The organism is Microbacterium sp. M1A1_1b, assembly GCF_053345565.1.
The window spans coordinates 338088-393648 of record NZ_JBKFAJ010000003.1 but is presented as its reverse complement, the minus strand read 5'-3'; the positions used below and the strand labels follow the sequence as shown (position 1 = coordinate 393648).

The 55561-nt window shown below is 69.7% G+C and carries 58 protein-coding genes, 1 tRNA gene and 2 pseudogenes (1 of these 61 running past the window's edge); 20 read left to right on the top strand and 41 right to left on the bottom strand.

The window, feature by feature from the left end; genetic code table 11:
- The 9 genes and pseudogenes from ACLBWP_RS10465 to ACLBWP_RS10425 all read right to left on the bottom strand — a co-directional run.
- A pseudogene (locus tag ACLBWP_RS10465) lies at positions 1-11 on the bottom strand (fuconate dehydratase) (its annotated part extends 316 nt beyond the left edge of the window); the annotation flags it as partial.
- A gap of 126 nt (positions 12-137) precedes the next feature.
- On the bottom strand, positions 138-3266 hold the full coding sequence (locus ACLBWP_RS10460; protein WP_447655129.1) for a discoidin domain-containing protein: 3129 nt from the start codon (positions 3264-3266) through the stop codon (positions 138-140).
- A 48-nt stretch (positions 3267-3314) separates the two neighbouring features.
- Entirely contained in the window at positions 3315-4232 is a 918-nt protein-coding gene (locus ACLBWP_RS10455) for a hypothetical protein (protein ID WP_447655128.1), read from the bottom strand.
- On the bottom strand, positions 4229-5761 hold the full coding sequence (locus tag ACLBWP_RS10450) for an alpha-L-fucosidase (RefSeq protein ID WP_447655126.1): 1533 nt from the start codon (positions 5759-5761) through the stop codon (positions 4229-4231). Before ACLBWP_RS10450 ends, ACLBWP_RS10455 begins: the two co-directional genes overlap by 4 nt.
- Positions 5758-5961, bottom strand: a complete 204-nt coding sequence (locus tag ACLBWP_RS10445; protein ID WP_447655125.1) for a DUF6903 family protein — start codon at positions 5959-5961, stop codon at positions 5758-5760. Before ACLBWP_RS10445 ends, ACLBWP_RS10450 begins: the two co-directional genes overlap by 4 nt.
- Positions 5958-6851 carry a carbohydrate ABC transporter permease gene (locus ACLBWP_RS10440; protein ID WP_447655124.1) on the bottom strand — a complete coding sequence of 298 codons (894 nt, stop codon included), beginning with the start codon at positions 6849-6851 and terminating at the stop codon, positions 5958-5960. Before ACLBWP_RS10440 ends, ACLBWP_RS10445 begins: the two co-directional genes overlap by 4 nt.
- A gap of 7 nt (positions 6852-6858) precedes the next feature.
- Positions 6859-7854 carry a carbohydrate ABC transporter permease gene (locus ACLBWP_RS10435; protein ID WP_447655123.1) on the bottom strand — a complete coding sequence of 332 codons (996 nt, stop codon included), beginning with the start codon at positions 7852-7854 and terminating at the stop codon, positions 6859-6861.
- Positions 7855-7945: 91 nt separating this feature from the next.
- Positions 7946-9271: a carbohydrate ABC transporter substrate-binding protein gene (locus ACLBWP_RS10430; RefSeq protein WP_447655122.1), complete on the bottom strand. Its 1326-nt coding sequence runs from the start codon at positions 9269-9271 to the stop codon at positions 7946-7948.
- Between the two features lie 196 nt (positions 9272-9467).
- Positions 9468-10487, bottom strand: coding sequence for a LacI family DNA-binding transcriptional regulator (locus tag ACLBWP_RS10425; protein ID WP_447655139.1), 1020 nt, complete (start codon positions 10485-10487; stop codon positions 9468-9470).
- Between the two features lie 109 nt (positions 10488-10596).
- Between ACLBWP_RS10425 and ACLBWP_RS10420 the strand changes: the two genes are divergently transcribed.
- From ACLBWP_RS10420 to ACLBWP_RS10405, 4 genes are all read left to right on the top strand, one after another.
- Complete coding sequence (locus ACLBWP_RS10420) at positions 10597-12405, top strand: glycoside hydrolase family 35 protein (protein WP_447655121.1); 1809 nt, start codon at positions 10597-10599, stop codon at positions 12403-12405.
- Between the two features lie 87 nt (positions 12406-12492).
- Positions 12493-13011 (top strand): hypothetical protein, encoded by a 519-nt coding sequence (locus ACLBWP_RS10415; RefSeq protein WP_447655120.1) that lies wholly within the window; start codon positions 12493-12495, stop codon positions 13009-13011.
- A gap of 473 nt (positions 13012-13484) precedes the next feature.
- The gene (locus ACLBWP_RS10410) at positions 13485-14192 is read left to right on the top strand and encodes a GAF and ANTAR domain-containing protein (RefSeq protein WP_447655119.1); all 708 of its coding nucleotides are present in this window, start codon (positions 13485-13487) and stop codon (positions 14190-14192) included.
- Positions 14193-14205: 13 nt separating this feature from the next.
- Positions 14206-14946 carry an ANTAR domain-containing protein gene (locus tag ACLBWP_RS10405; protein ID WP_447655118.1) on the top strand — a complete coding sequence of 247 codons (741 nt, stop codon included), beginning with the start codon at positions 14206-14208 and terminating at the stop codon, positions 14944-14946.
- 27 nt (positions 14947-14973) lie between these two features.
- Here the strand turns inward: ACLBWP_RS10405 and ACLBWP_RS10400 are convergent, their stop codons facing one another.
- Genes ACLBWP_RS10400 through ACLBWP_RS10390 form a run of 3 tightly spaced genes read right to left on the bottom strand, consistent with a single transcriptional unit; the run spans position 14974 to position 17600 of the window.
- Entirely contained in the window at positions 14974-15828 is an 855-nt protein-coding gene (locus ACLBWP_RS10400; RefSeq protein WP_447655117.1) for an alpha/beta fold hydrolase, read from the bottom strand.
- 12 nt (positions 15829-15840) lie between these two features.
- A complete protein-coding gene (locus ACLBWP_RS10395; protein WP_447655116.1) occupies positions 15841-16545 on the bottom strand; it encodes an SDR family oxidoreductase in 705 nt (234 codons plus the stop codon).
- Positions 16546-16601: 56 nt separating this feature from the next.
- Complete coding sequence (locus ACLBWP_RS10390; RefSeq protein WP_447655115.1) at positions 16602-17600, bottom strand: NADP-dependent oxidoreductase; 999 nt, start codon at positions 17598-17600, stop codon at positions 16602-16604.
- Between the two features lie 84 nt (positions 17601-17684).
- Here ACLBWP_RS10390 and ACLBWP_RS10385 point away from each other — a divergent pair, with 84 nt between their 5' ends.
- The gene (locus ACLBWP_RS10385) at positions 17685-18296 is read left to right on the top strand and encodes a TetR/AcrR family transcriptional regulator (RefSeq protein ID WP_243564227.1); all 612 of its coding nucleotides are present in this window, start codon (positions 17685-17687) and stop codon (positions 18294-18296) included.
- Positions 18297-18423: 127 nt separating this feature from the next.
- On the opposite strand, the gene ACLBWP_RS10380 is transcribed toward ACLBWP_RS10385, so the two are convergent.
- The 5 genes from ACLBWP_RS10380 to ACLBWP_RS10360 form a co-directional block, all read right to left on the bottom strand.
- A complete protein-coding gene (locus ACLBWP_RS10380; protein ID WP_447655114.1) occupies positions 18424-19308 on the bottom strand; it encodes an ATP-binding cassette domain-containing protein in 885 nt (294 codons plus the stop codon).
- Positions 19308-20348 (bottom strand): ABC transporter permease, encoded by a 1041-nt coding sequence (locus ACLBWP_RS10375; protein ID WP_447655113.1) that lies wholly within the window; start codon positions 20346-20348, stop codon positions 19308-19310. Before ACLBWP_RS10375 ends, ACLBWP_RS10380 begins: the two co-directional genes overlap by 1 nt.
- Positions 20349-20426: 78 nt before the next feature.
- Entirely contained in the window at positions 20427-21416 is a 990-nt protein-coding gene (locus ACLBWP_RS10370) for a substrate-binding domain-containing protein (RefSeq protein WP_447655112.1), read from the bottom strand.
- A gap of 165 nt (positions 21417-21581) precedes the next feature.
- Positions 21582-22397, bottom strand: coding sequence for a TIM barrel protein (locus ACLBWP_RS10365; protein ID WP_447655111.1), 816 nt, complete (start codon positions 22395-22397; stop codon positions 21582-21584).
- A complete protein-coding gene (locus ACLBWP_RS10360; RefSeq protein ID WP_243564232.1) occupies positions 22394-23461 on the bottom strand; it encodes a Gfo/Idh/MocA family oxidoreductase in 1068 nt (355 codons plus the stop codon). Before ACLBWP_RS10360 ends, ACLBWP_RS10365 begins: the two co-directional genes overlap by 4 nt.
- Before the next feature lie 149 nt (positions 23462-23610).
- Between ACLBWP_RS10360 and ACLBWP_RS10355 the strand changes: the two genes are divergently transcribed.
- Positions 23611-24633: a LacI family DNA-binding transcriptional regulator gene (locus tag ACLBWP_RS10355; protein ID WP_447655110.1), complete on the top strand. Its 1023-nt coding sequence runs from the start codon at positions 23611-23613 to the stop codon at positions 24631-24633.
- Between the two features lie 60 nt (positions 24634-24693).
- On the opposite strand, the gene ACLBWP_RS10350 is transcribed toward ACLBWP_RS10355, so the two are convergent.
- From ACLBWP_RS10350 to ACLBWP_RS10340, 3 genes are all read right to left on the bottom strand, one after another.
- Positions 24694-25254 carry a CGNR zinc finger domain-containing protein gene (locus tag ACLBWP_RS10350; RefSeq protein ID WP_447655109.1) on the bottom strand — a complete coding sequence of 187 codons (561 nt, stop codon included), beginning with the start codon at positions 25252-25254 and terminating at the stop codon, positions 24694-24696.
- Complete coding sequence (locus ACLBWP_RS10345) at positions 25254-26102, bottom strand: MBL fold metallo-hydrolase (RefSeq protein WP_447655108.1); 849 nt, start codon at positions 26100-26102, stop codon at positions 25254-25256. Before ACLBWP_RS10345 ends, ACLBWP_RS10350 begins: the two co-directional genes overlap by 1 nt.
- 133 nt (positions 26103-26235) lie before the next feature.
- Positions 26236-27543 (bottom strand): glycosyltransferase, encoded by a 1308-nt coding sequence (locus ACLBWP_RS10340; protein WP_447655107.1) that lies wholly within the window; start codon positions 27541-27543, stop codon positions 26236-26238.
- Between the two features lie 217 nt (positions 27544-27760).
- Here ACLBWP_RS10340 and ACLBWP_RS10335 point away from each other — a divergent pair, with 217 nt between their 5' ends.
- The gene (locus ACLBWP_RS10335) at positions 27761-28813 is read left to right on the top strand and encodes a BLUF domain-containing protein (RefSeq protein ID WP_447655106.1); all 1053 of its coding nucleotides are present in this window, start codon (positions 27761-27763) and stop codon (positions 28811-28813) included.
- A gap of 278 nt (positions 28814-29091) precedes the next feature.
- Here ACLBWP_RS10335 and ACLBWP_RS10330 read toward each other — a convergent pair whose 3' ends face one another.
- The 3 genes from ACLBWP_RS10330 to ACLBWP_RS10320 are packed head-to-tail and all read right to left on the bottom strand — an operon-like array spanning position 29092 to position 31453.
- Positions 29092-30030, bottom strand: a complete 939-nt coding sequence (locus ACLBWP_RS10330; protein ID WP_447655105.1) for an ABC transporter substrate-binding protein — start codon at positions 30028-30030, stop codon at positions 29092-29094.
- Positions 30030-30809, bottom strand: a complete 780-nt coding sequence (locus tag ACLBWP_RS10325) for an ABC transporter permease (protein ID WP_447655104.1) — start codon at positions 30807-30809, stop codon at positions 30030-30032. Before ACLBWP_RS10325 ends, ACLBWP_RS10330 begins: the two co-directional genes overlap by 1 nt.
- 2 nt (positions 30810-30811) lie before the next feature.
- Complete coding sequence (locus tag ACLBWP_RS10320) at positions 30812-31453, bottom strand: ABC transporter permease (RefSeq protein WP_308221916.1); 642 nt, start codon at positions 31451-31453, stop codon at positions 30812-30814.
- A gap of 271 nt (positions 31454-31724) precedes the next feature.
- On the opposite strand from ACLBWP_RS10320, the gene ACLBWP_RS10315 reads away from it, so the two are divergent.
- From ACLBWP_RS10315 to ACLBWP_RS10295, 5 genes and pseudogenes are all read left to right on the top strand, one after another.
- Complete coding sequence (locus ACLBWP_RS10315; RefSeq protein WP_243564156.1) at positions 31725-32312, top strand: TetR/AcrR family transcriptional regulator; 588 nt, start codon at positions 31725-31727, stop codon at positions 32310-32312.
- A gap of 70 nt (positions 32313-32382) precedes the next feature.
- Positions 32383-33258: pseudogene (locus ACLBWP_RS10310) on the top strand (amidase); the annotation flags it as partial.
- The gene (locus ACLBWP_RS10305) at positions 33257-33790 is read left to right on the top strand and encodes an amidase family protein (protein ID WP_447655103.1); all 534 of its coding nucleotides are present in this window, start codon (positions 33257-33259) and stop codon (positions 33788-33790) included. The pseudogene ACLBWP_RS10310 and the gene ACLBWP_RS10305, both read left to right, overlap by 2 nt.
- Before the next feature lie 719 nt (positions 33791-34509).
- On the top strand, positions 34510-35073 hold the full coding sequence (locus tag ACLBWP_RS10300; RefSeq protein ID WP_243564154.1) for a matrixin family metalloprotease: 564 nt from the start codon (positions 34510-34512) through the stop codon (positions 35071-35073).
- Positions 35074-35085: 12 nt separating this feature from the next.
- On the top strand, positions 35086-35643 hold the full coding sequence (locus tag ACLBWP_RS10295; protein WP_447655102.1) for a hypothetical protein: 558 nt from the start codon (positions 35086-35088) through the stop codon (positions 35641-35643).
- Positions 35644-36245: 602 nt separating this feature from the next.
- On the opposite strand, the gene ACLBWP_RS10290 is transcribed toward ACLBWP_RS10295, so the two are convergent.
- The 4 genes from ACLBWP_RS10290 to ACLBWP_RS10275 all read right to left on the bottom strand — a co-directional run bounded on the left by ACLBWP_RS10290 (position 36246) and on the right by ACLBWP_RS10275 (position 38415).
- Positions 36246-37133, bottom strand: a complete 888-nt coding sequence (locus tag ACLBWP_RS10290; protein ID WP_447655101.1) for a G1 family glutamic endopeptidase — start codon at positions 37131-37133, stop codon at positions 36246-36248.
- Between the two features lie 437 nt (positions 37134-37570).
- Positions 37571-37981, bottom strand: a complete 411-nt coding sequence (locus ACLBWP_RS10285) for a hypothetical protein (protein ID WP_447655099.1) — start codon at positions 37979-37981, stop codon at positions 37571-37573.
- 40 nt (positions 37982-38021) lie between these two features.
- The gene (locus ACLBWP_RS10280; protein WP_447655098.1) at positions 38022-38294 is read right to left on the bottom strand and encodes a hypothetical protein; all 273 of its coding nucleotides are present in this window, start codon (positions 38292-38294) and stop codon (positions 38022-38024) included.
- Positions 38295-38343: 49 nt separating this feature from the next.
- Positions 38344-38415: transfer RNA gene (locus ACLBWP_RS10275), tRNA-Gln, on the bottom strand.
- A 78-nt stretch (positions 38416-38493) separates the two neighbouring features.
- On the opposite strand from ACLBWP_RS10275, the gene ACLBWP_RS10270 reads away from it, so the two are divergent.
- Together ACLBWP_RS10270 and ACLBWP_RS10265 are read left to right on the top strand one after the other, a co-directional pair.
- Positions 38494-38988 (top strand): MarR family winged helix-turn-helix transcriptional regulator, encoded by a 495-nt coding sequence (locus tag ACLBWP_RS10270; RefSeq protein ID WP_447655097.1) that lies wholly within the window; start codon positions 38494-38496, stop codon positions 38986-38988.
- Positions 38989-39054: 66 nt separating this feature from the next.
- Entirely contained in the window at positions 39055-39513 is a 459-nt protein-coding gene (locus ACLBWP_RS10265) for a VOC family protein (protein ID WP_447655096.1), read from the top strand.
- Here the strand turns inward: ACLBWP_RS10265 and ACLBWP_RS10260 are convergent.
- From ACLBWP_RS10260 to ACLBWP_RS10230, 7 genes are all read right to left on the bottom strand, one after another.
- Positions 39510-41390, bottom strand: a complete 1881-nt coding sequence (locus ACLBWP_RS10260; protein WP_447655095.1) for an ABC-F family ATP-binding cassette domain-containing protein — start codon at positions 41388-41390, stop codon at positions 39510-39512. The two genes, ACLBWP_RS10265 and ACLBWP_RS10260, sit on opposite strands and share 4 nt — an antisense overlap.
- Positions 41391-41606: 216 nt before the next feature.
- Positions 41607-42344 (bottom strand): hypothetical protein, encoded by a 738-nt coding sequence (locus ACLBWP_RS10255; RefSeq protein ID WP_447655094.1) that lies wholly within the window; start codon positions 42342-42344, stop codon positions 41607-41609.
- Positions 42345-42354: 10 nt separating this feature from the next.
- Entirely contained in the window at positions 42355-42753 is a 399-nt protein-coding gene (locus tag ACLBWP_RS10250; protein WP_447655093.1) for a PLDc N-terminal domain-containing protein, read from the bottom strand.
- 45 nt (positions 42754-42798) lie between these two features.
- Positions 42799-43242: a molybdenum cofactor biosynthesis protein MoaE gene (locus tag ACLBWP_RS10245; RefSeq protein ID WP_447655092.1), complete on the bottom strand. Its 444-nt coding sequence runs from the start codon at positions 43240-43242 to the stop codon at positions 42799-42801.
- Positions 43239-43751, bottom strand: coding sequence for a molybdopterin-binding protein (locus tag ACLBWP_RS10240; RefSeq protein WP_243564144.1), 513 nt, complete (start codon positions 43749-43751; stop codon positions 43239-43241). Before ACLBWP_RS10240 ends, ACLBWP_RS10245 begins: the two co-directional genes overlap by 4 nt.
- Positions 43748-44275, bottom strand: coding sequence for a cyclic pyranopterin monophosphate synthase MoaC (gene moaC / locus ACLBWP_RS10235; protein ID WP_447655091.1), 528 nt, complete (start codon positions 44273-44275; stop codon positions 43748-43750). The genes ACLBWP_RS10240 and moaC overlap by 4 nt, the downstream gene beginning before the upstream one ends.
- Complete coding sequence (locus tag ACLBWP_RS10230; RefSeq protein ID WP_447655090.1) at positions 44272-45513, bottom strand: molybdopterin molybdotransferase MoeA; 1242 nt, start codon at positions 45511-45513, stop codon at positions 44272-44274. Before ACLBWP_RS10230 ends, moaC begins: the two co-directional genes overlap by 4 nt.
- 96 nt (positions 45514-45609) lie before the next feature.
- Here ACLBWP_RS10230 and ACLBWP_RS10225 point away from each other — a divergent pair, with 96 nt between their 5' ends.
- The 6 genes from ACLBWP_RS10225 to ACLBWP_RS10200 all read left to right on the top strand — a co-directional run bounded on the left by ACLBWP_RS10225 (position 45610) and on the right by ACLBWP_RS10200 (position 50261).
- The gene (locus ACLBWP_RS10225; protein WP_447655089.1) at positions 45610-46524 is read left to right on the top strand and encodes an MTAP family purine nucleoside phosphorylase; all 915 of its coding nucleotides are present in this window, start codon (positions 45610-45612) and stop codon (positions 46522-46524) included.
- A complete protein-coding gene (locus ACLBWP_RS10220; protein ID WP_447655088.1) occupies positions 46521-47591 on the top strand; it encodes an NAD-dependent epimerase/dehydratase family protein in 1071 nt (356 codons plus the stop codon). The genes ACLBWP_RS10225 and ACLBWP_RS10220 overlap by 4 nt, the downstream gene beginning before the upstream one ends.
- A 213-nt stretch (positions 47592-47804) precedes the next feature.
- Positions 47805-48572 (top strand): glycosyltransferase family 2 protein, encoded by a 768-nt coding sequence (locus ACLBWP_RS10215; RefSeq protein ID WP_447655087.1) that lies wholly within the window; start codon positions 47805-47807, stop codon positions 48570-48572.
- The gene (locus tag ACLBWP_RS10210; protein ID WP_447655086.1) at positions 48569-49222 is read left to right on the top strand and encodes a TIGR04282 family arsenosugar biosynthesis glycosyltransferase; all 654 of its coding nucleotides are present in this window, start codon (positions 48569-48571) and stop codon (positions 49220-49222) included. Before ACLBWP_RS10215 ends, ACLBWP_RS10210 begins: the two co-directional genes overlap by 4 nt.
- Positions 49219-49887 (top strand): methyltransferase domain-containing protein, encoded by a 669-nt coding sequence (locus ACLBWP_RS10205; RefSeq protein WP_243564138.1) that lies wholly within the window; start codon positions 49219-49221, stop codon positions 49885-49887. The genes ACLBWP_RS10210 and ACLBWP_RS10205 overlap by 4 nt, the downstream gene beginning before the upstream one ends.
- A 128-nt stretch (positions 49888-50015) precedes the next feature.
- Complete coding sequence (locus ACLBWP_RS10200; protein WP_447655085.1) at positions 50016-50261, top strand: hypothetical protein; 246 nt, start codon at positions 50016-50018, stop codon at positions 50259-50261.
- 11 nt (positions 50262-50272) lie between these two features.
- Here ACLBWP_RS10200 and ACLBWP_RS10195 read toward each other — a convergent pair whose 3' ends face one another.
- The 7 genes from ACLBWP_RS10195 to ACLBWP_RS10165 all read right to left on the bottom strand — a co-directional run bounded on the left by ACLBWP_RS10195 (position 50273) and on the right by ACLBWP_RS10165 (position 55478).
- Positions 50273-50869, bottom strand: coding sequence for a contact-dependent growth inhibition system immunity protein (locus tag ACLBWP_RS10195; RefSeq protein ID WP_447655084.1), 597 nt, complete (start codon positions 50867-50869; stop codon positions 50273-50275).
- A 72-nt stretch (positions 50870-50941) separates the two neighbouring features.
- Positions 50942-51268 (bottom strand): contact-dependent growth inhibition system immunity protein, encoded by a 327-nt coding sequence (locus ACLBWP_RS10190; protein WP_243564135.1) that lies wholly within the window; start codon positions 51266-51268, stop codon positions 50942-50944.
- 188 nt (positions 51269-51456) lie between these two features.
- Positions 51457-51945 (bottom strand): contact-dependent growth inhibition system immunity protein, encoded by a 489-nt coding sequence (locus tag ACLBWP_RS10185; protein WP_243564134.1) that lies wholly within the window; start codon positions 51943-51945, stop codon positions 51457-51459.
- A 182-nt stretch (positions 51946-52127) separates the two neighbouring features.
- Positions 52128-52457, bottom strand: coding sequence for a hypothetical protein (locus tag ACLBWP_RS10180; RefSeq protein WP_447655083.1), 330 nt, complete (start codon positions 52455-52457; stop codon positions 52128-52130).
- Positions 52454-54244: an RNase A-like domain-containing protein gene (locus ACLBWP_RS10175; RefSeq protein ID WP_447655082.1), complete on the bottom strand. Its 1791-nt coding sequence runs from the start codon at positions 54242-54244 to the stop codon at positions 52454-52456. Before ACLBWP_RS10175 ends, ACLBWP_RS10180 begins: the two co-directional genes overlap by 4 nt.
- Complete coding sequence (locus ACLBWP_RS10170; protein WP_243564131.1) at positions 54241-54630, bottom strand: DUF6507 family protein; 390 nt, start codon at positions 54628-54630, stop codon at positions 54241-54243. Before ACLBWP_RS10170 ends, ACLBWP_RS10175 begins: the two co-directional genes overlap by 4 nt.
- Positions 54627-55478, bottom strand: a complete 852-nt coding sequence (locus ACLBWP_RS10165) for a DUF6177 family protein (protein WP_447655081.1) — start codon at positions 55476-55478, stop codon at positions 54627-54629. Before ACLBWP_RS10165 ends, ACLBWP_RS10170 begins: the two co-directional genes overlap by 4 nt.
- Positions 55479-55561: the final 83 nt, after the last annotated feature.

Below are 55561 nucleotides of genomic sequence, written 5' to 3'. Positions count from 1 at the left end.
ATCAGGGACAAGGCACGTCCTGTCGTTCGAGTGGTGGTCGGTGATGGGGTCGCGGCGGGTCTGTACGGCGATCGCCCGTGGTCTGGGCGCGGCGGGGCGACACTCCACGTTCAGGAGTGCCGCCCCGCCGGGTGGGGTCAGCGCCCGGTCGCTGCTGCGCGACGTCGTCGCCGCCACAGGAAGAGCCCGAAGCCGGCGAACAGCAGCCCGATCGCCGCGGTGCTGGCACCGGTGATGTCGGCGCCGGTGAAGGCGAGCGATCCCGACGGCGCCGGGTAGCTCAGGCTGGCAACCACCGGCGTGGCGACGGTCGTGCCGACGCCGCTTGTCGTCCCGGTGCCGCCGGTGGTCCCGGCCCCACCAGTCGTGCCGCTGCCACCGGTCCCACCGGCGGTCCCAGTCCCACCGGCGGTCCCGGTCCCCCCGGTTCCCGCGCCTCCTGCTGCTGCCTGTGCCGCGGGGATGGTCGCGGACAGCGCAGTAGCCGCCGATGCGAGGTCGGCCTGCGACACCGAGCCGGTGCCGGACGTCAGCTCCTGCATGAGGTTCTTCGCGGTGGTCAGGGCGGACTGCAGGGCCGTGTACGCGCCGCTCTGGCTGGCACGGACCGCACTCGCCTGGGTCACCGAGGTCCGCAGGGCAGACGCGTCGACGATCGTCAGGGTCGTGGTGACGACCTTGCCGGACGCGAACGAGAACCGGAACCCGGAGTCGCCGAGCGGCTTGTCCGCCAGGAACGCCGGAGTGATCGTGTAGGTCGTGACCCCGTTCGCCGTCGAGCTGGTGGCGTCGGTCGGTCCGAGCGGTTGCACGATCGCACCCGCCGGGGTGACGTAGTTCACCGTCTGCAGGGTGTCCCCGTCCAGCGTGACCTGGAATGCGGCGGTCCCGGCCGGGGTACCGCTGGCTGCGGCGCCCCGGTCGTAGGTGCGCTTCGCCGGGGTGACCGTGGGGTCGGTCACCGCGGTGGGGCCGAACACCCGGATCTCCGAGAGCGTCGGGCCGTAGGTCTCACCGGGCAGCAGTCCGTCGACGGACAGGCGGAGCTTGCTGGTGGTGACGGTGCCGAAGCCCGAGACGACCTTCTTCGCCCCGACACCGTTCCCGCTGGTGAAGGTGGTCCACGTCGAGGTCGTCGGGTTCCACTGCTGCAAGTCGAACGCGGCGATGCGTGCGTTCGTGCCGGCGTCGGTGTACTCCGACAGGTCGACCTCGTTCAGGGTCGTGGGTGCACCGAAGTCGACGTCGATCGTCAACGGGTAGGTGGGGGCGTCGTCTGCCGCCCAGCGCGTGGTGTCGTCTCCGTCGGTCAGGTTCGACGCGGCGAGGTTCGCCCCGGCGTGCTGCGAGCTGGCGGTGACGGGCTTGTCCAGCGCCAGGTCGGTGCGGGTGTCGATGCCCTCGTCCTCGATCGGGTTCGTGTCGACCGGGTCGGTGACGGTCGCGCCCTGCTGGACCTCGGCGATGCCGATGTCCGGTGCGGTCCCGCGGTAGTTCGGCTTGCCCAGGAAGTCCGTCGTCCCGAGGTGGGCGTTGTACCGGCCCGCGTCGACGAGAGGCGACGAGGGCTGCACGGCGAACCGCGCTGCGGAGTCGAGGATCGCGTCGACGCCGGCACCCTTGGCGTAGGTCGACGGATCGTCGACGAACTGCGGGTCAGCGGTGATCGCGTTGTACCCGGTCGGTTGGTCGGAGGCGTGCTTCCCGCTGGCCTCGTAGTAGTCGTTGTTCGAGAAGACGCCCTTGTCCAGCGCTCCGGGCTGCGTGGCCCACGTCGTCGGGGTCGTGGTGGACGTGTTGTAGAACACGTTGTTCAGGAAGTAGACCCGGTCCTTCAGGACGGCGTCGTGGAATGACGCGAGCTTGGACCCGTCGTAGACGAAGACGTTGTTCGCGACGTACGTCGGCGAGTAGTTCGTCGACAGCATGTTCTTCCAGGTCACGCCGTTGTCGTTCACGCTGAGGTTGTACCGCGCGACCGAGTTGCCGCTGTTGCCCATGTAGGACATCCAGCCACCCTGGTTGTCGTGCGTGTAGTTGTACTCGTAAGTGACGTTGAAGTTGGTGAACTCCAGGTCGAGCGGCGTCGCGTCGTACTGGTTCGGCGGTCCACCGTAGATCTCGTTGTAGCGCATCACCGAGTCGGCTCCCGCCCACAGGTAGATGCCGGCGGAGACGCCGTTGTACCGCTTCAGCCAGCCGTTGCCCTCGTTGTACTCGGCCGTCAGGTTCTTCGTCCCCGCGAACTGGTAGACGCCCTGGCCGATGTCCTCGGCGTAGTTGTGCGAGATCGTGACGTCCAGGTTGTACAGGCCGCGGTCGCGGATCCAGAGCTGTTCCCATCCCTCGTGGAACTTGCCGGTGCTGTCGGTCTCACCCTGCGCGTCGCCGAACCAGTTGAAGCCGAACTGGATGGCGTTGAGTTCGACGTGGGTGAAGCGGTTCTGCTGGATCGATACGTCCTGGAAGTGGTAGCCGTTCTCGGCGTACGCGCCGTACTGCTGCGATCCGAAGATCTGGAAGTCGACACCGGCGCTGTAGATCTTGTTCCACGAGTTCGTGACGTCGATGTCGTGCACGTCGAGGTTCGTGATGGTGATCCCGTGCATGACGGTGTCCGCTGCAGCAGTGCCGGCGGGGAACTTGTCCGCGTTGATCGTCACCGACACGCCGTCCCGCACGACTGCGCCGCCGACGATGTCGGTGGAGAAGTCGTCGTCGTTCGACAGCTCCAGGTCGGTGATGGTCCAGTACTGCTGGTTCCGCAGGTTCACGGCTCCGGTCAGCCCGACGGTGTCCGGGTTCTTGGTCCCGTCGGCGTTCAGGGGGGACTGGACCTTGCCGTTGGTGGCGATGTACGGCCGCTTGGTCGAGGTGCCGTACGCGTCGATGGTGATCGGACGTCCCGCAGCGCCGGAGCCCTTGGGCCAGAGCTGCTGGTCGTTCCAGGTGTCACCGGCTTTCAGCAGGATGCGGTCTCCGGGCGCGAAGGTGGTCGCACTGACCTTGGTCAGGGACTTCCACGCGGTGGCGGGCGAGGTGCCGGCCGCGCTGTCGGAACCGGCGGTGGCGTCAACGTAGTAGTCCGTGCCTCCCAGGATGTTGGCGGCGTTGCCGGCCCAGGTGGTGGCTGCACTCGGTGTCGCCGCGTGTGCGGTCTCGGTGACCACCAGCGCGGGGCCGGTGATCGTGGCGATGGCGACCGCTGCTCCCAGGAGCAGCGTCGCGAGGGATCGGGCCGGTGGTCGGTCCGTGCGGATGGGCATGGTCGTCCCTTCGAAGGAGGTGCAGGGCAGGAGATGGGTGGTGGGTCGTCAGGAGTCGTGGGATCGCAGTGCGGCAGCGGTGGTGTCGAGCAGCCGGGCGAACCGGCGGTCGAGCAGCTGCTGCTCGATCTGGCCGCGGTAGGCGGCGAGCGCAGCCGTCCGGTCGACGCTCGTGGCGTCGAGCCGGTAGAGGACCCACCCGCCCTGGTGGGTCTGCGGGGGCAGGGTGGCGCCGACCGCCAGGGTCGGCAGGGACGCCTGTGCGTCCGGGTCGAGCCCGCTCGCAGGCAGGTCGCCGGCGTGCAGGTCGACGGTGGCGACCGTCGCTCCCGCGATGCCTTCGGCGGCGGAGGTGGCGGTCGACGGGTGCTTCGCGATGGTGGTGAGCACCTGGTCGCCGGGGGTCCCGTCGACGGTGCCGGGAACGGTCACCGTCGTGCAGTGGTACGTCGTCGCAGCTGCCGACCACGCCGACGGATCGGCGCGGAAGGCAGCAACGACCTGCGCGTCGGTGACGACGAGCTCTGGATGTGCGCCGGAGGCGAGTGCCCGGGTCGTCGCGGACCGCAGTTGGGCCACGACACGGCCGTAGAACGACGCGTCGTCGTAGCCAGCGGCGCCGTACACGACCTTCCCCTGAGCGGCACGCGTCGCCGCCGACCGGTTCACCGCGCCGCGCTGGGCGAGCACCTGGTCGAGCGAGGTGTACCCGTCGGTCAGGTGCGCCTGTCGCGCCAGGCGGAACAGCGCTCGGTCCTCGGCGATCCGGTCCAGCAGTGCTGCGTCGGTCGTTGCTCGGAACGCACCGTCGGTGGCGAGCGTCCGGTACTCGGCGAGCTGGTCGCGAGTGACGGGTGCTCCGGCGATCACGGCAACGGGCCGGTTCGACGTCCATGCGGCACCGACACCGATCCCGGTCGCGAGGACGACGCCGGCGGCGATCGCGACGATCACGCGACGTCTCACGACGCGGTCCTCCGCTCTTCGAGGACGGCGACCCCGGACAGCCGCGGAGCGGCGCGGCACCGGTCGATGCGGACGACCACGGTGTCGACGAGCGCCGGATCGAAGCGGACGATGCGGCGGTTGCCGACGACCCCGAACTCGGCGAGTCGGGAATCGACCACGGCGCCGTTGCGGCACCCGCTGACGACGACGTGCTCGATGCGTTGTCCGCTCGCGATGTCCTCGCGCAGGACGAGTCCGTCGATCCAGGTGGCGTGCGGCAGCGTCAGGGTGATGGTCGGGGCGTCGTCCGACGGGTCGGCCGCCCACACGTCCGTCGGGCACCCCGGGTGCAGTCGAGCTCCGTCGATGTCCGTCCGCGGGTGGTCCGCGTCGCCGCGAGCGTCGGTCGCCGACGTGGTGTCGCGTCCGGTCGGAAGGCTCGCTGCCGGTCCCACGACGCCGCTCGAGATCCGCAGTCGGCCGGTCCGGACCCGTGTGGCCTGGTCGGCGATCCGGCGTCCGAGTTCGGCCAGGGCCGCGACGTCGGGCGCCGCGACCAGGCCGTCCCTGGTCGGCGGCACGTTCAGCAGGAAGCCGGCGTTGCCGCCGACTGCCTGCTGGTGGATCGCGAAGAGCTCGTCGGCGTCGCGCACCAGTCGGTCCTCGGCAGGGTGGTGGAACCACCCGGGTCGGACGGACGTGTTGACCTCGGCGGGGTACCAGGCCAGGTCGTCCTCGTGCCCGCTGATGGCCGCACGACTGCCGAGGTCCTGGTCGTCGCTGCGGACGAGGGATGCGAACGTGCCGTCGTCCGCCTGCTGGGAGCGTTCGGACGTGCGCTCGGCGTCGCGGAGCCCTGCCGGGACGACACTCCACTCGTCGGCGCGTGTGTGACCGGCCTCGTTGCCGCACCACCGCACGTCCGGACCGCAGATGCTGATCACGGCGCCGGGCTGCAGTTCACGCACCAGCGCGAACCACCGCTCCCAGTCGTAGGTCTGTCGCCTGCCGTTCGGTCCTTCACCGTTCGCACCGTCGAGCCACACGGCGAAGACGTCGCCGTAGCCGGTCAGCAGTTCGCGGAGCTGCGCGAGGTACAGGTCGTCGTAGGCCCTGCCCTGGCCGTAGGACGGGTCGGTCCGGTCCCACGGCGACAGGTAGATGCCGAAGCGGAGCCCGGCGCGTCGGGCGGATTCGGCGACTTCACGGACCAGGTCTCCCTGGCCCCCACGCCACGGTGAGGAGGCCACGGAGTGCGTCGTCGTGGCGGTCGGCCACAGACAGAAGCCGTCGTGGTGCTTCGCGGTCAGGATCACGCCGGTCATGCCGGCGCTCGACAGTGCGGCGATCCACTGGTCGGTGTCGACGTGCTGCGGGTCGAACAACGCTGGGTCCTCGTGCCCGAGTCCCCACTCACGATCCGTCATGGTGTTCATCCCGAAGTGGATGAACCCGGTGAAGTCGAGCTGCTGCCACGCCAGCTGGCGGGGGCTCGGCCGGACGGCGACCGCCCGGTCCAGGTCGACCCCGGTCAGCGGGGCGCTCACCGGAACCGCCGGTTGTAGCTCGCGAGGACCGCGATCAGCAGCCCGAGGGCGGCGAGCATCAGGGCGACGCTGCCCCACCCGACGACGGTGCGTGCGACGACCACGGTGACGACGGCCGCGGCGACCAGGACGATGCGGACCAGGACGACGAGGACAGCGACGCTTCGCTCCTGGGCGGCGGTCCTGCGCTCGGCGGTCATCCCTTCACCCCGCCGGATGCCATGCCCTCGATGAGTCGTCGCTGCACCAGGGCGTACACGATCAGCACGGGCACGATCACGATCACCATGCCGGCGTAGAGCCGGCCGTAGTCGGCGGCCGCCTTCTGCGCGGTCATCAGGTTGAGCAGGCCGACCTGCACCGTCTGGTGACCGGGGAGCAGGGTGAGCGCGATGATGAAGTCGTTCCAGTAGGCCAAGAAGTTGAACAGGATGACCGTCGTGATCGCCGGTCGTGCCATCGGGAGCATCACCCGGGTCATCACGGCGAACCGCGAATCGCCGTCCAGCGCTGCCGCTTCCTCGTACTCGACGGGGATCGTCCGGAAGTACGCGGTGAGCAGGTAGATCGTGAAGGGGATGCTCGTCGCTGCGTAGACCAGGGAGAGCACCGCAGGATCGTCGATGAAGAGCCCGGTCCCGATGATCCCCTGCAGGCCCCGGTCCCACCCGACGAGCATCAGGAAGATCGGGACGACGATGTAGTTGACGTTCACGAAGAGCCCGGCCATCAGCAGCATCTCGATCAGACGCTTCCCCACGAACTGGTAGCGCGCGATGACGTACGCCGCCGGGACGGACACGGCGAGGACGAACACCAGTCCGAGCAACGTGACGAGCACGCTGAGGACGAAGTCCTGACCGATCTGGGCGTCGACGAAGGCCGCCACGTAGTTCTGCCAGGCGAAGCCCTTCGGCAGCGTCCACGGGCTGCCGTAGAACTCGCTCTTGGTCTTGAACGACGCCATGGCGATCCAGGCGACGGGGACGGCGATCGCGAGGACGCCCGCGATGACCAGGACGTACGTGAGCGGTCGGCCGGGCCGGAGCCGGACCCGGGGGCGTGGACGCGCGGTGACTGATGCGGTCATGGGGTCCTCAGAACTGGAGGGGCTCGCGCTTGGTGGCGCGGCTGACGAGCAGCGAGAGCAGGAAGGAGAAGGCGAAGATGACGACACCGATCGCCATGCCGTAGCCGTAGGACGAGTTCGTGAACGCCTGCTGGTACATGTACGACAGCAGCACCTGGCTCGACCCGTCCGGGCCACCACCCGTCATGGCCTGGACGAGGACGAAGCTCAGGTTGACGGCGCTCATGATGAAGAACGTCAACGTGGTCCGCAGGTTCTGCCAGATGAGCGGCAGCGTGATCTCGAAGAACTGCCGTCCGTGACCCGCTCCGTCGAGCGAGGACGCCTCGTACAGCTCGGCGGGCACGCTCGACATGCTCGACATGTACATCACCATGTAGTAGCCCAGGGACTGCCAGACCATGGCGATGCCGACCGAGTACAGCACGATGCGCTGGTCGCCCAACCACACCTGCTGCAGCCCGTCGAGGGAGAAGAGGCGCAGGGTGCCGTTCAGCAGCCCGTTCTGCTGGTCGTAGACCGCCGAGAAGATCGCGGCGATGACGACGACGGACAGGATGTTCGGGATGTAGAGGACGAAGCGGAACAGGTTCCGTCCCCGCAGGTCCTGCCGCGTCATGATCGCGGCCATGAACAGCGAGAGCCCCATCGTGACGATGGTGACGACGACGAGCAGCGTGATCGTGTTCTGGAACGCCCGGATGAACTGGCTGTCCTGGAACAACTGCACGAAGTTCGACAGGCCGACGAACGTGGGTGTGGGAGAGAACCCGCTCCACTGGAACAGCGACATCCGGAACACCGTGATCGTCGGCCAGATCATGAAGACGGCGAACAGGACGACGGCCGGGGCGAGGCATGCGATGACGAACCCCGAGCCGCCGCGGTTCCTGGGCAGGGAACGCAGTGGTCGTGTTCCCCCGCCGGGCGCACGCGGCGGAGTCGACTCCAGCAGCGGGGCGGCCGCGGTGGCGCTGGGCGGTTGCGCAGAGGTGGTGGTCACGGTGTGCCTTCCGGTGACGTGGTGACTTCGGGTGGGAGGCGGGTGGTGGCAGCGCCCGAATCGCTGCCACCACCCGCGGGCGGCCGGCTGGTCAGCCCTTGGCCTGCAGGAGCTTGTTGCTGGCGGTGTTCAGGTCGCTCTGCCACTGCGCCACGGTCTTGTCGCCGCTGATGATGCTGTTCGCGGTGTCGAAGAGCGTGCTCTTGATGTCCACACCGGCGACCGGCGTCGTGCTGGCGAAGCCACCGACGACGGGCTTGACACCGCTCTGGTCGTAGACCTTGTAGAACGCGGCGTTCTCCCCGGTCAGGTCCTTCGCGATGCCGCTGATCGGCTGGATCGCGTTCGACGCGGCGAAGATCTTCGCCGCCTGGTCGGAGTACAGGTACGCCATGAACCGCTCTGCCGCGTCCTTGTTCTTGGCGGCCTTCGGCACCCACACCGACTCGACCGACGTGGTGATGTAGCGCGACGAGCCGGCGTCTTCGGTGGGCAGCGGCGTCAGGCCCCAGGTGAAGCCGGCCGACCGCGGCGCGTTCGCCATCTCGCCGACGATCCAGGTGCCGTTCGGCATGAACAGCGTCTTGTCGTCGAGGATCGACTGCTGGTTCTTGGTGAAGTCCTGCTGGTTGGCGTAGCCGACGGTGGTGGGCGCGGCGTAGGTGAGCAGCTTGGCGGTGATCGTCAGGGCACGCTTGGCCTCTGCTGTCTCCCACACGTTCTTCTTGTAGGACATCACGTCGTTGAAGAAGCTCTTGCCGCCGATGTCCGCGAGCAAGGAGTAGAAGTAGCTGTCGAGGTAGCCCGAGGTCGGGTAGGTGAACAGCGAGATGCCCTGCGCCTTGGCCTGGTCGCCGAGCTTCCACATCTCGTCCCACGTGGTCGGGACCTTCCAGCCCTTCTCCGCGAGCAGCGCCGAGTTGTAGAACAGCCCGGTCGGTGCGTAGTACATGGGCATCAGGTACGTCTTGTCCCCGCCGTACGGGTTCGTCGCGAGGTTGCCGACGATGCCCGCGGTGAGCTTCTTGCCGACCGTGGTCGACTCCCCTGGGATCTTCTCGTCGAGCACCGGTGTCAGGTCCTCGAGCGCCTTGTCCTTGACCAGGCTCTCGGTCAGGCCCTGCTGACGTCCCTGGCCGAGGACGACCAGGTCGGGGTAGTTGCCGGCCTTCATCTGCGGGGTGATCTCGTCCTCGATGCTCTTCGAGATCGTGAGGTCGATCGTCACGTTCGGGTTCGCCTTCTCGTACGCAGCGATCACCTTCGTGTACATGTCCTTGCCGTACCCGCCTTCGAGGGCGGCCATGTGGAGGGTGGTCTTCCCCCCGGATGAGGATCCGCTGCTCGTGGCAGAACAGCCCGCCAACAGGCTGAGCGTGATCACGGCGGCGCCGATGGTGGCGATCGTCTTCTTCATGTGTCCGGTCCTTCCGCGGAGTGCCCGCGCGGGTGTCGAAGTGAGCGAGGCCGGACGGGTCAGGCGGGGCGGCACCGGCTCGGAAGCCGGCGAGATCCACGTTGATCGCGACCGGTGGAGTTACTTTGGCATCGATAACAACAGGGCACAAGAGTGTTCACGAGATCGCAACAAACGGATCTCGTGGCGCGGGACCTCAGCGAGCCGGACGCGGCGCGGTGGAGGCACGCACGACCAGCTGCGGCGCCGAGGGATCGCCCGGGCGGGCATCCCCGCCGACGAGCGTCCGGACGGCATCCGCGCCGACGGCGAAGAAGTCCTGCCGCACGGTCGTCAGCGGCGGCGTCGCGAAGGGCGCCAGCGGGATGTCGTCGACGCTGACGATCGAGACGTCGTCCGGCACCCGGCGACCGGCTTCGGCCATCGCCCGCATCAGCCCGAACGCCATCTCGTCGCTGCCGACGAACACCGCCGTGACGTCGGCGATGAGCGACAGCACCTGGCCGAGTCGCCGACCGGACTCGGGGCTCCAGTCACCCTCGAGTGGTGGGGGTGCGTCGACGCCGGCATCGCGGAGCGCGTCCTGCCAGCCCTCCCGGCGCTGTCGGGCCTCGATCCACGCCTCCGGACCACTGAGGTGCCAGACCTGTCCGTGACCGAGTCCCAGCAGGTGTTCCGTGGCCAGCCGCCCGGCGGCCCGCTGGTCGATCCCCAGCACGACGATGTCGTCCGACTGCGATCCGTCGATGGCGACCGTGGGGATCGCGCTGGTGATCTCGGCCATCTTCCGAGTCACCGACAGCAGGGGGACGGCGATGACGATCCCCTCGGCCCCCTGGTCGGACAGCCGCATCAGTGCTCGCTCCAGCAACCCGGTGTCGAGCGCGGCGATCGTGACGATGTTCACTGCGAGCCCGACCGATTCCGCAGCGGACTCCACGCCGGCGGTGACCGCGGAGCGGGAGTAGTAGCCGCCGCTCTGCAGCAGGACCAGCCCGAGCGTGCGGCTGCGCCCCGACGACAGCGCCCGCGCTGCGTTGTTCAACCGGTATCCGAGCTGCTCGACCGCGGCCTCGACCCGGTGCTGCGCGTCGGGGCTGACGTTCGGCGCACCCCGGAGCGCTCGCGACACCGTCTGCGCCGACACCCCCGCGACGCGCGCCACATCGGCCATGTTGACTGCACGGGCCCGGTCCGCGCCCCCCGTCGACTTCATCACGCGATCACTCTGGCATCCGGCAGCATCGTTGCCAATCTGCGAGATCGATCGGCGCCGGGGTGCGGGATCCTTGTTGTGATTGGCATCGATAACATATGGTGCTTCCATGATCGAGTTCTTGGCGACCTCACGCGACGTCGCGGTCCGGACGCCCACGTTGCAGTGGCGCGACGGACGCTTCCATCGCAACGGGCAGCCGCACCAGGTGTTCTCCGGGTCGTTGCACTACTTCCGTGTCCACCCCGATCTGTGGCGGGACCGACTGCGCCGGATCGTCGACATGGGACTGAACACGGTCGACACCTACGTGCCGTGGAACTTCCACCAGCCCCGCGCCGACGAGCCCGCGGACTTCACCGGCTGGCGTGACGTCGAACACTTCATCGGCGCCGCCGGAGACGAGGGGCTGGACGTCGTCGTCCGCCCGGGGCCCTTCATCTGCGCGGAGTGGTCGAACGGCGGGCTGCCAACGTGGCTCACCGGGCGCGACATCGCACTCCGGAGCTCGGATCCGGCGTTCCTCGGCCCGGTCGCGCTCTGGTTCGACGTGCTCATCCCCAGGATCGCGGCTCAGCAACGCAGCGCCGGCGGCCCCGTCGTTGCCGTGCAGGTGGAGAACGAGTTCGGCTCGTTCGGCGACGACGCGGAGTACCTGGCGTGGATGCACCGCGCGCTGGTCGAGCGAGGCATCGACGAACTGCTGTTCACCGCGGACGGCCCGACCGACCTGATGCTCGACGGCGGCACGGTCCCCGGTGTGCTGACAGCAATCACCATGGGGTCGAAGCCGGCCGCAGCGCGTCGCCTGCAGGCGACCCGCCGACCCGGGGAACCGTTCATGGTCGCCGAGTTCTGGAACGGGTGGTTCGACCACTGGGGCGAGCGGCACCACGTCCGAGACGCCGACAACGCCGCGGCCGCGCTCGAGGAGATCGTGGCGGACGGCGGCAACGTCAGCCTGTACATGGCACACGGCGGCACGAACTTCGGACTGTGGGCCGGCGCCAACGAGGCGGGCGGCGTCCTGCAGCCCACCGTCACCAGTTACGACTCAGACGCCCCCATCGCCGAGGACGGCACGCTCACCGAGAAGTTCCACGCGTTCCGGCGCGTGTTCGGCGCAACGGAACCGATCCGGTCCGCGCCGCCCGAACGGCTCCCCTTCCTGCGAGTCGAGCTCCGGCGGGTCGAGGACCTGCTCCCCGCCGTGCGACGTCGCGCCGGGAGCCCGGTCCGCGCCGTACGCCCCGTCAGCTTCGACGCGCTGGGACTGGACGGCGGCCTGCTCCTGACGGAGGCGACCCCGATCCTCCCGCACGGCCCCCACAAGATCGTCCTCACCGACGTGCGGGACGCCGTGACTCTGTTCGTGGACGGGGTCCTCCATGGCTCCGCCCGTGGACCCCGCGTCGAGTTCGACGTGGTGGGGCACGGCCGACGGGTCACCGTGACCCTGGTCGTAGAGAGTCTGGGACGCGTCAACTACGGGCACCTGCTCGGGCAGCACAAGGGCCTGCTCGGTCCGGTCCTGGTCGACCGACGCGCGGTGCAGGGGTGGACGACCGCCCCCGTGAACCTGGCAGCGTGGTCGGCACCGGCGTTCCCGACGGGCGGATCCGACTGCCTCGACGATCGCGCGGCCGGCCTGCGGGTCGGCAGGTTCACCGTCGACACCCCGGCAGACACCCACCTCGCGCTCCCTGGGTCCACCAAGGGGTACGTGTGGGTGAACGACTTCCTGCTCGGTCGCTACTGGGCGATCGGACCGCAGCAGACCCTGTACTGTCCCGCCCCGTTCCTGCACGTCGGGGAGAACGTGGTGACAGTGCTCGAACAAGAACGCGCCGGTGCATCCCTCGAGCTCCGTCCGGAGCCCGAGCTCGGGCCTCCCGAGCAGTACGTCGAGGAGTTCTGACCGGGGCGCACAACGCCTGAACAGGTCAGAAGGCTCGACGCGCCGTCCTGAGCGCAAGCCCTCGCGCTGGTCGCCTACGGTTCCGGCATGCGTGACGCTACGTCCCGGGCCACTCGGATGATCTCGCGCGAGGACGCCTCGAGCCGGATCACGGCCTACGTCTACGGCAACATCGTGGCGCTGGCGACGGTCGCGTCGTTGACGAGTGTCGATGCCGAGCGAGGGGCCAGCTTCCGCTACGTGCTGGCCACCTCCGTCACGACCTTCCTCGCGCACACGTTCGCCGAGTCGATGGGACGACGAGCACGCAGCGACGAACCGCTGACGTGGTCGGTCATCCGCGCCGAGTTGCGGGACTCACTGCCGGTGCTGACGTCCGGGGTCGTCCCGGCGGTCGTGTTCGGTCTGGCGTGGGTGACCGGCCTGCCGGGCCTCGTGCCCCAGGTCGCGGTGCTCGTGTACCTCATCGTGCGGTTGGGGTTGATCGGCCCGATCGTCGCCCGCATCCGTGGCGAGAAGTCGTCGACGCGGACCGTCGTGGCCGGGATCGGCCTGGCGGCCATCGCGGTCGCCGTCGCCGTCGCGAAGGCCGTCCTCGGCGGCTGAGCCGGACCAGATGGCGCCACTGGAGGCTCCCCACCGGACCGGAGGAGAGCCTCCAGTCCGCCGTCTGGTCGCCGGATGCTGGCGGAATCCTCAGTTCCCCGCTACTGTGCTGGCCAGGTGGCCCCCAGACCCCGGGCACTGGATCCCGTCCATCCGTGCTCCGAGCGGTCGTGCTGCCATGACGACGTCAGTCCCGTCATCACCGTGCGCTGCCCGTGGCGTCGGATGGACCCCAGCCGCGGGGTCACGGGTGCAACGGCGCATCCGGATCGGCCTCGCGTGGCAGAGCACAGGTCCAGGGGTGGTGACCCCGGTGCTCGTGTGCCAGGGGACCGCTGAACCCGACAGCGGTCCTCTGGTGCACCGCCTGTCGTGTACCGTCGTCGCCGAGCAGTTGCTCCGTCGGAGGGGCGTGTCATGATCAGCCGACTTCGTGGTCGCCGGTGCTGCATGCCCGACCACCGGTGCCGCACGTGACCGGCCAGGGGTTCGTGGCCTCGATGGCGGCGCTGTACCGCGTCGGCACCCACGGAGACCTCTGCGGTCCGATGCTGTCCGCCCTGCCGGTGAACGGCGTCGCGATCTCGACGCTCGGCGATCCCCTCGGTTCCGAGACGGTGTGTGCGAGCGATGACGCTGCCGCACGACTGGACGAGATCCAGCTCGACCTCGGCGAGGGGCCGTGCTGGGAAGCGCTCCGCACCAACGACCCGGTGATGGAGCCGGACGTGCAGTCCGCGACCTCGGATCGGTGGCCCCTGGCGCTCGGCGCGATGCGCGAGACCCGGCTCGGGGCGGTCTTCGCGTTCCCGATGACCGTCGGCCCCATCGACGTCGGCGCGGTGGACCTGTACAACGAGCACGCGGGTGCACTCACCGCAGCTGCCGTGCGCGACGCGACGGCGATGACCGGCGTCGTGGCGCGGAACGTCCTGCACCGGGCGTTACTCCGTGCCGAGCACGACGGGTCGCGCAGCGAGAAGGACGCGGGCCGGTACTCGCGCCGCGAGGTGCACCAGGCCACCGGGATGATCGCCGCGCAGACCGGAGCGGGTCCAGCGGATGCGCTGCTGCTGCTGCGAGCATTCGCACACACCGCAGGCCGCACGGTCCTCGACCTGGCTGCCGACGTGATCGCTCGACGGGTCGACTTCACCGACCACGACCCGTCGGACACCTAGGAAGGACACCGCCATGGCACGGACCCGAGAACAGCAGCTCGTGGACACGTTCGTCACGCTGACCGACACCCTCGTCTCGGACTACGACGCCGTCGATCTCCTGCAGTCCCTGGTCGACAACGCCGCCGAGCTCTTCGACGCCGCGGGGGCGGGGATCCTGCTCGCCAACACGGACCACGAGCTCGAGGTGATCGCCTCCACCAGCGAGCGCAGCGCGTTCATCGGGCTGATGCAGCTCGACGCCGGCGAGGGGCCGTGCGTCGAGGCCTTCGTCACCGGCCAGACCGTGTCCGTGTCGGACCGCGACGAGATGCAGCACCGGTGGCCCCGGTTCGCCGCCCTGTCCGCCGAGCTCGGGTACGCCTCGGTGCACTCCGTCCCGCTGCGCCTGCGCGACACCACGCTCGGGTCGATGAACCTGTTCCGCGAGGACGAGGGAGCGTTGAACGCCGAGGACGCGGTGGCCGCACGCGCCCTCACCGACGTCGCGACGATCAGCATCCTGCAGCAGCGTACGGCCGAGCACGCCCTGCTCGTGCAGGAGCAGCTGCAGACGGCGCTGGACAGCCGGGTGTCGATCGAGCAGGCGAAGGGGTTCCTGGCGCACACGCACGGGGTCGACCCCGACACCGCCTTCACCCTGCTGCGCTCGTACGCCCGAGCGCACGAAGCACGCATCGCCGACGTCGCGAACGACGTGGTGAACCGGGTGCTGGTGCTGCCGCCGGCCGAGGACGACTCCACGCAGGACTGACCGCGGTCGGTCAGCGTCGGTCGCGCGTCAGTCGCCGAGGAACGCCACGAGCCGAGGCGCGAAGTCCTCGTGGTGCTGGAACACCGCACCGTGCCCGGCGTCCGGGTACAGGAGCAGCTCCGACCCGGGGATGCGCCGGTGCAGGTCCTCGGACAGTACCGACGGCACCATGCGGTCGTGGGCGCCGTTCACGACCAGGGTCGGCATGGTGAGCGCCGACAGGTCGCTCGGGGCGGCGCGGCCGAAGCGCTGGACGGCGCGCAGCTGCGTGTGCAGCGCCCGCAGCCGGATCGGGGCGTCGCGGTCCACGGTGCGTTCCTGCAGGCGCGCGATGAACTCCGTGCCCGCGCGCTTGCCGACCGCGTCGCGGACGAAGAACAGGAACTCCTTCGGGTCGGATCGGGTGAGCGCGCCACGGAGGACGTCCGTGTAGGTGGTCCGGAGCACCGTGTCCATGTCCTTGCCCCCGCGCGGTCCGGTCGCAGCGAGGACGAGTCGACGGACCAGGCCCGGGTGCGCCAGGACCAGGTCCTGCGCGATCATGCCACCCATCGACAGCGAGAACACGTCGATGAGCTCGTGGCCGAGCGCACGGACGAAGCGGTACGCGTCGTCGGCGGCCTGTTCGATGGTGGGCGGCACGGTGCCCGACGACCCACCGACGCCCACGTTGTCGAACGTGATCACGTGTCGGTGCGCGGCGACCGCGTCGATGATCCGCGGGTCCCAGTTGTCGAGGGTGGCGGCGAGGTGCACGAAGAAGACGACGGGGACGCCGCCGACGGGGCCGAGCTCACGGTACGCGAACGTGGTGCCGCCGGTCGTGACGGACTTGTTGGGCGCGTCGGCGTACGACGTGATCGGCGGGAGTTCGGTCTGCATGGTCGGTGCTCTTCAGGCGTGGAGTTCGGGGTAGAGGGCGTCGACAGGGCCGCTCAGCGCTGCCTTGACCGACGCGGTGAGGTCGTCGGCGATGACCTCGAGGCCACCTGCCTGGACGGTGTCGAACACCTGGCGCACCAGATCTGCGGGCAGCATCTTGTCGCCGTCGGCGTGGGCAGCCATCGCGGTGTCGACGTAGCCGACGTGGACGCCGACCACCTGCGTGCCCTTCGGGCTGAGTTCGAGCCGGAGCGAGTTCGTCGCGGACCAGAGCGCCGCCTTCGACGCGCTGTAGGCACCGCCGAACGCGTACCAGCTGGCGACGGAGTGCATGTCGATCAGCACCGAGGTCGGGTGTGCGGTGAGGACCGGCGCGAAGGCCGTCGCGAGCAGGACGGGTGCGAAGAAGTTGGTCTCCATCGTCGCCCGCAGGTCGTCGGCGGACAGCTCGAGGAAGCTCGCCGTCGGTGGCAGGGTGCCCGCGTTGTTGATCAGCACCGTGACGTCGGACGCGGCCTGCACGGCGGCGGCGACGGACGCCGGATCGGTGATGTCGAGCGCCAGGGGGACGATGCGGTCGTCGTCCCACGTGCGCGGGTTGCGGGCGGTGGCGTAGACCTTGGCTGCGCCACGGGCGAGCGCCTCGGCCACGAAGGCCGAGCCGATCCCGCCGTTGGCGCCCGTGACGAGCACGACGGCTCGGGTGAGTGATGCCATGACTGTTCCTTCTTCGTGGTGGAGGTGGAGGTGGAGCGGGTCGGACGAGCGGGACGTCACACGGGCATCTCGAGCACGGCCTTGCCGCGGATGCCGCCGTGCTCCAACGCCTGCAGCGCCGCGGGCGTCTCGGCGAACGGGAACACGCGCCCGACCACGGGACGCAGGAACCCGCCGTCGACGAGCGCCGCGATCTCCTGCAGCTGACGCCCGTCCGCGCGCATGAACAGGAACGAGTACTCGACGCCCAGGCGCTTTGCCTGTCGCCGCACCTTCGCGCTGAGCGCACCGACGACCAAGCGCACCACCGGGTTCAGCCCGATGCGGCGCGCGAACGCCGGGTCCGGCGGACCGGCGATGCCGATCGCTCGGCCGCCTGGGCGCAGCACGCGCAGGGACTTCGCCAGATTCTCGCCGCCGATGCCGTCGATCACCAGGTCCTGGTCGGACAGCAGGCTCTCGAAGTCCTGGGTCCGATGGTCGATCACCTGGTCGGCGCCGAGTTCGCGCACCCAGTCGGCGTTGTGCCCGCTCGCCGTGGTGGCGACGTGGGCGCCGAGGTGCCGGGCGAGCTGGATCGCGATCGAGCCGAACCCACCCGAGCCGCCGTGCACCAGGACCCGGCTGCCCGGACCGACGTGCGCGCGCTCGACCAGTGCCTGCCAGGCCGTCAGCGCGACGAGCGGCAGCGATGCGGCTTCGACCATCGAGAGCGAGGACGGCTTGATCGCCAGGTCGGCCTCGGGCACCGCGATCCGCTCGGCGAAGGTGCCGATGTGGAAGTCCGACGCGCGGCCGAAGACCTCGTCCCCCACGGCGAAGCGAGTGACCCCGGAACCGACGGCCTCGACCACACCGGCCAGGTCGTGCCCGAGCACCAGGGGCATGTCGTAGTGCAGCAGGGCCGTGAACTCCCCCTGCGCCAGCTTGGCGTCGAGCTGGTTCAGCCCCGCTGCGTGCACCCGCACCAGCACGTCCTGCGCGCCGACGACGGGCTCTGCCACGTTGCGCAGCGTCACGTCGCCCTTGTACCGATCGATCCCGAAGGCCTGCATGACCACTCCATCCGTCGTTTTTCTGAGCGTACTCATTTCTGACCGTACTCGCAAGTGAGTGTTTCACGGTATGGTGAACTCCTGATGACCACCACTGACGCCGCACCACTCGGCCGCCGCGAGCGGAACAAGCGCGACAAGCTCGCCCGCATCACCGCAGCCGCCGACGAGCTGTTCGGGCAGTACGGCGTCGACGAGGTCACGACGCAGCAGATCGCCGACGCGGCAGACATCGGCACGGGCACCCTGTTCCTGTACGCCCGCACCAAGGCCGAGCTGCTGCTGCTCGTGCAGAACACCCACTACGCCCAGGCGATCGAGCGCGGGCTCGCCGCTGCGGCCACGGCATCGTCACCGATCGACGCGGTGATGGCGCTCGTCGGACCGGTCGTCGAGTGCAACCGGCGGCAGCGCGAGAACGGCCGGACCTACCTGCGGGAGCTGGTGTTCGGCGATCCCACCGAACCGCACCACCGCCTGGGGCTCGAGCGCATCCAGCAGGTCGACGACGCCTACGTGCGGATCCTGCAGGGTGACGGCCGGTTCACCGCGGCCCAGGCGACGCTGCTCGCCCGGATGATCTCGGCGGCGGTGTTCGTGGACCTGGCTTCGCCGGTGCACCTGCAGTCGACGGACCAGCAGGTCTGCGACGACATCCGCGCGCAGGTCGCGCTGCTGCTGCGGGATCCTGCGTAGCCACGCACGCCGTCCGCGACGGCGTCGACGCTCTGGTCTCGCTGCGATGGCGGACGGGAGGCGCGGTGCCAGCCCGCACCGCGCCTCCCGTCCGCCCGTGGCCCCGCTCCGGCCGGTGGCCGCCCCGTCAACCGGCCGTCTCTGCCGCCCGCACCTCGGCGATCCGCTCCCCCTGCCCGCCGATCTGCTCGAGCTCGTGGGCGAGCTGCTCGAGCTCGGCGCCGCCGGCCATCATCCCCGTCAGGTCGGGCAGCGAGATCTCGTCCTTCTCGAAGTACCCGATGCTCTTGCCGCGGCGGAGCAGCAGGAACCGGTCGCCGACCGGGTACGCGTGGTGGGGGTTGTGCGTGATGAAGATCACGCCGAGCCCGCGGTCACGTGCCCGGAGGATGTACTTCAGCACGACACCGGACTGCTTGACGCCGAGGGCAGCCGTGGGCTCGTCGAGGATGAGCGCCTTGGCGCCGAAGTACACGGCCCGGGCGATGGCCACACACTGTTTCTCGCCGCCTGACAGCGTGCCGATCGGCTGGTCGACGTCGCGCAGGTCGATGCCCATCTCGAGCAGTTCGCGCTTCGTGATCTCCTTCATCGTGGCCACGTCGAGCCGTCCGAGACCCTTGCGGAGCTCGGACCCCAGGAAGAAGTTCCGCCAGATCGGCATCAGGGGGACCACGGCCAGGTCCTGGTACACCGCGGCGATGCCGGCGTCGAGCGCCTGCCGGGGTGACGACAGGGTGCGGGGCTCCCCCATGATCGAGAAGGTGCCGGTCGTGTGCTCGTGCAGCCCGGCGACGATCTTGATCAGGGTCGACTTGCCGGCGCCGTTGTCGCCGAGGACGCACGTGACCCGTCCGGCGTCGACGTCCATCGAGATGCCGGACAGCGCGATGACGTTGCCGTAGTGCTTGCCGACGTCGCGGAGGGACACCAGGTGCGGGGCGCCGGCGACGGTCTCGGACGAGTCGGAGACCGGGACGGCGACGGACTCGGTGGCGGGGATGTTCGACATCACTTCTGCTCCGCTCGCTTCTTGACGATGAGGTTGATGATCGTGGCCAGCAGCAGCATCAGGCCGAGGAAGAACTTGAACCAGTCCGGGTTCCACTGCGCGTAGACGATGCCCTTGTTCGCCATGCCGAAGATCAGCGCGCCGACGGCTCCGCCCACGGCCGAGCCGTAGCCGCCCGTGAGCAGGCAGCCGCCGATGACGGCCGCGATGATGTAGAGGAACTCGTTGCCGATCCCCTCGCCGGACTGCACGACGTTGAACGCGAACAGGTTGTGCATGCCGGCGATCCAGGCGCAGAAGCCGACGCCCATGAACAGGCCGATCTTCGTCTTCGTGACGGGGACGCCCACGGCACGGGCCGCGATCTCGTCACCGCCCACGGCGAAGATCCAGTTCCCGACGCGGGTGCGCAGCAGGATGTACGACGCGACCAGGACCAGGGCGATCCAGATGAACACCGTGATCTTCACGGTGACGCCACCGATCGGCACGTCGGCCGCGAAGAGCTGCTGCGCGACGGCGAACCCGTCCAGGTCGGACACGTCGGGCGTGGCCACGCCGCCGGAGACGATGCGCGTGATCGCCAGGTTCAGCCCCGTCAACATGAGGAACGTCGCCAGGGTGACGATGAAGCTCGGCAGCTTCGTGCGGATGAGGATCCACCCGTTCAGGGCCCCGACACCGAGCGAGAGCACCAGGGCGAGTGCCACACCGACCCAGATGTTCGTGGCGAAGTACCACGAGAACAGGCTGGCGGTCAGCGACGACGAGATCACCCCGACGCCGGCGGACAGGTCGAACTCGCCGCCGATCATGAGCAGCGAGACCCCGACGGCCATGATGCCGATCGTCGAGGAACCGTAGAGCACGGTCGAGATGGAGTCGGCCTGGGTGAAGACGGGGGCGACGATCGCGAAGAAGACGAACATCGCGACGGCGCCGATGACGGCGCCGACCTCCGGTCGGCCGAGGGCCTTGCGGATGGGGCTGCGCCGGGCGAGACGTTCGTCGCCGGCGGGGATGGCGGTTGCGGTGGTCATGGGGATCCGTTCCTGGAGAGTCCGACTGGAGGCTCGGTGCGGGTCCGCAGCGTGGGCTGCGGACCCGCCGTGGCCGGGTCAGCGGATGCCCTGCTCCGCGTACTTCAGGACGTCGTCGACGTTGTCCTTGTCGACGATCGCCGGACCGGTCAGGGTGGGCTGCCCGCCGCCGAGCTCGAATCCGCCCTGCTTGTACAGCACCAGGGAGTCGATGGCCTCGTAGCCCTGCAGGAAGGGCTGCTGGTCGACCGTGAACAGGACGGCGCCGGACTTGACGCTCTTGGCCAGGTCGGCGTTGAGGTCGAACGAGGCGATCTTGACCTTGCTGTTCGCGGCAGCGACCGCCTTCTGGATGATGGCCGTGTAGGGCGCGCCGAGTCCGACGACCGAGTCAGCGGAGGAGTCCGCCTGCAGCTTCGCGGTGACGGTCGACTGCACGGCGCTGTTGTCGGTGCCGTTCACGTACAGCGTCTGCGTGTCCGGCAGGACCTTCTTGATGCCGGCGCAGCGCTGGTCGAGGGACACGTTGCCCTGCTCCTGCACCACGCAGATCGGCTTGCTGAGCCCTTCGGACTTGAGCTTGTCACCCACGGCGGCGCCGGCGACGTCCTCGTCCTGCCCGAAGTGCTCGAGGATGCCCATGTCCTTGTACGCCGAGCTGCCGGCGTTGAGGGACACGACGGGGATGCCGGCCTTCTCGGCGCCCTCGACGGCGCTCTTCAGCGCGTCGGGCTTGGCCAGGGACACCGCGATGCCGTCGACCTTCTGGTCGGTGTACTGGCTGACCAGTTGCGCCTGCTTCGACCCGTCCGGGTCCGACGCGTACAGCAGCTTGACGCCGTCCTTCTTGGCCGCGTCCTCAGCGCCCTTGCGGACGATGTCCCAGAACGTGTCACCCGGCGCTGCGTGGGTGACCAGCGCGATCGTCAGGCCAGAGTCCTTGCCGCCGCCGGTGGCGCCGGCGTCGTCGCTGGTGGTGCGTCCACCCTGGCTGGAACAGCCGGTGAGGACCAGGGCCGTCGCGGCGACTGCCGCGGTGAGGCCGATGAGGGCAGGGGTGCGCGTCACGGAGGACTCCTTCGTCTCGTGTTCCGATCCCGTGCAGCCGGTGGCTGTGCGGGGCGCTCGGTGCTGTGTGGGCCGTCGAACCCGTTCGACTGCGATGTCGGACGTTGGCCGGTGCCGTGAAGGTAGCACGTGCGAGTTGCACGTGCTAGTCCCAGTTGTCCGCTGTCACGGAGCGGGCGTCACGGGCGCGTCGAAGGCGCTGCGGAACGCCTGGAGCGCCTGCTCGGGCGTGCTGCTCGCCCACGCCTCGAGACCCACGACGCCGGTCCAGCCGAGGCGGTCGAGCGCCGCCGCCACCGCGGCGTACGCGATCTCCCCGGTGCCGGGTTCGCATCGGCCGGGGACGTCGGCGACCTGGATCTCGCCGATCAGCGGCAGGGCGCCCTGCACGAGCTCGACCAGGTTCCCCTCGCCGATCTGCGCGTGGTACAGGTCGAGGTTGAGCCGCAGGTACGGGCTCCCCACGGCCTGCACCAGGGCGATCGTGTTGGCAGCTCGTGCGAAGGGCACACCCGGGTGGTCGACGGCGGTGTTGAGGTTCTCGAGGGTGAAGACCCGGCCGTGGCGCTCTCCGAGTGCGGCGACCCGTTCCAGGGTCCGTGCGGCGGTGAGCCAGTCCGTCGGACCGACCACCGGGCGAGGAACGACGGGGAGGCCGTCCGGGTCGAGACCGGTGCCGTGCAGGTTCAGCCGCGGACTGTCGATCACCGCCGCGGCCTGGAGCGATCGTTCCGCCGACGCCAGCAGCGCGTCGATCCCCGCGTCCTCGGTGAGGTCACCGGTGACGTAGCCGGTCATCGACGAGAAGGTCGCACCGGTCGACGCGAGCGCGGCGAGGTCCTTCGTCGTCCAGTCCCAGATCTCGACCTGGAAGCCGAGCGCGTCGAGTCGACGGACACGCTCGACGACGGGCAGGTCGACGAACAGCATCTCGGCCGACGCAGCGAGCGTGCGCCCCGTCTGCCGTGTTTCGACAGTCATGCGACCCGGCCGTCCGCGCCGAGCCGCACGACGGCGCCCCGTTCGACCGACGCACGCGCGGCGAGCGCGAGGACGAGGGCGGCGCGGGCATCCGCACCACCCGCCGCGGTGACGATGCCGGTCCGGACGGCGTCCGCGAACGCGACGAGCTCGTCCGTGTACGCCTGGTGGAACAGGTCGATGTTCAGCCGCGTGGTGAGGGACGTCACACCGTCCGCACCGAACAGGCGGGCGTTCGTCGCGCGGACGTCCCCGGCGGTCACCATGCCCGCGCTGCCGAAGACCTCGCCGCGGACGTCGTAGCCGTACGCCGCCGAGAAGTTCGCCTCGGCGGTGGCGATCGCTCCGTTGTCGTAGCGGATCGTCACCACGGCGGTGTCGAGCAGACCCTGCTCGCGGAAGTCCGGTGCCACGAGCGCGTCCGCGAACGCGTGCACCTCGACCGGCCGTGCGCCGCGGTTGAACCAGTTGAGGGTGTCGAAGTCGTGGATCAGCGTCTCGTTGAAGATCGTCCAGGGCTTGATCGCGGCGGGGTTCGCGAGCCCGGGGTCGCGCGTCAGCGAGCGCAACAGCTGCGGCGTCCCGATCCGGCCGTCGTGCACCAGGGCACCAGCGGCGGCGAAGTCGGTCGACAGCCGTCGGTTGAAACCGACCTGCAGCGGCACGCCGGCGGCTTCCGCAGCGGCCACGGCCCGGTCGGCGTCCTCGAGCGTGAGCGCCATCGGCTTCTCGACGAAGACGGCCTTGCCAGCCTCGGCCGCCTGGACGACCAGATCGGTGTGGGTGAACGCCGGTGCGGCGATGACCACGCCGTCGATCGTCGGGTCGGCGAACACCTCCGCAGCATCGGTGGTGGTCCGTCCCACGCCGATCGGGCCGGCGACCCGCTCGGCCGCGCCCGGGACGGGATCGGCGACCATGGCCAGCTCGGCGTTCGGGACCCGCAGCGCGATGCTCTGCGCGTGGAAGGCCCCGATCCAGCCGGCTCCGACGAGACCGAGCCGGATCGTCGCCGTCGGGACCGCTCCGGCCGTCGAGCTGCCTGCGGGGGTGGTGATGGTCATGGTGTCTCCTGCACTCCGTCGTGTCGCGCCCGTGGGCCGTGGGCCATGGGCCGTGCAGTGAAGGTAGCACGTGCTATCAGCACGTGCTAGATCGGTGCTCCGACAGTCTGCCCTTGTGGACGACGACCCCGCGCGTGGGACGATGGAGCGTGGATCCGCAGCCGAAGCCCGACACCGTCCGAGGCCGCCCGACCATGAAGGACCTGGCGGACCACGTCGGTGTGTCCCGACAGCTGGTCTCCCTCGTCCTGCGTGACCTGCCCGGCGCGAGCGCCGACACGCGCCGCCGTGTCCACGAGGCCGCAGCGGAGCTCGGGTACCACCCCGACGCCTCCGCGCGGATGCTGCGCGGACGACGGAGCTTCCAGCTGGGCGTCGTGTTCACCATGCGCGAGCCGTTCGAGGTCGACCTGGTCGAGGCGCTGATCGGCGAGGCCGCGGCCCGTGGGTACTCCCTGGTCCTCGGCCCCCTGACCACCGGGCGATCCCAGGCCGATGTGATCGCGCAGCTGCTGGGCCAGCGCATCGAGGGTCTCGTCGTGCTGGCGACGGACGACGGCGGCGCGGCGATGTCCGGTCTTCCCGCTCGCATCCCGGTGGTGCAACTCGGAGGCCCGATCGCCGACGTGCCCATCGACGACGTGCGCGTCGACGACGCGATCGGCATCGGGTTGCTCGTCGACCACCTGGTGTCGCTCGGCCACCGGCAGATCGTCCACGCGACCGGCGGCATCGGACCGAACGCCGCGAGCCGCCGCGCAGAGTACGTCCGCGCGATGCAGCGACACGGCCTGGAACCCGATGTGGTCGAGAGCGCCTACACCGAACAAGCGGGGTCCGCGGCAGCCGTCGCACTGCTCGAACGACCAACCCTTCCCACGGCACTGATGGCCGCGAACGACCGGTGCGCCGTCGGCGCCCTCGCCACGCTGGCGCGCCGCAACGTCGCGGTCCCGGAGACCATCTCCGTCGTCGGGTTCGACGACAGCTCGGTCGCCCGGCTGCCCTTCATCCAGCTGACGACCGTCCGGCACGAACCCGCCCGACTCGCCGCCCAGGCTCTCGAGGCCATCATCGCCAGGATCGACGACCCCGAGCGCCCGACGGTCGTGCACCGCGACGCACCGGAACTCATCATCCGGCAGAGCACCGGGCCGGCGCGCGACCGCTGAGTCGTCCGGCGGCGCGCGGCCTCGGCGTGGGACAGCGGGTCGTGCTGGGCGCTCGATCGGTCACGACGGACGCTCCTGGTCGGCGGCGGGCTCGCCAGCGGTCCGGCTCCGGTGTGCGCGGACGCGTGCGGCGTTCCCGCAGCGCGTGGGCGAGTGCCACTTGCCGCCACCGTTCTTCGAGTGGTCGTAGAAGGCGACACGGCAGTCGGGGTTCGCGCAGAGCTTGAGCCGCGAGAGTTCCCCGGTGGCGCGCCCCTCGAGCAGCGCGAGTGCGACACCGGCCTCGACGACGTCGACACCGTCGTCGACCACGGTGACGCGGCCGTCGCGGAGGCGCAGCCGGAGGGTGAGGTCGACCGGCTGCTCCGGCGCGGGCGGGTGGTCACCGAGCACGACGCGGAGCGCAGCACGCAGGCTCCGCAGGCGTCCCAGCGACGCCTCGTCCGCGACCGGGTGCCGGGCGGTGGCGATCGAGGCGAGCCACCGGGTCGCACTGTCCGCAGAGGCAAGGAGGTCCTCCCCCGGGCCGACGCTGATCGTGTTGGCCAGCGCCTGCACCATGGCCAGCGGATCCGGCGCCGGGTTCGCCTCGTACCGGGTCGTCGCGACGTCCTCGAGCATCACGCGCCTCGCGACAGCAGGGTGAGCCCGCCGAACCAGACCGGGCTCTCGTTCAGGTGGTCCGGATGACGGGTCGTCATCGCGTCGAGGAACGCTTCGGGGGTGACACGGTCCTCGAGCAGTTCCATCACGTCGCGCAGGTAGGCGCGGGTCTCGCCGATCGCCTCGGGCCGGTCGGGCAGGTCGCGGTTCTTGTGACCCGCCACGACGGCGCGGGCACCGAGCGCCTCGATGACGTCGAGCGCCTCGAGCCATCGCTCGAACCCGCCGCTCGGCCCCTCGAGCAGGTACTGGTGCACCCCGTTGTAGACGCTGTCACCGGCGACGACGAGGCCCAGGTCGGGGACGTGGAGGATCGTGGTGTCGTCCGTGTCCGTGTGTCCGACCTCGATCGGGAGCAGTCGGTGCCCCTCGAGCTCGAGTCCTTCGGGTCCGACCACCTCGGCGACCACCGGCGTCTCCGGGATCAGCCCGGGGAAGATCTGGTCCCAGAGTTGCTGGCGACCGGTCGTCGCTTCACGGTGCATCATCGCGATGGTGCCCGGCGTGGCGACCATCGTCGCCGTCGGGAACCGCTGCACGAGACTCGGTCCGCCGAACCAGTGGTCGCCGTGCCCGTGCGTGGCGTAGACGTGCGTCAGCGTCCTGCCCGAGCGCTCGATCCAGTCGCCCACCTCGGCGATCTGCGATCGGGTGAACGGTGGGTCCACGAGCACCGCGTCGGCTGCGCCCGAGATCAGGACCGAGCTCCCGGGGTTCCACACCAGGGGGCCGCCGTCCGGCAGTCGGGCCGCACCAGCCCACTCGGGACCGTCGGTCACCAACACGTCGTAGCTGAGGTCGCTCATGTCATCCTTGTGTAATGTTTCAAATCAGTTTGACCATTACAGCACGACGTGACGTCCGCCACAACCCGCGGACGGGGCGCTCAGGCCGGGAGGATCGTGGTGGCCCCACCCGACCGGACCCGACCAGGACGCGTCACGGCAGGGAAGCCCCGAGTGCGGCCGCGATCACGTCGACCGGGTCGGGCAGGGCGTCGATCACCCCCGCGAGCTGCCTGCTCCGGTCGGCGAACGACGCCGTCGTGAGCACTGCGCGCACCGCGCGACCCACCGCATCCGGTCGGGGTGTGCCGGTTCGCAGGTCGATCCCGCACCCGGCCCACGCGACCCTCGCTGCGACCTCCGGCTTGTCCTCCGTGGACCCGGCGACCACCAGGGGCACCCCGTGCGCCAGGGCTCGTTGCACGCCACCGAAGCCGCCGTTGGTCAGGACCACGGCGCACAGCGGCAGCAGCCGGTCGTACGGCAGGTACGTCGCCACCCGGGCGTTCCCGGGCAGTGGCTCGCCGAGTGCCCGTTCCACGTCCCCGATCGGGCGCCCGCCGGTCGACGCGACGACCAGGACGTCCTCGGCGGCCAGTGCGCGCAGCGTCGGCGCGAGGAGTCGGCCGAGGTCGACGTTGTCGATGGTGCCCTGCGTGACGTGCACGACCGGGCGCCCGTCGTACAGGTCCTGCCACCAGTCCGGCAGCGCCTCGGCATCCCGCGGGTCCCCCGCCGTGCGCAGTGGCCCGACGAAGTGCACGGAGTCCGGCAGCTCTCGGCGCGGGTACTCCAGGTCGGGGACGCTCAGCTGGTAGAGCGCGTCGAAGGCGCGGTAGGCGAAGTCGAACGTGTCGGTCTGCGACGGCGGGGCGCCGACCTCGGCCAGGGCAGCGTCGACGGCCTTCCGGAGCGGGCGGGTCAGCCCGGGACGGAGCGCGGCGGTGAGCGCCCGGTTCCGCAGGCGGCCGGCAACGCCGCGGGCGGGCGCGAGCGCTGCGCCGAACGGTGCGGTGTCGACACTGCCCAGCGTGACCGGCGTCGTCGCGACCCCGAGGACCGGCAGGCGCTCGGCACGTGGACGCGCCAGGTACGGTGCCAGCCCGGTGAAGGCGGCCTCGCCGAGCACGGCGTCGAACCCACCGTGCTCCAGCAGCGCCGTCAGTGCGCGGTACTGCCCGGGGATGACGCGGACGAACAGCGCCAGCATCCCTTCGCGGATGGTCGCGATGCCCGTCGTCCGCCCGGCGGCGCCGAGGAGCTCGCCGAGGTGGGCGTCGTCGAAGTCGACCTCCGCCGGAAGCGCCACGTGTCCGAGGCCGGCGTCCACGACCATGCCGCGGTACTTCGCCCCGGTGAGCACGGTGACCGTGTGTCCGCGGGCGACGAGACCCCGACCGATGCCGACGAGCGGTCCCAGGTGTCCGGCGATCGGCGGGGCGCAGAGCAGCGAGGAGGGCACGGTGGTGTGCTCCGTTCCGGAGGTCGTTGGTGGGTGACGCGCGCCGGTGAGCGTCGAGTGGAGGATCGCCTCGGGCGGTCGATGGGGTCATTGTCCACCCGCGACACCAACGATCGGTGCCGTCGTCGCCGGCCCGCTGTGGGGGTTGTGGGGACTGCGGTGGAACGCTTCACTCGGAGACAGGCCCGATCCGCCAGACAGAGGGAGACCAGGACAGATGCGTTCGATCGTCTACACCAGCACGCAGACCCGGCCGATCACGGACGCCGAACTCGCACAGATCCTGGCGGTCGGTCGCGAGAAGAACACCGCGCTCGGCGTGACCGGGATCCTCGCGCACAAGGACGCCAACTGCATCGGGATCCTCGAGGGCGACGACGCGGTGGTGGGTGCCCGGTTCGAGCAGGTCAGCATCGACCCACGCCACACGCACGTCCGGGTGCTCCTGGACGAGCCGATCGCCCGACGGTCGTTCCCGGACTGGTCGATGGCGTTCCAGCCGTTGGACCCGCTGATGCAGCACGTCCCGGGCTTCAGCGACCTGTTCGCGCCGAACCAGCCGACCGACCCCACCTTCGGGCTCACCCGCGCACGGGCGCTGCTGGGGTGGTTCCGGAACCACCCGCTCGCGCCGCTCATGAGCGGGCCGTCGGACGACGACGCCGTCCCGCGGACACGGGCGGTCAACGGCTCGATCAGCGCACTGCACGACGGCGGCGTGTCCCGGTTCACCCTGGAGGCCGCTGCGGCACACGCGGGGATGACCGCTGCCGAGATGGACGAGGTGTTCCCGTCGGACCGTGCGCTGCTGGCAGCGACGGTCGAGCGGTGGACCCAGACGATCTCGACTCCGCTGCTCCCCCTGATCGAGCAGCAGGGAACCGTCGCGTTCCTCCACGCGCTGCTCGCCGCCCACGCGGAGGAGCCCGTACTGGTCGCGTTGCTCGCCACCAGTCTGGCCTCCGCGGCCGACCCGACCGTCGAGGCCGCCGACTACTTCCGGTCCGTGTACCGCCGGTTCCGCGAGACGATCCGCACCGGCCTCGCCGAGGACGTGCAGGCCGGACGCGAGCCGACCACCATGGACCCGGTCCGGGGAGCGCAGCAGCTCCTGGCGCTGTACGACGGTCTCCGCCTGCAGTCCCTGCTGACCGCCGACACGGACGTCGTCGACGCGTTCGACCGCGCGGCGACGCGCATGCGTCGCGGTTGGGCCGAGCAGTACGAGCAGCCGTCGTACTGGGACATCCCCGTCGCCCGGGTCGACTGAGGCTCTGGTCGACCGGACGAGACCGTCCGTGACCGGAGCGCTCCGTGGGGCTCCCTGCGCCGACGGCTCGGCACCGTCGTCGCTCAGAGGTAGCGACCCGGAGTCCGAAGACGTGACGAAGAAGACCCCGATCAGCAGGAGCGCTCGACCCGCGGCTCGACGTCGTGCGCACGCCAGACGACGGAACGGCGACCAACGGTCGCTGACGTGACCGGGTGACGGACAGGAGGCGCGGTGCCAGCTGGCACCGCGCCTCCTGTCCGGTACGGACTGCTGGACTACTTCAGCAGGCCTTCCTTGGTCAGCCAGTCCTTGGCCGCCGTCGAGGCCTGGGCCTTCTCGCTGCCCTCGACACGGTTGCGCAGCGTGATGAGGTCGTCCGTCGTCAGCTTCGCCGAGATCTTGTTCAGCGTCGAGGCGAGCTTGGCGCTGTAGATCTTCTTGTTCAGGAACGGCAGGACGTTCTGCGCCGCGATCAGGTTCTCCGGGTCCTTGAGCACCTGCAGCTTCTCGGTCACCAGGTCGGGCGACGTCGTGTAGATGTCAGCGACCTGCACCGTGTTGTCCACGAGTGCCTTGACCGTGTCGGGCCCGCCGTAGTCCTCGATCGACTTGAACGTCACCTTGTCGACGCCGTAGGTCGACTTGAGGCCGGGGATGCCGTAGGGCAGCGTGCCGAACTGCGGGTTGGCGCCGAGCGTGAACGGCTCGATCTTCGACAGGTCGGAGATCGAGGTCAGCCCCTTCTCCTTCGCCATCTCCTGCGTCACGACGTACGCGTCCTTGTCCTGGGCCGGGGACGGCTCGAGCACCTGGAAGTTGCTCGGGATCTCGGTCTTCAGGGCGGCGTCGACGTCCGAGGTCGTCTTCGCACTGGCCTTGGTGTCGTAGAAGAACAGCAGGTTGCCGTTGTACTCCGGCATCAGGTTGATCGACCCGTCCTTGAGCGCGGGGATCGTGGTCTGACGCGGGCCCAGGTTGAACTTGGTCGTCACGTCGAAGCCGGCGTCCTTGAGCGCCAGGGCGTACATGTTGCCCAGGATCTCGCTCTCCGGGAAGTTGAACGAACCGACCACGATCGGCGTCTTCCCCGAGCCGGAGCTGTCGTCGGACGATGCGCCCGTGGGGTCAGCGCTGGAACACCCGGAGAGCGCCACGATCGCTCCGATCGCGACCGCCCCCGCCAGGATGCGTGTTCTGGTGCCTGCTGTGAACATCAGTGGTCCCTTTCGTCGACGGTGGATACCGTCACCGCGCGACGCCGGGATGGCAGCGCACGGACGTGTGTACGACGGCGGCGGGTCTGCCCGTGCAGGCCGCGTCGGGTGAGGTGCTGCACGAGCGCGAAGAGCCCGTCGATCACCAGGGCGAGCGCCGTCACGAGCAGCGCACCACCGAGGATGAGGTTGTTGTCGTTCAGGCTGATGCCGGTCGAGATGATCGCGCCCAGGCCGCCCAGCGAGACGTACGACGCGATCACGACCGTCGCGATGACCTGCAGGACGGACGCGCGGATCCCACCGATGATGAGCGGCAACGACAGCGGGACCTCGACCTTGAGCAGGATCTGCAGCTCGGTCATCCCGACCGAACGGGCGGCGTCCACCGTCTGCGGGTCCACCGACTCCACGCCCGCGTACGCCCCGGCCAGGATCGACGGGATCGCCAGCACGACGAACGCGATGATCGACGCGATGAACGCCGTCTGCGTGAACGGCACGGTGTACCCGATGATGACGAAGAGCGTGCCGAGCAGACCGAGCGTCGGCAGTGCGCGCATCGATCCGCTGAAGCCGATCACGAAGCCGCGTCCGCGTCCGGTGTGCCCGATGTACAGGCCCAGCGGCAACGCGATCACGGCGGCGATAGCCACGGAGATGAACGTGTACAGCAGGTGCTCGAGGAGTCGGTCCTGGATCGGGAGCGGTGTCTGCAGTCCGGCGCGGTAGTTCGCGGGGTCGAAGAGCCAGGCGAGGGCACTGAGGAAGAACTGCACCGTCAGGCCCCCTGCTCGATCGTCGCCAGCACTGCGCGTCGACGCGTCCGACGGGTCGTCCGGCGCGACCACGGCATCAGGACGCGCCCGAGCAGCACCAGGATCGCGTCGAAGACCAGCGCGATGACCAGGCTCGCGACGACGCCGACCAGGATCTCCTCGAGGAACTGCCGCTGACGCCCGTCGGTGAACAGGAAGCCGATGTTCGCGGAGCCGACGAGCGCACCGACCGACACCAGTGCGACGGTGCTGGCGGACACCACGCGCATCCCGGCAAGCAGGACGGGACCCGCCAGCGGGAGCTCGACCGTCCAGAACCGCTGCCAGGCCGAGTAGCCGACCGAGGTCGCCGAGTCGATCGTGTCAGCGGGAACGGCGCCGAACGCGTCGGATGCCAGTTTCACCATCAGGGCGACCGCGTAGACGGTGAGCCCGACGACGACGTTCACGGGGTCCGTGATGCGGGTGCCGAGCAGGTACGGCAGGATCACGAACAGCGGCAGGGACGGGATCGTGTAGAGCAGACTGCCGCCGCCGACGATGATCGAACGGATCACCTGGAACCGGTTCGCCACCCAGCCCAGCGGTACGGCCACGACGAACCCGAGGACGATCGGCACGGCCGCCAGCGCCGTGTGCGTCACGGTGAGGCCCCAGATGAGCCCGAAGTTCGTGGTGATCCAGTTCAGGTCTGCATCCCAATCCTCGTCGGACAGCCGGCGGATGGGACCTGAGGGTCCCGCAGGGCTGCTGCGTTCGTCTGAGAATAGCCGGACCGCGCGGTTCTGACCGCGCAAGAGCCGGGACGCGCCATCGCGAGCCGTCCCGGACGCCCGCGGCATGCGGTGACTGCTGCGGGACCGTCGGGCTCGACACTTGTAGACGACTGGTCTAATAGCTTGCTATGGTCGTTCCATGCCCACGACGGAGACCGACACCCGGCAGCACATCCTCGACACCGCACAGCGACTGATGGCCGGCAAGGGCTACACCGCTGTCGGTCTCACCGAGGTGCTGTCGGAAGCCGATGTCCCGAAGGGGTCGTTCTACTACTACTTCTCGTCGAAGGAGGCCTTCGGAGCAGCACTCATGCAGAGCTACTTCGCCGACTACCTCGCCACGATGGACCGCATCGCGAGCGACACCACCAAGACGGGGGCCGAGCAGCTGCAGGAGTACTGGCAGCGGTTCTACGACCTGCAGTCGTTCGACGACTGCCAGGGGAAGTGCCTGGTGGTGAAGCTCGCCGCCGAGGTATCGGACCTGTCCGAGCCCATGCGACTCCAGCTGGTCAGCGGCACGGACGGCATCATCCACCACCTCGAGCGGATGATCGCGACCGGCGGGCGGGACGGCTCAGTCCCCGTCGACGACGACCCGCGAACGCTCGCTCAAGAGCTCTACGACGCATGGCTCGGTGCCAGCGTCATGGCAAAGGTCCAACGCACCACGGCATCACTGCAGCGAGCCTTCGACCTCACCAGGTCACGCCTGCACATCTGACCCACCGGGCCCCGGCCCGGTGTTCTTTCCACAACTACTAGACGACTGGTCTAATACTTAGGAGTTCATCATGACCGACGACATCTTCTTCCTCGACGCGAGCGAACTGGCCGCGCGCATCAGGTCCGGCGAACTGACCTCGGTGCAGGTCGTGCAGGCGCACCTCGACCGCATCGCGGCCGTCGACTCGAAGATCAACGCGATCGTCACCGTCAACGAGAACGCGCTCGCAGAGGCACAGGCCGCCGACGACGCTCTCGCCGCCGGCCAACAGGTCGGCCCGCTGCGCGGGGTGCCGTTCACCGTGAAGGACTCCATCGACACCGCAGGCGTGCTGACCCAGCGCGGCTCCCCGATCTTCCGCGGGCGCACCCCCGATGCCGACGCGGTCAGTGTCGCCCGGATGAAGCGCGCCGGCGGGATCCTCCTCGCCAAGACGAACCTGCCGGAGTTCTCGTACTCCACCGAGAGCAACAACCTGCTCTCCGGACGCACCAACAACCCGTGGAACCTCGACCGCACCTCCGGAGGCTCCAGCGGCGGCGAGTCCGCCGCGATCGCAGCCGGCCTCAGCCCGATCGGCCTCGGCACCGACCTGGCGATCTCGGTCCGCGGCCCCGCGTCCCACACCGGCATCGCCGCGATCAAACCCACCCACGGCCGCATCCCGATGACGGGCGTCTGGCCGCGGGTCCCCCGCCGTGACTGGCACGTCGGCCCCATGGCGCGCACCATCCGCGACCTCGAGCTCGGGTACTCGATCATGCGCGGCCCCGACGGCCAGGACGGGTTCGCCATCACGCCGAACTCCGTCGACACCGGCAAGCGCGACGCCACTCCCGAACAGCTGCGCGTCGCGTGGTTCACCGACTCGGGCCTCGGGCCCGTCGACCCCCAGGTCGCGGCCACCGTTCGCCAGGCGGCGGAAGCGCTCCGGGGCGCCGGTGTCCACGTCGAGGAGATCGACATCCCCACGCTGCACCGCGACAACCCGCTCGCCCTGTTCAACAAGCAGCACGTCATGGAGCTCAAGCCGGCGATGGCCGAGGCGACAGCGGGCCACGAGGACGAGCGCTTCACGATGTCGACGACCATGCTCGCGACCCCCCGACACGTCCGTCGAGGACTACGTCGCGGCCGAGCAGGGCTTCGAACGAATCCGCGACGCCTACGCCCAGGTGTTCACGGAGTTCGACGCCGTGCTCTTGCCCGTGCTGCCCATCCCGGCGCACGAACACGACGCGACGGAGTTCGTCATCGACGGGCAGACCGTCGACGCCACCCACATCCAGACCTTCACGGTGCAGTTCAACATCACCGGCATGCCCGCCCTGTCGATGCGCTTCGGCACCAGCTCCGACGGCCTGCCCATCGGCGTCCAGATCGCGGGGCCGTGGCACGCCGAGTCGACCGTGTTCGCCGTCGCGTCGCTGCTCGAGTCGATCAGCCCCGTCCGCGACCAGCACCCCGAGATCTAGGAGGGCCAGGTCACGCACGTCGTCATCATCGGCATCACGGACGGGGTCGGGTCGATCCTGGCGACGGAACGTCCGGCACGGCGACACCGTCAGCGATGGTCCGGACAGGAGGCGCGGTGTCAGCTGACACCGCGCCTCCTGTCCGGAGCACCAGCGGGAGGAACGCTGACAGCCGGCGTCACGGGGTCGTGGAGTCCAGGGCCAACCGTCAGACGGCAAGCGTGCTGAAGAGGTTCACGACGTTGCCGTCGGGGGGCGCTCACACCGGCCGCGACAGGTCGAGGGCGGCGAAGTCGCCATCGACGTCAGCGACCTCGAACTCGATGAACACCGATGTCGGCCTCAGCTTCCTCCGCAACCACCCTCGTGCACGAGTCGCAACCGGCTCACGAGGCACCTTCGACTGTTCGAGCAGGCGTACCGCCCCGTCCCCGGACGTCAACCAGAACTGGTCCCGAGGAGAGCCCGCCCCCAACCCGCGGCGCCGGGATTCACCGTCGGAGAGCGCTTCACGGCGGCTCATAGCCTCGAGTACGGGCGACGAGCACACCCGAACACGATTCGAAAACGGCCAGGTCGCGAATCGGTCACGGACCCAGTCCCGGGGTAGACCCATCGGTCTTTCCTGTGTGAGCATTCATCAACGCGGCGCGGGGCGTCCTGGGGCGACGAAGCCCAACAGCACCTCGTGACTGCGCTCTCACGGACAAGGGGAATCCATGAATCAGACATCCGAGACGGCAGCAACGAAGCGCCGTCGACTGGGAACCATCACCGCAACGGCAGTCGCAGTGGCAGCAGCACTCATCGCCATCCCGAACGTCGCGCACGCCTACGCCTACGAAGGGCCCAAATGGCCCAGCGGGAACCTCCGCATCTACATGAACACCACATCCGGCAACTACCGGACCGCCATCAACCAGGCGTCCGCGAACTACACATCCGCGACCGACGTGAACCTCACCAACACCACCGCTGGCGGTCCCACGTTCTCAGCAGCAGACGTCAACAACGGCGCCGACGGCTACGAAGGCTTCACCAACTGGTTCTCCCCGAACGGCCGCACCGAATCTGCGCACGCCATCCTCAACCGGTACTACCTCGCCGGGAAGCCCACCGCTCAACTCAAGGTCGTCTGGCTGCACGAACTCGGCCACGGGCTCGGCCTCGCCCACGTCGGCCCCCTCGCCCGCGTGATGCACGACCCAGCCTCCGGCGCATATGGAGCAGGGGTGCGGAACCTCACCTCCGACGAAGTCGCCGGCATCAACAACAAGTACTAGGGGGACGAAACCATGAAGACAACAAGCATCATCGCCATCGCCTCAGCCGGACTCCTCACAATCGGGCTCGCCGGATGCGCAGACGCATCCGGTTCATCCGGATCCCGGGTCAAGCTCTACGACTCCGTGCCCACCCTCGCCGGCGACAGCAGCATCGTCATCAGCGGCACCGTCGAAAGCCAGAAGACCGCCAACGACATCCCCAACGGCGGCGACTTCACCCTCTCCACCGTCGAGGTCGCAGCTACCGCGAAGTCGGACGCCGCACACCCAGCAGGTTCATCCGTCGTCGTCCGTCAGCACGGAAGCCAGAAGACGCCCGGCCCCGGAGCGCTGCTCGAGACAGGGAAGACATACCTGCTTTACCTCACCCCGTCCGGGCTCGACGGACAGTTGGCGAGCCAGTTCTACATCACCGGCGGGACCGCAGGTGTGTACGAGACACAGCAGAACGCCGGCGCACGCTCCACCGGCAACGTCACCGAAGACACCGAGTTCACAAAGGCGCCCAGCGACGAAGGAGACACACTCCCCACCGAGCTCACCCTCGCCGATGCACTGAACGGCTGACACGGCACATCGACTCAGAAGGCCGGCGGAGAACACTCCGCCGGCCTTCTGCACGCCCGCGGCGCTCCCACAGCCCCTGCCACCCAAACGTAGCGAATGACATGTTGTCGCTGCCGACCTGGTGCGTTTGCCCGCGAAAGGCAATACGGTGGACCGTATGAATGGGACACGAGGATTCGCCATCGTGGCAGCAGCAGGCTTCGCCCTTCTGGCGTTGTCGGGGTGCTCCGTCGAAGGGTGCAGCACCTCGGCGCAAGCGCCTCCACACGTGCTCATCAACCCACCCGCATCCTTTCCGGGACATCCGCATTCAGTTGTCCACGCCTGCGTCGATTCCCGATGCACCGATGTCGCAGCCGGTCATGTCGGGTCCCTAGGCGTTCCCGATGGCAGGTCCGCTAACGTCGCGGTCTCGGTCGATTCCGGTGGCACTAAATGGTCGAGCAGCGAGGTCTCAGTGTCGATGAAGGAGTTGGGCAAAAGCCCTAGCGCTTGCGGTACTTCCCCGAGCAACATCGCGGGCGCCCTGACCATCAATGCCGACGGCAAGGCGAAAGACGCGCCGGCGCAAGCACGCTAGCCTGGCCGGCGCGTCTTCGTGACTAGCAGCGGTCTTGCACGCCCTGGTCGGTGACGGGCATCGAGAAACTCCCGGTGGAGCTCATCGTTCCGGGGTTGATCAGCGTCTTCCCGTTGCATCCGGTCATGACGTACTTGTACAGCCCAGATGTCGGCGTGTTCGTGGAGCCGGGGGTGAACCCGACAGATGTTGACCCCACGAACCCGGAACCGCCGATGTTCGTGAACGTCTCCGTCGCCGTCGTCGCCAGAGGCATGAGCGTCCCAGACCAGCTTGGACGCTCTCTGATCCACTCCGCCTGGTAGTCGCGGGTGGACCCGGTGAGCTTCTGCGACAGGGCCGCGCACTGACTGTTGACGCACACCGTGAAGTACGCGGTGTTGGCCTTCGGGTCGTACTCGACATCGACCAGGTACTTCACGTCCGCGTAGTTCAACGTCGGGAGGCTCTTGATCACGACAGTGGTCTCCTGCGGGTACAGCTCGTACCAGGGCACAACCCCGTCGGCGGTCTTGTCTCGGTACACCATGCTGCCCGCCTGGATGAGGGTGTCACCGGAGTAGGAGCCGGATCCGATGCCGGGCCAGTCACTTTCGTTGATCTGGTTCTCCGACGTTCCGTTCGTTGCCTCGGCGGGGACGGTCCACTGCATACCGGTGCCCGCGATTCCCGTCGCGCCGCCGCTCGGGTGGTCCATCATCCACCCTGACCAGTTGTTCGATTGGATGCTCGAGTTCGCACCCTGTCCGACTTGACCCGCCGTCGGGGTGGCGACCTTCGCCGGGCCCATCGAGGCGTCCAGCACTTTGCAAGTCACCTTGCTTACCCAGGTGGGTTTGAGAGCGGCGATTTTCTGCAGCGTCGGGTCGTTTGCTGCATCGGGGTGTTCGGCGAGAATGTTCGTCGGCACGAGAGCTCGTGCGCCGTAGTTCGTGAGTGATTGAGCGTTTGGAACAAGTGTGTTAGTTCCCACCGGGCAGGAATCCGCGGCGGCCGCGACGTGCGATGCGACGAACGGCGCTGCTGTTGCAGGAGCGGCTGACAATGTCGCAGTCACCAGGATTCCGGCTACCGCGAAAGCGACTGAAACCCATCGACCACGTGAAACTGAATGTATTTTCAAGGATTCCCCCCTTAGGAATGGTTCGAGTATTGCCCGACCGAGGCAATAGCGCATGTCGGCGTTGTAGCGGACACGGAAAAGGTTGTTGCGTACCCCGATGTTTCCCACATTTATGTCTGAGGGAATTACCAGCAATGCGGCTCCGCGGCTATGTCATGGCACCCGGGAACGACAAAGGCCGGCGGACACAACTCCGCCGGCCTTCACAAGCCCCTCCCGTACGCCTACGCCGCCTGCCCCGCCGCCTTCTCACGTGCGTCGAGGTCGACCGCGTTCGTGGACGCGACCCGGAGGAACTCCGGCGGGATGACGCACTCCACCGGGATGACACGACCGGACAGGTCCGAGTACATCCACACCGACCCGCGGAGCACCTTCCGAGTGCGGGCGTCACGAAGCGCCTTCATCGAGTTGTAGTTCGGCGCCGCGTACTCATCGTTGCCGTACGCGGCCATCGTCGCCGACGCAGTCACCCGCGCTATCCGTTCCGGAGTCGGCTCGATACCGAACAGCTCCATCGCAGCCAGTGCTTCCTTCTCGTCAATGATGGGGCCGACGAACCCGCGGCTGATGTAGCCGGCAAGTCCCGCCTTCGCGGCACCAGAGATGTCCTGCGAGAACAGGGTCGGGAGCACACGCTGTGAACGGGCGAGACGGCCGAGCACGCGTCGCCTGTCAGCCGCCGCGGTCTGGTTCCGGCGGCTCCGGACGAACATCCACCGTCCGAACCTCTCCGTCGGACGTCAGCAGCACCGGAGCGGCACCGTGAGGAAGACCCTCGCCACGGAACACCGGCAACGCATCCGACGAGCACTCGTTCAGCAGCTCCGCGAACCACTGCTGGTACTCCAGATCCGACGATCGTCCACGACCATCCAACGTCGACTCAAGCGCCACAGCAATCGCCTCCGCCATCATCGGTTCGCTCGGGTCATGTGGGAACGGCATCGACCAGTCCTCCGACCCGACGTAGATGCAGAGGCGGAACGGCCGCGCGCTCCGCCTCCAGGATTCGAACCCGGACCTAACGGCACCAAAGGCCGTCGTGCTGCCATTACACCAAGGCGGAACACCCACGAATGGGCCCGTCCATCCTCCCATGACCGGAGCGGTGGCCGTGCGCCGCGGTTCCGGCCATGATGGACGGATGCCGCCAGAGGACGAAGTCGACCGGATCGTGGCGGCATGGGGTCGGCAGCGCGACGACCTGGACTTCGCACCGCTGCAGGTCCTGTCGCGAGTGGACCGGTTGGCGCGGCACCTCGACCGTGCACGGCGGGCGGCGTTCGACGCGAGCGGCACCGAGCCGTGGGAGTTCGACGTGCTGTCGGCACTGCGGCGTGCAGGCGAGCCGTTCGAGCTCAGCCCGAAGACCCTGCTGCAGCAGACCCTGGTGTCGAGCGGCACGATGACGAACCGGGTCGACCGGCTGACGGCACGGGGACTGGTCGCGCGGCGCACGGATCCGAAGGACGGACGCGGCATCCTGGTCTCGTTGACCGAGGCGGGGCGGACTTCGGTGGACTCGGCGATCGCGGACCTGCTGCGGGCGGAGCGGGACATCCTGGCCGGGGTGTCCGCCGACGAGCAGGACCAGCTGGCCGGGCTGTTGCGACGCCTGATCCTGGGCCTCGGCGACTGACCAGGCAGCGAAGGAACGCGCGGCCGGCCGCGAACGGCGGACAGCGGCCCGAGTAGCCTGCGCCGCATGCACGCCATCACCCTCGCCGTCGCCGATGTCGCACGATCGGCCGAGTTCTACCGCGCCCTGCTCGGCATCGAGGGCAGCGGCGTCATCGGTACCGAGTACCCCGCAACGGAGACGACCGCGGGCGGCACGACGGCGATGTTCACGCTCGACGACGGGCTGATCGTCAGCGTGTACGGGCACCAGGACATGGCGAAGGACTCCGGCGTCGCGCTGGCGACCGCCCCGAGCAGCACGATCGGGCACTTCGTCAGGTCGCAGCAGCAGGTGGACGAGTTCCTCGACCGGGCACGAGCCGCGGGCGCAAGGATGCTCCAAGCGCCGTACACACGGCCGTGGGGCATGTACTCCGGGTTCTTCCAGGACCCGGACGGCCACCTGTGGGAGGTCGTCGCGAACCCAGGCGGCGGCGACCCGGCAAACGCGAGCCCCGAAGCGAGCCCCGCGACGACGGACTAGACCCCGAGCTGCTCCGCGACCTCGAGCCAGCGCTCCTCGAGCTGCTCGATCTCGGCCTCGAGCGCGCCGAGCTTCGTCTGCAGCTCCCCCAGCCCGGCGTAGTCGGACTGGTCGTGGGATGCGAAGGCGTCGAGCATCTTCTTCCGCTCGTCGCCGACGCGGGCGATCTTGCGGTCGAGCGCCGACATCTCCTTCTCGGCGACACGGCGTTCCGCGCCAGAAAGCCCAGACGTGCCGGATGACCCGGACGCGCCGGACGCACCCGCGGCCGTGGACCCGGCCACGGCACCGGCCGAGCCGGTCCCGCCAGCGGTGTCGGGCCTCCCGGCCGTGGCGGCGGCAGCCGCTGAGGCGGTCGATCCCCCGGTGCCGGCCGCACGCAGCCGCATGTACTCGTCGACCCCGCCCGGCAGGTGCCGCAGGTGCCCGCCGAGCACGGCGTACTGCTGGTCCGTGACGCGCTCGAGCAGGTACCGGTCGTGCGACACCACCAGCAGCGTGCCCGGCCAGGTGTCGAGCAGGTCCTCCATCGCCGCGAGCATGTCGGTGTCCAGGTCGTTCGTCGGCTCGTCGAGGATCAGCAGGTTCGGCTCGTCGAGCAGGATGAGCATGAGCTGCAGTCGGCGCTTCTGCCCACCACTCAGGTCCTTGACCGGCGTCGAGAGCTGCTCGGCGGTGAAGCCCAGGCGCTCGAGCAGCTGCGACGGCGTCATCTCCTTGCCGTCGGCGACGTAGCTGGTCTTCTTGCGGGCGACGACCTCACGCACCCGGTCGTTCGCGTACTGCGCCAGGTCGGCGAGCTGCTGGTCGAGGACCGCGACCTGCACGGTCTTGCCGGTCTTCACGCGGCCGCTGGTCGGCTGCAGGCGCCCCGCGATGAGCGCCAGCAGCGTGGACTTGCCCGCGCCGTTCGGCCCGAGGATGCCGGTGCGCTCGCCTGGGGCGATCCGCCACTCGATGCTGCGGATGGTCGGCCCATCGGCGCCCGGGTACGTGACCCCGACGTCGAGCAGGTCGACCACGTCCTTGCCCAGGCGGGCGGTGGCGGTCTTGGCCAAGGCCACGGTGTCGCGGATCGGGGGGACGTCGTCGATCAGCGCGTTCGCCGCCTCGATGCGGAACTTCGGCTTGGTCGATCGGGCGGGGGCGCCGCGGCGCAGCCACGCGAGCTCCTTGCGCGCCAGGTTCTGTCGGCGCTGCTCGCTCGAGGCTGCCTGCCGGTCGCGCTCGACGCGCTGCAGGATGTAGGCCGCGTAGCCGCCCTCGAAGGGCTCGACGATGCCGTCGTGCACCTCCCACGTGTCGGTCGACACCGCGTCCAGGAACCACCGGTCGTGCGTCACGACCACGAGCCCACCCTGGTTCGCCGGCCAGCGACGGTTGACGTGCTCGGCCAGCCACTGGATGCCCTCGACGTCCAGGTGGTTGGTCGGCTCGTCCAGGAACAGCACGTCCCAGTCGCCGACCAGCAGCCGCGCGAGCGTCACCCGCCGCCGCTGCCCGCCGGACAGGTCGTCGACGAGCTCGTCCCACGGGATGTCGGACACGAGTCCGCCGATCACGTCGCGGATCTTCGGGTCGCCGGCCCACTCGTGCTCTTCGCGGTCACCGACGACGACCGCGCCGACCGTCTGACCGGCGGGCAGGGCGTCGCGCTGATCGAGGACGCCGACGGTCACCCCGCGGCGGTGCGTGACGCGGCCCGTGTCGGGTTCCAGGCGCTTGGCCAGCAGGCTGAGCAGCGTCGACTTGCCGTCGCCGTTCCGGCCGACGACGCCGATGCGGTCACCTTCGTCGATGCCGATGGTGACGCTGTCGAAGACGGTGCGGGTGGGGAACTCGAGATGCAGGTTCTCGGCGCCGAGGAGATGTGCCACCCGTCCAGGGTAGGTGGCGCGCGGGGGTGCGTGGTGCGCGTGTGCGGTGCGGACTCGGAACGACAGACCCGATGTCGTACGACGTCCGTGTTGTCGTTCCGGCGGCAACGCGGCGGCGCGGCGAACTCGGAACGACAGATCCGAAGTCGTACGACGTCCGTGTTGTCGTTCCGGCAGCAGGAGAACCCACCTGCCAGGTCGGACGGGAGGCCCGGCTCAGCCCCGGTACGTCGGCTCGGTCGCCGGGTGCGCGGCGATGAAGGCTCGCCAGCGCGACCGCTGCAGGGTCGCGACGACGAGCAATGCTGCCCACAACACGGCGAGGACGCTGTACAGCGATCCGTTCCAGGCACCCCACCCGTTCGCGGCCTGTCCGATCGAGAGCGGCAGCCACCCGCCGAACAGCCAGAGGGTCCACTGCGTCTGCTCCAGTCGCGCGACGGCCAGCCGTCGCAGGGTCCAGCGGTGCTCGGGATCGACCGGGGCCCGGCCGCGGATCGTGCGTTCGACCGCGCGGCGTTCGGCACGGAGCAGCACCGTCGTGGGCTCGCGGAACGAGAACAGCGGCTGGTGCCGGCGGACGCGCAGCACCACACCGGTGACCCAGACAGTGATCGCGATGCCGAGCCCTGCGAGCGCGATGACCTCGCGCAGCGATGACGATGAGGCTGTGGACGTGTCGGAGGCGTCTTCGCCGGGGAACGAGCCGATCACCCAGCCGAGGGCGACCCCGAGGACCACGATCGCCAGCACGATGACCACCCACCGTCGACGGCGCCGACGGTCGGGCCGTGGACGGGGCCGGTCGTCGGCGAGCAGTCCGTCGAGTCGGCGGTCCATCTCGGCCCAGCGGTCGTCGGACTCCTCGCCCCGGAGCTCGCGCCACAGGTCGACCGCGTCGCGCTGGTCGTCCGTGTCGCGCTGGTCGCGCTTGCCGTCGGCGTCGGTCGTCACGATCGACGGGTCAGGTTGCCGAGGCGGAGTCGGACTCGCCAGCGGCTTCCTTGGCGCGCTTGAGCCGGGCCTTCGCCTCCCAGAACTCGATCTCGCGGTCGAGTTCGGCGAGCTCTTGCTCGGTGGTCGTCACGCGGCGGTCCCCGTGCGCCGCTCGAGCGTGGCCGAGGGTGGGGTGGTGGTCCTCGTGGCGGTTGGGCTCGATGTACCGGCCGTGGTTGCGTGGGCGCGGAGCCCAGTCGTGGCCGATGGCGAACCACACGACGCTGCCGACGACGGGGACCAGCACCACCAGGATCACCCAGGCGATCTTCGGCAGCCCACGGATCTGGTCGTCCGTCTTGGTCAGGATGTCGATCAGGGCGAAGACCAGCAGGACGACGGTGATCCCGGGCAGCAGCACGCTCATGCTCCGGATCCTATGGTTCTGCTCGGAGTCCGCGCTACGCCCGCGTCAGAGGGACGCCACCCATTCGTCGGAGCCGTCGGTGAACCGCTGGTGCTTCCAGATCGGGGTGCGCTCCTTGACCAGGTCGATCAGCGCGGCACACGCGGCGAACGCCTGTGCCCGGTGCGGCGACGACACCGCGGCAGCGAGCGCGACGTCCCCGACGACCAGGTCACCCACGCGGTGCAGCACGGCGATGCGCACGCCGGGGTGCTCGTCGGCGATCGACCGGGCGACCTCGGCGATGACCTGTCCGGCGCTGGGGTGTCGCTCGTACCCGAGTGCGGTGACGCCCTTGCCACCGTCGTGGTCGCGCACGACACCGGCGAACGTGACGACGGCGCCGTCCTGGTCCGAGGCGACCACGTCGGACACCTGCTCGACGGTGATCGGTACGTCGACCACGTCGGCGAGCGCCACCCGGTCGGCAGCGGGCACCGCGGCGGTCACGCGTGGCTCCGGCGGGCGTGGCCCTCGCCGTGGACCTGGGCGAGCACGTGGTCGAGCAGCCCGTCGAGCACGGCCAGACCGTCGGCGACACCGCCACGGGACCCGGGCAGCGTGACGACGAACGCCCCGGTCGAGGCGATGCCCGCCACACCGCGGCTGAGCAGCGCGGTCGGTCCGGCACCGGCGAGCCCGCGACGGCGGACCTCTTCGAGCACGCCGGGCAGTTCGAGGTCGAGCAGCGGGGCGACGGCCTCGGGCGTGCGGTCGGTCGGGGTGACCCCGGTGCCGCCGGTGGTGATCACGACGCGGGCACCGGCGAGCAGTTCGGCGGTGACGGTCTCGGCGATCGGGCCGCCGTCCGGAACGATGACGGGCTCGTCGACCGTGAAGTCGTGTCCGCGGAGCCACCCGGCGATCGTCGGGCCCGTGGTGTCGAGCGATGCGTCGATGGCGGCCGAGGTGGAGACGACGAGCACCACCCCACGGCCCCTGGTCGGCTGCGAGGTCATCGTGCGCTCCAGTCCCCGGACCGCCCGCCGTGCTTCTCGAGCACCCGGACGTCCGTGATCGTGGCCGTGCGGTCGACGGCCTTCACCATGTCGTACACGGTCAGGGCGCCGACGCTCGCACCGGTCAGCGCCTCCATCTCGACCCCGGTGCGCGACGTGGTCTTCACCGTCACCTGCACCACGACCCGGTCGTCCGCGCCGGCGATGTCGACCTGCACGCCGGCGATCGGCAGCGGGTGGCAGAGCGGCACCAGGTCCGAGGTCTTCTTGACCGCCATGATCGCGGCGATGCGCGCGGTGCCGATCACCTCGCCCTTGGGCAGGGATCCGTCGAGGATGCGCGCGACGACGTCCGGCCGGGTGATCAGGGTGGCGGTGGCGGTGGCCGACCGGGCGGTGACGTCCTTGTCGGAGACGTCGACCATGTGCGCGCTGCCGTCGGCGCGGACGTGGGAGAGCTCGGCTTTCGGCTGCTCGGCCCGCGGCTGCTCGGTCGTCGACGGGTCGGTGGGGGCGTCGGTCATCGCAGGCTCCAGACGGTCAGGGGATCGCCGGGGGCGACGGCGGCGGTGCCGACGGGCACGTGCACCAGGTGCGTGGCGTCGGCGTAGTGGGCGAGCAGGTGCGAGGACGGACCGCCGACGAAGTGCACGCGGCCGTCGACCACGCGACCGCGGCGGACCTGGTGCTTGCCGACGGGTGACTCGGCAGCGCGCGCGGCGGGCAGCACCTGGACAGGCCGCGACTCGGCCATGCCGGCGGCGCGGGCGAGGACGGGGCGCAGGAACACCTCGAACGAGACGAGCGCCGAGACGGGGTTGCCCGGGAACGCGACGACGGGGACCTGGCGCCCGGCGAGCTGCACGGTGCCGAGCGCCTGCGGGCCGCCGGGCTGCATGGCGACGGGGGTGACGACGAGCCCGCGGGGTTCGAGGGCCTGTCGCACGACCTCGTACGCGCCGGCGCTGATGCCGCCCGTGGTCAGCACCAGGTCGGCCCAGTCCCCCACCGCGTGTTCGAGCGCGGCCGTGAAGCGGGCTTCGTCGTCGGGGACACGGACCGTGCGGGACTCGGCACCGACCTCGGCCAGGGCCGCCCGCAGTGCCACACCGTTCGCGTCGTTGATGCCCGCGCCACCGCTGGCGTCATCCCCGGCGCCGTCGAGCTCCGACCCCGTCGACACGACCAGTACCCGCGGCCGCCGGACGAGGTCGACCTGCGTGACACCGGCCGCCGCCAACGCCCCGAGCACCGCCGGGGTCAGGAGCGCTCCGGCCGGCACGACGACGGCATCGGCTGCCAGGTCGGACCCGGTCGTCCGCACGAAGGTGCCCACGGTGAGGTCGTCCGGCACGGTCACCGTCGGCAGCGACAACGCCGCGGGGAACGCCCCGGGCGCCGTTGCCTCGACCGGGAACACCGCATCGGCGCCGACGGGGATGCGCGCTCCGGTCATGATGGGTGCCGCCGTGCCGGGCTGCAGGTCCGACGGCACCGTGCCGGCCGGGATCGGGTCGACGACGCGCAGCGTCGCGCCCGCGTCCGCAGCCCGCACCGCGAAGCCGTCCATCTGACTGTTGTCGAACGGGGGCAGCGGGATCGGCGACCGTACGGCACGCCCGAGCACGCGGTACCCGTGCCCCGCACCGGTGTCGGCAGCGAGGTCGTCGACGCGCTGCGCCTGCAGGTCGTCATCAGCCCCGGGCAGCGCGGGCGCGACCAGCGCGCGGACCGCGTCGCCGTGCTGACCGATCGTTCGCAAGGGGGCCTCCGAATGCCTTGTCCGTGCAGCGCCTGGACACCGCACCTCAGTAGCGTATCCAGCGCGCCGAGCGCACCCCGACGATCTGGAGGACCTGTGGACAACGACCGACCGGGCAACGACCGAACCGACGCCGGAACCGTGACGATCGGGGTGATCGGGGGCTCCGGCCTCTACGAGCTCTTCGCCCCCGGCACCGCCGACGAGATCGACGTCCCCACGCCGTTCGGAGCGACCTCGTCCCCGATCACGGTCGGCACGATGGCAGGCAAGCGCGTCGCGTTCCTGACCCGCCACGGCCGCGAGCACTCGGTCGCACCGCACCGCATCAACCACCGCGCGAACCTGTGGGCGCTCCGCTCCGTCGGGGTGCGCGCGATCGTGTCCTCGAGCGCCGTCGGCGGACTGCACCCCGACTACGCACCCGGCACCTTCGTGGTGACCGACCAGCTGATCGACCGCACGTGGGGCCGCGCGGACACGTTCTTCGAGGACGCCGTGCAGCACCTGTCCTTCGCGGACCCGTTCGACCCCGTGCTCCGGCGGGCTGCGGTCGAGGCCGTCGCCGCGCTGGACGTGCCGTTCCGCCCGACGGGCACGTGCGTGGTGATCCAGGGCCCGCGGTTCTCGACCCGCGCGGAGTCGGTCTGGCTGCGACAGGCCGGCGGGCACACGATCAACATGACGATGACGCCCGAGGTGCCCCTGGCAGCCGAGCTCGGCATCGGCACGGTGAACCTGTCGTTCGTGACCGACGCCGACGCGGGCCTGGCCCCGACCGAGGACGAGGCCGCCGCCAGCACCGAGGAACCCGTCACGCACGGCATGGTGATGGAGCGTCTGGCGCGGGCCAACCAGGTCATCGTCCGCGCGATCGGGTCGATCGTCGCGGCGATCCCGGACGACTTCACCCCGCGCGAGCTGGTCCCCGCCGCGGCGAGCGCCACGATCATGCAGTCGAACTCGCCGAACAGCACGCAGCAGACCGCGCAGCACGGCACGCGAGCATGAGCCGCCTGCTCGTCACCGGCGGCGCGGGCTTCATCGGCTCCGCCATCGTCCGCCGCGCGATCGCCGACGGGCACGAGGTCCGCGTCCTCGACTCCCTGCGCGCCGACGTGCACGGCGACCCGACGGCGGTGCTGCACGAGCTGGAGCGCACGGGCATCGAGGTCGTGCACGGCGACGTCCGCGACCGCATCGCGCTCGAGGCCGCGCTCGACGGCATCGAGGTCGTCTGCCACCAGGCCGCCAAGGTCGGTCTCGGCGTGGACTTCCAGGACGCCCCCGACTACGTCTCGACGAACGACGCCGGCACCGCGCACGTGCTGGCTGCGATGGACAGCGCGGGCATCGGGCGGCTCGTCGTCGCGAGCTCGATGGTCGTCTACGGCGAGGGCGCCTACGCCACCGCCGACGGCACCCCGATGCGACCCCCGGCGCGACGCCGCGAGGACCTGGACGCCGGCCGCTTCGACCCGATCGGTCCCGACGGGCAGCCGCTCGTCCCCGGGCTGATCGACGAGTCCGCCGCGCTCGACCCCCGCAACGTGTACGCGCAGACCAAGGTCGCGCAGGAGCACCTGGCGTCGTCGTGGGCCCGTGCGACCGGTGGCCGCGCCGTCGCGCTCCGGTACCACAACGTGTACGGCCCGGGCATGCCCGCGAACACGCCCTACGCGGGCGTCGCGTCGCTGTTCCGCTCGGCGATCGCCCGCGGCGAGGCCCCCCGCGTGTTCGAGGACGGACGGCAGCGCCGTGACTTCGTGCACGTGGACGACGTCGCCGGCGCGAACCTCGCCTCGATCGGTGCGACGGCAACAATGTCCGACGACTCGTTCCGGGCATTCAACGTCGGCTCGGGCACGGTGCACACGATCGGGGACATGGCCGCGGCGATCGCCGGCACCGCCGGGTTGCAGCCCGTCGTCACCGGTGAGTACCGGCTCGGCGACGTCCGCCACGTGACGGCGTCGTCGGCGCGGATCGCCGACGAGCTGGGCTGGCGTGCCGAGGTCGACTTCGAGCGCGGCATGCGCGAGTTCGCGGACGCGCCGCTGCGCGCGGCGGTGCGCTGAGCGCTCGGTCCGGACCACGACCGGACTGGAGGCCCGTGGCGGCGCCGCCACGGGCCTCCAGTCCGGTGTCGGCTGGCCCCCGTTCGGGGCGAATCTGAACGGAAACCGGTCAGGGGGTACGAGCTCCCTGTGCATCACCGGCAGCACTCCGGTTGCCTGGTGTGCATGGCAACGCCCTCCCGTCGAAACGACCGACCGCACCGAATGGTCGGCATGAACGTCGACGTGATCCTGCCGTGCCTGGACGAGGCGGACGCCCTGCCGAAGGTGATCGGCCGCCTGCCCGAGGGGTACCGCGCGATCGTCGTCGACAACGGCTCGACGGACGGGTCCGCTGACGTGGCCCGCGCACACGGCGCCCTCGTGGTGACCGAGACCCGTCGCGGGTTCGGCTCGGCCTGCGCCGCCGGTGTCGCTGCTGCCACCGCCGAGTACGTGGCCTTCTGTGACGCCGACGCCTCGATGGACCCCGCCGAGCTCCCCCCGCTCGTCGCCCGCGTCGCGTCCGGGTCGGTCGATCTGGCGCTCGGTCGCCGCGTCCCCACGACCCCCGCTGCCTGGGCACCCCACGCCCGCTTCGCGAACCGCGTGCTCGCGGTCCTGATGCGCCGCGCGACCGGCTACCGGCTGCGCGACCTCGGACCCATGCGCGTGATGCGCCGTGCGGACCTGGTCGCGCTCGACCTGCAGGACCGCCGCAGCGGCTATCCGCTCGAGATGGTGCTGGCCGCGCACGCCGCCGGGTGGCGCGTCGACGAGTCGGACATCGGCTACGAGCAGCGCATCGGCGACAGCAAGGTGACCGGCACGCTGCGCGGCACGATCAACGCGGTGCGCGACATGTCGCGGCTGTTGCGGCAGTACCGGCGCCAGGCGCGGGTGCGGACGGTCGCGCCGGCTGCGGCTGAACAGACCACGGCTGCTCCGGCTGCGGTGGCGACTCCCGCTCCGGCTCCGGCTCCTGAAGGGACGAACGCATGAGCGCCGTCGTCGACGTCACGGTGGTCGTGATCGCCAAGGAGTGCCTGCCCGGCAAGGTCAAGACCCGTCTGGCACCGGCCATCACCGCCGAGGGTGCCGCCCGGGTCGCTGCCGCCAGCCTCGACGACACCCTGCGCACCGTGCAGGCCCTGCCCGTCGCGCGCCGCGTGCTGTTCTTCGACGGCCAGGTCACACCCGACGCTGCCGAGGGCTTCGAGGTGCTGCACCAGCCCGACGGCGGCCTGGACGAACGTCTGGGCTTCCTGTTCGACACGATGACCGGTCCCACGCTGCTGGTCGGCATGGACACCCCGCAGCTGTCCGCCGCTGACCTCGCCCCGGTCCTCGACGATGCCGAGCGGGACGCCTGGTTCGGCCCGGCCGAGGACGGCGGCTTCTGGTCGCTGTACCTGCGCGGGCCCGACGGGTCGTTGATCCGCGGCGTGCCGATGTCCCAGGACGACACCGGCGCCGACCAGCGCGCTCGCCTGGTCGACGCCGGACTCGACGTCGGCACGCTGCCCACCCTGCTCGACGTCGACCTGATCGACGACGCCCACCGTGTCGCGGCACTCGTCCCCGGTTCGGCGTTCGCCGCAGCCCTGGCCGCATGCCCGACCGACACCCTCACCGCCGGAGGTACCCGATGACCGACACCACCCAGGCACCGGTCACGTTCGGCACCGGCGGCGACGAGCCGTACGCCCGCGCACTCCGCTCGGACGGCCGGCTCCGGCTCACCGACCCCGACCGTCCGGACGTCGCGATCACCATGGACGTCAGCCGGTGGAGTGCCGCTGCCGACCGGGTGGACCGTTCGTTGCTCGACGGCGTGGACGGCCCCGTGATCGACATCGGCTGCGGCCCCGGGCGCATGCTCGTCGCCGCCCGATCGCTCGGCATCCCGTCGCTCGGTGTCGACGTCTCCGCCGAGGCCGTGGCCATCGCCCAGCGCTCCGGCGGTCGTGCCGTGCAGGGCTCGGTGTTCGAGACCGTGCCGGAAGAGGGACGTTGGGACACCGCGCTCGTCCTCGACGGCAACATCGGCATCGGCGGCGATCCCGTGGCACTGCTGGCGCGCTGCCGTCAGATCGTCCGCGAAGGCGGTCGTGTCGTCGTCGAGACCCACGTCGAGGCCGACGCCGACCGGGCGTACCAGGCCCGCGTGGTGGACGCCGACGGCCACACGAGCGCCGAGTTCCCGTGGGCCGAGGTCGGGCTGGACGCACTGCGTCGGCACGCGGTCGTCGCCGGACTCGAACCCCGCGCGAGCTGGACGGCTGCCGGTCGGAGCTTCTGCGAGCTCGTCGCGTAGCTGGCCTGAGGATCATGGTTGTTTTGCAGAATGCAAGACAAGCACGTACGGTGGACGGACCAGTCGACGGCGCTCGGGGCGTCGGACTGGCGTCACCGGCGATCGACTCCACCACCCGAGGAGTTCCCATGACGACCACCACCACCCCCTTCGGCGGCAGCTTCGTCTCCGCGACCACCGCTCGTGACGAGCTCGGCACGTACAGCAGCACGGCGGCTCCCGCGTCGGTCGGCACCTACACCGGCGTGCCGATGACCGGCCGGCTCGGTCGCTTCGTCGACGCCCAGTTCCGCCGCGGCGGCTCCGTGACCGCGTCGAACCGCACCGTCACGGGCTCGTTCCGCACGGCGACCGGGTCGTTCCGCACCGCCTGAGCCGATCCCGGTCAGGCGGCGGCGAGCTCTTGCTCGAGGCGGTCTGCCACCTGCCGCAGCCATGCGCGGTCGTCCAAGCCGTCGTCCTCGGGCACGTAGTTGCAGTCCAGCTCGACCAAACGGCCGCCGAGCGACGCTGCGTCGGGCAGCGCCTGGTCGAGGTCCCGCACGTCCGACAGCAACGCCTGCTGCTCGTCGGGCGAGCTGATCGCCAGGCAGTGCTCGAGCGCGTCGGGCGCCCCGTACGGCGCGTCCGCCCAGTCCTGGTGGAAGTAGGCACCGACGAAGTCGTCGAACGCCGCGAAGTTCGTCGCGGTGATGCTGGCCGGCGCGGGGTACGCCGTCAGGACGGTGTAGCCCGACGGCCGGTCCGGTGCCGCGGTCAGGACCACCCGGACGGCGTCGAGGTCCTGGATCGTCCCGAACGGCATGCCGCGCCCCGTGACCCCACCGGGAACGGCGTAGATCCGGAGGGGCTTCGGGCAGTCCTCGGCGACCCAGGCTCGGATGCGCAGGTGGTTGGCGTCGAGAGCGTGCGCGACGATCCGGTTCGCCTCGTCGGTCCCGCCAGTGAAGACCGACGTACCGGTCCTGACGCTGTGGCTCATGCGTGCTCCTTCATCGTTGCGATCACGGTCTCCGGTGGCGTACTGATTGGTGGTCGCTCTGCGGAGCGGTCATCATCCGCGCTCCAATCGCGCGACGAGCGCGTCCAACCACTGCTTCGGCGCCATTCCGGTGTCCCTCGTCGGCGAGAACCCCGTGCCGACATGTCGCAGGTACCGCTCGACCACGTCGTCGTCAGCAAGTGTCGTCTGCAGGATCTTCGCCTGTTCGAAGTACTCCAGACGGGACTCGTGGCACAGGTCGTCGAAGGCATCGACGTACACAGCTTCCACGTCGGGGTAGTCGAGGTCCCAGTCGTAGTTGAAGAACGCAGCGAGCAGGTTGTACATCCCCGGCGTCCGACCATCGAGTTCTCCGAAGGACTGTTCATCGTCAAGCATCTTGTACCCTGCGTCGGGAGTCGACATCAGAGCGAGAACCGAGGGTTGTAGCGTCATTCTCCAAGAGCGTCACGCGAGGCCTCACTTGGCGAACGCCTCGCGTGGGTAGCTGGTCAGGACTCGGTACGGCGGATTTCCGGCGGCGTCGTACGACGAGACGATCAACGTCGGCGACAGGTGCGATGTCGTCATTGCTCCATCGACTTCCGGATCCTGCGGACCAGAGCGCGCGGCCACTCGGCGAGGGACACGCCGAGATCCTCGCTGGGCGCGAGTCCGGAACCGACGAAGTTCAGGAACTCCTGAACTTCAGTTTCAGACGTCAGCTCCCGTTCGAGTAGCTGCGCCTCGCGGATGTACTCGACTCGCGCGTCGGCATCGAGGTCGTCGAACACAGATGCGTAGGCGGCTTCAGCATCCTCGTAGTCCAGGTCCCAGTCGTAGTTGAACACGGCTGCGAGCAGGTTTCGGAGATGAGGAATCTTCGCGATCAGTGCGCGTCGTTCGAGGTCGTTCACTCCCCCCACCGTCGCTTTCGGATAACTGGTGATGACACGGTAAGGCGGCTCGCCGCCCGGAATCCAGCGAAGCACAACGTTGAAGTCTGCGGCCAGGGAATCGTCGATGTGCGGTGCGAGACGTCGGATTTCACGGAGACGTTCCGAGGACGTCGTCATCTGACCCGCGCCCTCAGGAAGGGCATGCGCCATCGACTTCCCACGTCCGCAGCACTTCTCCGTTCGATCACGAGCCGCACACCTTCAAGTCTCCGCGCCGTGGTCCTGGAGTTGTTGGCCCCACTCCACCGGGGCGGGGCCGACCTCCAGTCGGTCGTCGGTCAGGGGGATCTGTTGTGGGTTCATCCCGACAAGTCCTCCAGGCGCCCGATCAGTGCGTCCAGCCAGCTCTTCGGCGTCAGCCCGAAGTCCAACTGCGGCACGAGGCCTGTGTGAACGTAACTGAGGAAACCAGCGACTGCATCATCGTCACGAAGGTGCTCCTGGAGCACTGTGGCCTGTTCGAGATACTCCTTGCGTTCTGCTTCCGAGATCCCGGAGAAGGCGTCGTCGTAGACCGACTCAGCCGTGGGGTGGTCGAGCATCCAGTCGTAGTTGAAGGACGCGGCCAACAGGCTCCGGATCAGCGGAACCCGACGGACGAGTTCTCGGTAGTCGTGACTCCGCGTCATCCCATCTCCCCGATCGGGTACGACGTCAGGACGAAGTACGGAGGCTGCCGAGATGGATCGTACTTGAGCACCGTGTGCACCACGGTGCTGTCGCTCATCGGCGGTACCCGTGATGGGTTGAAGCTGCGCCCGACCACGCGATCAGCGGGCCAGTCGAAGTCTTCGGTGAGCTTCTTCCCGGGATCGGACTCCATCTTGCTGAGCCACCGTTGAACGGCGTCGTGGTTGGAATCCAGGCTGTTCGCGACAAGTCGGTCGAGCTCAGATGGGGAGACGGTGTAGCTGCTGTTCGGCCTCTCCCGGTCGAAACGGTCGGCGATCCAGTCGTCGAGCTGCTGCCCGTGCAGGTCGGTCCGGACGTGCCGCTCCAGCGTGTGCCCGCCCGCTGCTTCTGCGGCAGCCAGGCCACCGGCATCGGTGAACGGCTTCGACTCGATGCCGTGGGGCAACGACGCCTCGTCGTGCGGCCTGAGCAGGTCCGGGTGCTCGTCGACGAACTGCGCCATCTCGCCGCGCAGCAACTGGTCGAACGAACCATCCCCCGTTCCCAGACCCGGCGCGAAGTCGTCGCTGCCCGCGTAGTCCCGGTACGTCCGGTCGACCAGGTCGTGCAGCGCGTCGACGCTCTCCTTCGACGCTCCGTTCTCGACCCAGGCTCGAACGTCGCGGCTCAGTCCGTGCAGGCCGAGCTTGCCCAGCCCTTCAGCCAGCTCGGTCGCCTTCGCGGTGTCCTTCGCCAGTCCACCAGGGCCCGCAGCTCCGAGCCCGATCCCCATAGCAGCAGCGCCAGCGGCGGCTCCCGGATGTGCCTGCGCCTCGGACCACCAGTCCCCGAACGCCTTGCCAGCGGCGTCGTGCGCCTTCGCCGCGTCGCCCTTCGGGTCGAGCGCCGCATCGAGCCACGCGTACGGCGACAGGAACAGCCCGATGGTGGCAGCGCCGTCGACGACACCGCCCCACGTCGACCCGAGGGTGTCGGTCGACCAAGCACCCTGGTTGTCGAACCCGAGCATGTGGATGCCGCTCTCGAGCGAGTTGAGCAGCTCGTTCGTCGCACCTTCGGAGAACTGCTCGCCGCAGGTCTTGCCGTCCGCCGTGCCGACCGAGCTCCATGGCAACTCGACGCCACGTGCGTTGAGGTCGTTCTCGGTCGGGGCGACGTACGCACCCCGCAGACTCGCTCCGGACGCCTTCTTGATCGCGGTTGCACAGTCGGCCTGCGCTTGCTCGAGCAGTGCGACCTGCTCGTTGATCCGCCGGATGATGTCGTCGTTCTCGTGCTTGGTGACGATGTCCTCGTACCAGGGCACGGTCGTCTTCTCTGGCGGAGCGTCGGAGCGGGTCGCGCCGTAGGCGTTCCACGAGCCGTCGACCTGCGGCGCGGTCGTGGTCGCGTACGGCGAGGTCGCCTTCGGCACGCCGCCGCGCACACGGGCCACGAACGCCGCGGCCTCGACGCGCAGGTCGTCCAGCTGCTTCTTCGGCCCGGCCGCGTCGGAGGCGTACGTGTCGAGCGCCTTGGCGACGCCGCGGGCAGCGGTGCCGATCGTGTGGGTGTCGTCGACGACGGGGTCCATCAGCGTGAGGACCTGGCCGGATTCAGGCGCCTCGTACACGGCGCCGAGCGCTTGCCACTTGCCGGGGATCTCGTCGGCGACGGTCCGCATCGCGTCGCCGCCGCCCGAGATCGTCGTCGCCGCGGCGGAGACGGTCGTCAGGTCGAGCTCGGCGCCAGGGATGCCCTGGGGATCGACGAGTCCGTGGTCACCGATCGGCACGCCGCTCACCGGTTCGCCCCCGGAGCCAGCGTCGAGCCGTCGGTCGAGGCGTTCTGGACCAACAGCGAGATGTCGTGGGTCTCGTGGGCCGTGGTGCCGACGCGCTGGAAGTCCGCCGCCATCTCGAGGTCGCCCTGGACGTAGGCGTTGACCGCCCCACGGACGCCCTGCACCCCGCCGACGAGCCGGTACGTCACCTGGTCGACGTCGTCGCTGACCTGGTCGACGAAGGCACCGAGCGCTTCGTTCACGACGGCTCCGGCGCCGCCCGACGCGTCGGCCACCCCGGTCTGCACCGACTGCAGGGCTGCGGCGGTGCCGTCGAGCGACGTCTGCATGCCGTCGAGCACCGTCTGCACCCCGGACGGGTCGACCTTCCAGCTCCCCGTGCTCATCGAACCTCCCCCGTTCGCATCCCATCGTCTCGCGACGACGACACCCGGTGCAAGTCCGTCGTGCGGACGCCACGTGCCAGGTCCGCCGCCGCCAGCCACCGATCCGGCTCGTCGCCGTCGAACCAGAACAGCGCCCCCGGTGCACGGACCGGACCCACGGGCGTCCCGCCCAGCTGGTCGATCCGCCCGCTCAGACCCCGGCTGCGCACGGCGCGAGCGCCCGCGAACACGGCCAGCGGCGTCGTCGGCCCACGCAGGACCGGTTCCGTCACCCCGTCCAGGCGACCACGGCTGGTCGAGAACAGTCCGGACTGCGGGTGGCGACCCTGACTGACGGCCAGGAGGCCCGCCTGCAGTCGGTCCCGCACCGCGCCACGGTCGTCGATCGCGACCACCACGCGCAGCGTCTCGAAGACGGAGCGCGGCCCGCGCTCCACGATCAGCAGGCCGCCGACGGTGTCGTCCGGACTGCCGACGACGAACGTCGAGGACCCGGGCGAGCGGCGTTCGGCGAGCGCGGTCAGCGCCGACGGGGACATCGGCTCGGCGCCCTCATGCAGGGCGTGGGTCACGGTGCGGTCGAACGCCGCCAGGAACCGGGCCGTCGTCGTCCCGAGCACCAGGCGCGGCGACGGGGCGTGCTCGATCGTCAGGTCGACGTGCAGCAGGTCACCGACGGCGTCCGATGCGGGTACGGCACCGGAGGGCCGCCAGCGCCAGCCGTGCTCGGCCAACAGGTGCGTGGCCGCCCAGGACAGGACCGCTCCGGGGGCGGTCTCGACCACGCTCGTCGTGTCTCGGCGCACGCGGGCGACGAACGCGGCGTCCGCACGCACGACCTGCCCCATGGTCTCCCCCGACCCGCGGTGCCCTCCACCGCTCGCGCCGAGCCTACCGAGGGCCGCCGTCATCCTCGAACGCCCCGGAGGTC

Coding starts and splice junctions, on each gene's coding strand:
- ACLBWP_RS10460 (WP_447655129.1), bottom strand. CDS start 3,266: ATGCCCATCCGCACGGACCGACCACCGGCCCGATCCCTCGCGACGCTG.
- ACLBWP_RS10445 (WP_447655125.1), bottom strand. CDS start 5,961: ATGACCGCCGAGCGCAGGACCGCCGCCCAGGAGCGAAGCGTCGCTGTC.
- ACLBWP_RS10440 (WP_447655124.1), bottom strand. CDS start 6,851: ATGACCGCATCAGTCACCGCGCGTCCACGCCCCCGGGTCCGGCTCCGG.
- ACLBWP_RS10430 (WP_447655122.1), bottom strand. CDS start 9,271: ATGAAGAAGACGATCGCCACCATCGGCGCCGCCGTGATCACGCTCAGC.
- ACLBWP_RS10425 (WP_447655139.1), bottom strand. CDS start 10,487: ATGAAGTCGACGGGGGGCGCGGACCGGGCCCGTGCAGTCAACATGGCC.
- ACLBWP_RS10420 (WP_447655121.1), top strand. CDS start 10,597: ATGATCGAGTTCTTGGCGACCTCACGCGACGTCGCGGTCCGGACGCCC.
- ACLBWP_RS10415 (WP_447655120.1), top strand. CDS start 12,493: ATGCGTGACGCTACGTCCCGGGCCACTCGGATGATCTCGCGCGAGGAC.
- ACLBWP_RS10405 (WP_447655118.1), top strand. CDS start 14,206: ATGGCACGGACCCGAGAACAGCAGCTCGTGGACACGTTCGTCACGCTG.
- ACLBWP_RS10400 (WP_447655117.1), bottom strand. CDS start 15,828: ATGCAGACCGAACTCCCGCCGATCACGTCGTACGCCGACGCGCCCAAC.
- ACLBWP_RS10395 (WP_447655116.1), bottom strand. CDS start 16,545: ATGGCATCACTCACCCGAGCCGTCGTGCTCGTCACGGGCGCCAACGGC.
- ACLBWP_RS10390 (WP_447655115.1), bottom strand. CDS start 17,600: ATGCAGGCCTTCGGGATCGATCGGTACAAGGGCGACGTGACGCTGCGC.
- ACLBWP_RS10385 (WP_243564227.1), top strand. CDS start 17,685: ATGACCACCACTGACGCCGCACCACTCGGCCGCCGCGAGCGGAACAAG.
- ACLBWP_RS10380 (WP_447655114.1), bottom strand. CDS start 19,308: ATGTCGAACATCCCCGCCACCGAGTCCGTCGCCGTCCCGGTCTCCGAC.
- ACLBWP_RS10375 (WP_447655113.1), bottom strand. CDS start 20,348: ATGACCACCGCAACCGCCATCCCCGCCGGCGACGAACGTCTCGCCCGG.
- ACLBWP_RS10365 (WP_447655111.1), bottom strand. CDS start 22,397: ATGACTGTCGAAACACGGCAGACGGGGCGCACGCTCGCTGCGTCGGCC.
- ACLBWP_RS10360 (WP_243564232.1), bottom strand. CDS start 23,461: ATGACCATCACCACCCCCGCAGGCAGCTCGACGGCCGGAGCGGTCCCG.
- ACLBWP_RS10350 (WP_447655109.1), bottom strand. CDS start 25,254: ATGCTCGAGGACGTCGCGACGACCCGGTACGAGGCGAACCCGGCGCCG.
- ACLBWP_RS10345 (WP_447655108.1), bottom strand. CDS start 26,102: ATGAGCGACCTCAGCTACGACGTGTTGGTGACCGACGGTCCCGAGTGG.
- ACLBWP_RS10335 (WP_447655106.1), top strand. CDS start 27,761: ATGCGTTCGATCGTCTACACCAGCACGCAGACCCGGCCGATCACGGAC.
- ACLBWP_RS10330 (WP_447655105.1), bottom strand. CDS start 30,030: ATGTTCACAGCAGGCACCAGAACACGCATCCTGGCGGGGGCGGTCGCG.
- ACLBWP_RS10315 (WP_243564156.1), top strand. CDS start 31,725: ATGCCCACGACGGAGACCGACACCCGGCAGCACATCCTCGACACCGCA.
- ACLBWP_RS10300 (WP_243564154.1), top strand. CDS start 34,510: ATGAATCAGACATCCGAGACGGCAGCAACGAAGCGCCGTCGACTGGGA.
- ACLBWP_RS10295 (WP_447655102.1), top strand. CDS start 35,086: ATGAAGACAACAAGCATCATCGCCATCGCCTCAGCCGGACTCCTCACA.
- ACLBWP_RS10280 (WP_447655098.1), bottom strand. CDS start 38,294: ATGCCGTTCCCACATGACCCGAGCGAACCGATGATGGCGGAGGCGATT.
- ACLBWP_RS10270 (WP_447655097.1), top strand. CDS start 38,494: ATGCCGCCAGAGGACGAAGTCGACCGGATCGTGGCGGCATGGGGTCGG.
- ACLBWP_RS10265 (WP_447655096.1), top strand. CDS start 39,055: ATGCACGCCATCACCCTCGCCGTCGCCGATGTCGCACGATCGGCCGAG.
- ACLBWP_RS10250 (WP_447655093.1), bottom strand. CDS start 42,753: ATGAGCGTGCTGCTGCCCGGGATCACCGTCGTCCTGCTGGTCTTCGCC.
- ACLBWP_RS10240 (WP_243564144.1), bottom strand. CDS start 43,751: ATGACCTCGCAGCCGACCAGGGGCCGTGGGGTGGTGCTCGTCGTCTCC.
- moaC (WP_447655091.1), bottom strand. CDS start 44,275: ATGACCGACGCCCCCACCGACCCGTCGACGACCGAGCAGCCGCGGGCC.
- ACLBWP_RS10220 (WP_447655088.1), top strand. CDS start 46,521: ATGAGCCGCCTGCTCGTCACCGGCGGCGCGGGCTTCATCGGCTCCGCC.
- ACLBWP_RS10215 (WP_447655087.1), top strand. CDS start 47,805: ATGAACGTCGACGTGATCCTGCCGTGCCTGGACGAGGCGGACGCCCTG.
- ACLBWP_RS10210 (WP_447655086.1), top strand. CDS start 48,569: ATGAGCGCCGTCGTCGACGTCACGGTGGTCGTGATCGCCAAGGAGTGC.
- ACLBWP_RS10205 (WP_243564138.1), top strand. CDS start 49,219: ATGACCGACACCACCCAGGCACCGGTCACGTTCGGCACCGGCGGCGAC.
- ACLBWP_RS10200 (WP_447655085.1), top strand. CDS start 50,016: ATGACGACCACCACCACCCCCTTCGGCGGCAGCTTCGTCTCCGCGACC.
- ACLBWP_RS10195 (WP_447655084.1), bottom strand. CDS start 50,869: ATGAGCCACAGCGTCAGGACCGGTACGTCGGTCTTCACTGGCGGGACC.
- ACLBWP_RS10190 (WP_243564135.1), bottom strand. CDS start 51,268: ATGCTTGACGATGAACAGTCCTTCGGAGAACTCGATGGTCGGACGCCG.
- ACLBWP_RS10185 (WP_243564134.1), bottom strand. CDS start 51,945: ATGACGACGTCCTCGGAACGTCTCCGTGAAATCCGACGTCTCGCACCG.
- ACLBWP_RS10180 (WP_447655083.1), bottom strand. CDS start 52,457: ATGACGCGGAGTCACGACTACCGAGAACTCGTCCGTCGGGTTCCGCTG.
- ACLBWP_RS10170 (WP_243564131.1), bottom strand. CDS start 54,630: ATGAGCACGGGGAGCTGGAAGGTCGACCCGTCCGGGGTGCAGACGGTG.
- ACLBWP_RS10165 (WP_447655081.1), bottom strand. CDS start 55,478: ATGGGGCAGGTCGTGCGTGCGGACGCCGCGTTCGTCGCCCGCGTGCGC.